The 57671-nt window shown below is 35.5% G+C and carries 55 protein-coding genes, 1 pseudogene and 1 other annotated feature (1 of these 57 running past the window's edge); of the genes and pseudogenes, 44 read left to right on the plus strand and 12 right to left on the minus strand.

The features are described from left to right. Positions 1–50: 50 nt before the first annotated feature. Positions 51–221 carry an IS110 family transposase gene (locus tag ACECE_RS30435; protein WP_235716005.1) on the minus strand — a complete coding sequence of 57 codons (171 nt, stop codon included), beginning with the start codon at positions 219–221 and terminating at the stop codon, positions 51–53. A gap of 685 nt (positions 222–906) precedes the next feature. Here ACECE_RS30435 and fabG point away from each other — a divergent pair. The 10 genes from fabG (at position 907) to ACECE_RS0225150 (ending at position 12321) form a co-directional block, all read left to right on the plus strand. Beyond that, positions 907–1650: a 3-oxoacyl-[acyl-carrier-protein] reductase gene (gene fabG / locus ACECE_RS0225105; protein ID WP_010252470.1), complete on the plus strand. Its 744-nt coding sequence runs from the start codon at positions 907–909 to the stop codon at positions 1648–1650. 94 nt (positions 1651–1744) lie between these two features. Next, positions 1745–1972, plus strand: coding sequence for an acyl carrier protein (acpP, locus tag ACECE_RS0225110; RefSeq protein WP_026074001.1), 228 nt, complete (start codon positions 1745–1747; stop codon positions 1970–1972). 202 nt (positions 1973–2174) lie between these two features. Beyond that, positions 2175–3413, plus strand: coding sequence for a beta-ketoacyl-ACP synthase II (gene fabF, locus ACECE_RS0225115; protein WP_010252475.1), 1239 nt, complete (start codon positions 2175–2177; stop codon positions 3411–3413). A 157-nt stretch (positions 3414–3570) separates the two neighbouring features. After that, entirely contained in the window at positions 3571–4278 is a 708-nt protein-coding gene (gene rnc / locus ACECE_RS0225120; RefSeq protein WP_026074002.1) for a ribonuclease III, read from the plus strand. 37 nt (positions 4279–4315) lie between these two features. After that, on the plus strand, positions 4316–5326 hold the full coding sequence (locus ACECE_RS0225125; protein ID WP_010252479.1) for an elongator complex protein 3: 1011 nt from the start codon (positions 4316–4318) through the stop codon (positions 5324–5326). A gap of 159 nt (positions 5327–5485) precedes the next feature. After that, complete coding sequence (locus tag ACECE_RS0225130) at positions 5486–5746, plus strand: stage V sporulation protein S (RefSeq protein ID WP_010252481.1); 261 nt, start codon at positions 5486–5488, stop codon at positions 5744–5746. 274 nt (positions 5747–6020) lie between these two features. Further along, positions 6021–7019 (plus strand): 4-hydroxythreonine-4-phosphate dehydrogenase PdxA, encoded by a 999-nt coding sequence (pdxA, locus tag ACECE_RS0225135; RefSeq protein WP_010252483.1) that lies wholly within the window; start codon positions 6021–6023, stop codon positions 7017–7019. A gap of 114 nt (positions 7020–7133) precedes the next feature. Further along, positions 7134–10706 carry a chromosome segregation protein SMC gene (gene smc, locus ACECE_RS0225140; RefSeq protein ID WP_010252485.1) on the plus strand — a complete coding sequence of 1191 codons (3573 nt, stop codon included), beginning with the start codon at positions 7134–7136 and terminating at the stop codon, positions 10704–10706. A gap of 34 nt (positions 10707–10740) precedes the next feature. Further along, on the plus strand, positions 10741–11649 hold the full coding sequence (gene ftsY, locus ACECE_RS0225145; protein WP_010252487.1) for a signal recognition particle-docking protein FtsY: 909 nt from the start codon (positions 10741–10743) through the stop codon (positions 11647–11649). Positions 11650–11664: 15 nt separating this feature from the next. After that, positions 11665–12321: a YdcF family protein gene (locus tag ACECE_RS0225150; RefSeq protein ID WP_010252489.1), complete on the plus strand. Its 657-nt coding sequence runs from the start codon at positions 11665–11667 to the stop codon at positions 12319–12321. 76 nt (positions 12322–12397) lie between these two features. Here the strand turns inward: ACECE_RS0225150 and ACECE_RS0225155 are convergent, their stop codons facing one another. After that, entirely contained in the window at positions 12398–12568 is a 171-nt protein-coding gene (locus ACECE_RS0225155; RefSeq protein WP_010252491.1) for a hypothetical protein, read from the minus strand. A gap of 146 nt (positions 12569–12714) precedes the next feature. Then, complete coding sequence (locus tag ACECE_RS0225160) at positions 12715–13161, minus strand: response regulator (protein WP_010252493.1); 447 nt, start codon at positions 13159–13161, stop codon at positions 12715–12717. Between the two features lie 371 nt (positions 13162–13532). Here ACECE_RS0225160 and ACECE_RS0225165 point away from each other — a divergent pair, with 371 nt between their 5' ends. The 10 genes from ACECE_RS0225165 to ACECE_RS0225210 all read left to right on the plus strand — a co-directional run bounded on the left by ACECE_RS0225165 (position 13533) and on the right by ACECE_RS0225210 (position 23412). After that, positions 13533–14129, plus strand: coding sequence for an RNA polymerase sigma factor (locus ACECE_RS0225165; protein WP_010252495.1), 597 nt, complete (start codon positions 13533–13535; stop codon positions 14127–14129). A gap of 21 nt (positions 14130–14150) precedes the next feature. Beyond that, on the plus strand, positions 14151–15389 hold the full coding sequence (locus tag ACECE_RS0225170) for an anti-sigma factor family protein (protein ID WP_010252497.1): 1239 nt from the start codon (positions 14151–14153) through the stop codon (positions 15387–15389). Positions 15390–15567: 178 nt separating this feature from the next. Next, entirely contained in the window at positions 15568–16269 is a 702-nt protein-coding gene (locus ACECE_RS0225175; RefSeq protein ID WP_010252500.1) for a PilZ domain-containing protein, read from the plus strand. Between the two features lie 166 nt (positions 16270–16435). Beyond that, positions 16436–16615 (plus strand): hypothetical protein, encoded by a 180-nt coding sequence (locus ACECE_RS31400; RefSeq protein ID WP_205410222.1) that lies wholly within the window; start codon positions 16436–16438, stop codon positions 16613–16615. Between the two features lie 52 nt (positions 16616–16667). Then, on the plus strand, positions 16668–19361 hold the full coding sequence (gene polA / locus ACECE_RS0225185; RefSeq protein ID WP_010252502.1) for a DNA polymerase I: 2694 nt from the start codon (positions 16668–16670) through the stop codon (positions 19359–19361). Positions 19362–19405: 44 nt separating this feature from the next. Beyond that, the gene (gene coaE / locus ACECE_RS0225190; protein ID WP_010252504.1) at positions 19406–19984 is read left to right on the plus strand and encodes a dephospho-CoA kinase; all 579 of its coding nucleotides are present in this window, start codon (positions 19406–19408) and stop codon (positions 19982–19984) included. Between the two features lie 22 nt (positions 19985–20006). Further along, a complete protein-coding gene (locus tag ACECE_RS0225195; RefSeq protein ID WP_010252506.1) occupies positions 20007–20588 on the plus strand; it encodes a lytic transglycosylase domain-containing protein in 582 nt (193 codons plus the stop codon). A gap of 47 nt (positions 20589–20635) precedes the next feature. Next, positions 20636–20983, plus strand: a complete 348-nt coding sequence (locus ACECE_RS0225200) for a hypothetical protein (protein WP_010252508.1) — start codon at positions 20636–20638, stop codon at positions 20981–20983. A gap of 192 nt (positions 20984–21175) precedes the next feature. Then, a complete protein-coding gene (locus tag ACECE_RS0225205) occupies positions 21176–22132 on the plus strand; it encodes an EamA family transporter (RefSeq protein ID WP_010252509.1) in 957 nt (318 codons plus the stop codon). A gap of 149 nt (positions 22133–22281) precedes the next feature. Further along, positions 22282–23412 (plus strand): GGDEF domain-containing protein, encoded by a 1131-nt coding sequence (locus ACECE_RS0225210; protein ID WP_010252510.1) that lies wholly within the window; start codon positions 22282–22284, stop codon positions 23410–23412. A 154-nt stretch (positions 23413–23566) separates the two neighbouring features. Here the strand turns inward: ACECE_RS0225210 and ACECE_RS0225215 are convergent, their stop codons facing one another. Continuing rightward, positions 23567–24391: a YesL family protein gene (locus ACECE_RS0225215; protein WP_010252511.1), complete on the minus strand. Its 825-nt coding sequence runs from the start codon at positions 24389–24391 to the stop codon at positions 23567–23569. A 212-nt stretch (positions 24392–24603) separates the two neighbouring features. Further along, positions 24604–25617, minus strand: a complete 1014-nt coding sequence (gene aroF, locus ACECE_RS0225220; RefSeq protein WP_010252512.1) for a 3-deoxy-7-phosphoheptulonate synthase — start codon at positions 25615–25617, stop codon at positions 24604–24606. A 51-nt stretch (positions 25618–25668) separates the two neighbouring features. Further along, positions 25669–25934, minus strand: a binding site (T-box leader). 232 nt (positions 25935–26166) lie between these two features. Here aroF and ACECE_RS0225225 point away from each other — a divergent pair. Then, positions 26167–26613 (plus strand): chemotaxis protein CheW, encoded by a 447-nt coding sequence (locus ACECE_RS0225225; protein WP_010252513.1) that lies wholly within the window; start codon positions 26167–26169, stop codon positions 26611–26613. A 164-nt stretch (positions 26614–26777) separates the two neighbouring features. Here ACECE_RS0225225 and ychF read toward each other — a convergent pair whose 3' ends face one another. Next, positions 26778–27872, minus strand: a complete 1095-nt coding sequence (ychF, locus tag ACECE_RS0225230; RefSeq protein WP_010252514.1) for a redox-regulated ATPase YchF — start codon at positions 27870–27872, stop codon at positions 26778–26780. 173 nt (positions 27873–28045) lie between these two features. Further along, entirely contained in the window at positions 28046–29329 is a 1284-nt protein-coding gene (locus ACECE_RS0225235) for an ArnT family glycosyltransferase (RefSeq protein ID WP_010252515.1), read from the minus strand. Positions 29330–29490: 161 nt separating this feature from the next. Between ACECE_RS0225235 and ACECE_RS32735 the strand changes: the two genes are divergently transcribed. Then, on the plus strand, positions 29491–29619 hold the full coding sequence (locus ACECE_RS32735) for a hypothetical protein (RefSeq protein ID WP_456049049.1): 129 nt from the start codon (positions 29491–29493) through the stop codon (positions 29617–29619). Positions 29620–29625: 6 nt separating this feature from the next. On the opposite strand, the gene ACECE_RS0225245 is transcribed toward ACECE_RS32735, so the two are convergent. Then, positions 29626–31125 carry a DEAD/DEAH box helicase gene (locus ACECE_RS0225245; protein WP_010252517.1) on the minus strand — a complete coding sequence of 500 codons (1500 nt, stop codon included), beginning with the start codon at positions 31123–31125 and terminating at the stop codon, positions 29626–29628. A 234-nt stretch (positions 31126–31359) separates the two neighbouring features. On the opposite strand from ACECE_RS0225245, the gene ACECE_RS32740 reads away from it, so the two are divergent. The 15 genes from ACECE_RS32740 (at position 31360) to ACECE_RS0225315 (ending at position 43893) form a co-directional block, all read left to right on the plus strand. Beyond that, a complete protein-coding gene (locus ACECE_RS32740) occupies positions 31360–31485 on the plus strand; it encodes a hypothetical protein (RefSeq protein ID WP_456049050.1) in 126 nt (41 codons plus the stop codon). Between the two features lie 19 nt (positions 31486–31504). After that, entirely contained in the window at positions 31505–32989 is a 1485-nt protein-coding gene (gene trpE / locus ACECE_RS0225250) for an anthranilate synthase component I (protein ID WP_010252519.1), read from the plus strand. After that, entirely contained in the window at positions 32986–33567 is a 582-nt protein-coding gene (locus ACECE_RS0225255) for an anthranilate synthase component II (RefSeq protein WP_010252521.1), read from the plus strand. Before trpE ends, ACECE_RS0225255 begins: the two co-directional genes overlap by 4 nt. A gap of 76 nt (positions 33568–33643) precedes the next feature. Continuing rightward, positions 33644–34672: an anthranilate phosphoribosyltransferase gene (gene trpD, locus ACECE_RS0225260; RefSeq protein WP_010252522.1), complete on the plus strand. Its 1029-nt coding sequence runs from the start codon at positions 33644–33646 to the stop codon at positions 34670–34672. A 33-nt stretch (positions 34673–34705) separates the two neighbouring features. Next, positions 34706–35497, plus strand: coding sequence for an indole-3-glycerol phosphate synthase TrpC (gene trpC / locus ACECE_RS0225265; RefSeq protein ID WP_010252524.1), 792 nt, complete (start codon positions 34706–34708; stop codon positions 35495–35497). A 70-nt stretch (positions 35498–35567) separates the two neighbouring features. Further along, a complete protein-coding gene (locus ACECE_RS0225270) occupies positions 35568–36224 on the plus strand; it encodes a phosphoribosylanthranilate isomerase (RefSeq protein WP_010252526.1) in 657 nt (218 codons plus the stop codon). A gap of 158 nt (positions 36225–36382) precedes the next feature. Then, the gene (locus ACECE_RS0225275; RefSeq protein WP_010252528.1) at positions 36383–37333 is read left to right on the plus strand and encodes an L-lactate dehydrogenase; all 951 of its coding nucleotides are present in this window, start codon (positions 36383–36385) and stop codon (positions 37331–37333) included. A 315-nt stretch (positions 37334–37648) separates the two neighbouring features. Further along, a complete protein-coding gene (locus tag ACECE_RS0225280) occupies positions 37649–38491 on the plus strand; it encodes a Cof-type HAD-IIB family hydrolase (protein ID WP_010252530.1) in 843 nt (280 codons plus the stop codon). A gap of 121 nt (positions 38492–38612) precedes the next feature. Beyond that, positions 38613–39209, plus strand: coding sequence for a flavodoxin family protein (locus ACECE_RS0225285; RefSeq protein ID WP_010252531.1), 597 nt, complete (start codon positions 38613–38615; stop codon positions 39207–39209). A 502-nt stretch (positions 39210–39711) separates the two neighbouring features. Next, positions 39712–40380 carry a hypothetical protein gene (locus ACECE_RS0225290; RefSeq protein ID WP_010252533.1) on the plus strand — a complete coding sequence of 223 codons (669 nt, stop codon included), beginning with the start codon at positions 39712–39714 and terminating at the stop codon, positions 40378–40380. 14 nt (positions 40381–40394) lie between these two features. Further along, positions 40395–41117: a PilZ domain-containing protein gene (locus ACECE_RS0225295; RefSeq protein WP_010252535.1), complete on the plus strand. Its 723-nt coding sequence runs from the start codon at positions 40395–40397 to the stop codon at positions 41115–41117. A 164-nt stretch (positions 41118–41281) separates the two neighbouring features. Beyond that, positions 41282–41488, plus strand: coding sequence for a 4Fe-4S binding protein (locus tag ACECE_RS0225300; protein WP_010252537.1), 207 nt, complete (start codon positions 41282–41284; stop codon positions 41486–41488). A 45-nt stretch (positions 41489–41533) separates the two neighbouring features. After that, positions 41534–42592, plus strand: coding sequence for a 3-methyl-2-oxobutanoate dehydrogenase subunit VorB (locus tag ACECE_RS0225305; RefSeq protein ID WP_010252539.1), 1059 nt, complete (start codon positions 41534–41536; stop codon positions 42590–42592). Between the two features lie 14 nt (positions 42593–42606). After that, entirely contained in the window at positions 42607–43353 is a 747-nt protein-coding gene (locus ACECE_RS0225310) for a thiamine pyrophosphate-dependent enzyme (RefSeq protein WP_010252542.1), read from the plus strand. Between the two features lie 6 nt (positions 43354–43359). Continuing rightward, positions 43360–43893: a 2-oxoacid:acceptor oxidoreductase family protein gene (locus tag ACECE_RS0225315; protein ID WP_010252544.1), complete on the plus strand. Its 534-nt coding sequence runs from the start codon at positions 43360–43362 to the stop codon at positions 43891–43893. A gap of 275 nt (positions 43894–44168) precedes the next feature. On the opposite strand, the gene ACECE_RS0225320 is transcribed toward ACECE_RS0225315, so the two are convergent. The 4 genes from ACECE_RS0225320 to ACECE_RS0225335 all read right to left on the minus strand — a co-directional run bounded on the left by ACECE_RS0225320 (position 44169) and on the right by ACECE_RS0225335 (position 49487). Then, complete coding sequence (locus ACECE_RS0225320; RefSeq protein WP_010252546.1) at positions 44169–46283, minus strand: glutamine synthetase III family protein; 2115 nt, start codon at positions 46281–46283, stop codon at positions 44169–44171. A 254-nt stretch (positions 46284–46537) separates the two neighbouring features. Beyond that, positions 46538–46858 (minus strand): YmaF family protein, encoded by a 321-nt coding sequence (locus tag ACECE_RS0225325; protein WP_010252548.1) that lies wholly within the window; start codon positions 46856–46858, stop codon positions 46538–46540. A gap of 86 nt (positions 46859–46944) precedes the next feature. Further along, positions 46945–48042: an LCP family protein gene (locus ACECE_RS0225330; RefSeq protein ID WP_010252550.1), complete on the minus strand. Its 1098-nt coding sequence runs from the start codon at positions 48040–48042 to the stop codon at positions 46945–46947. A gap of 377 nt (positions 48043–48419) precedes the next feature. After that, a complete protein-coding gene (locus tag ACECE_RS0225335; protein WP_010252552.1) occupies positions 48420–49487 on the minus strand; it encodes a branched-chain amino acid aminotransferase in 1068 nt (355 codons plus the stop codon). A gap of 424 nt (positions 49488–49911) precedes the next feature. On the opposite strand from ACECE_RS0225335, the gene ACECE_RS0225340 reads away from it, so the two are divergent. From ACECE_RS0225340 to ACECE_RS29860, 7 genes and pseudogenes are all read left to right on the plus strand, one after another. Continuing rightward, on the plus strand, positions 49912–50424 hold the full coding sequence (locus tag ACECE_RS0225340; protein ID WP_010252554.1) for a YqeG family HAD IIIA-type phosphatase: 513 nt from the start codon (positions 49912–49914) through the stop codon (positions 50422–50424). A gap of 11 nt (positions 50425–50435) precedes the next feature. Then, entirely contained in the window at positions 50436–51320 is an 885-nt protein-coding gene (aroE, locus tag ACECE_RS0225345) for a shikimate dehydrogenase (protein WP_010252556.1), read from the plus strand. Between the two features lie 267 nt (positions 51321–51587). After that, a complete protein-coding gene (locus tag ACECE_RS0225350) occupies positions 51588–53288 on the plus strand; it encodes a GspE/PulE family protein (protein WP_010252558.1) in 1701 nt (566 codons plus the stop codon). A gap of 65 nt (positions 53289–53353) precedes the next feature. After that, entirely contained in the window at positions 53354–54409 is a 1056-nt protein-coding gene (locus ACECE_RS0225355) for a type IV pilus twitching motility protein PilT (RefSeq protein WP_010252559.1), read from the plus strand. Positions 54410–54510: 101 nt separating this feature from the next. Next, positions 54511–55576 (plus strand): annotated as a pseudogene (locus ACECE_RS28820) (IS30 family transposase). A 535-nt stretch (positions 55577–56111) separates the two neighbouring features. Then, on the plus strand, positions 56112–57326 hold the full coding sequence (locus ACECE_RS0225365) for a type II secretion system F family protein (RefSeq protein ID WP_010252560.1): 1215 nt from the start codon (positions 56112–56114) through the stop codon (positions 57324–57326). 23 nt (positions 57327–57349) lie between these two features. Next, positions 57350–57671 carry the 5' portion of a type II secretion system protein gene (locus ACECE_RS29860; RefSeq protein ID WP_010252561.1) on the plus strand. It continues 65 nt past the right edge of the window, so only the first 322 of its 387 coding nucleotides appear in the window; the start codon lies at positions 57350–57352; its stop codon lies beyond the right edge, outside the window.

Raw genomic sequence — 57671 nt, forward strand, 5'->3', positions numbered from 1 at the left:
CAAGAGGATCACCATAGACAGAAGTAGATTCAAGACCAATAGTGATTGAGTCAAAGTTGTTTTTTTTCAGCGAGTTGTGTAACTTTTTTAGAGAGAGTATTTGCACCTGGAACTGAGTTTAAAACAACAAATTTAGCAAGACTGGTTCCATCAGGATGGAGGATACGGACTTTATTGTCTTTGAGACTAACATCAATACCCACCAACAATGAATTTGACAATGAAATCACCACCTTTCTGATTAAAAATTTTGAGCTATTGAACTTAACTAATGCCCGTGGTACCTGACGCATCAACATCCTCGCAATTAGAATACACCTCTTGAATCTCTATGCACGACTCCTTGAACTGCCATACAGGAGAGAGATAAAAAGAGAAAAACACCCAGCGGTTTAAAGCTAACATCAGGCCAGGGGAACTGACTTTAACAGAAGCGACATAAAAATGCCCTACAGGAGTTGAACAGAACCATCCTCAATAGCCACTATTATTGTTACACGAGCATTAGTTAAGTTCAATAGCTAACAAAAATCAAATTATCAAGGAGCATTAGCTTTGAGTCAGTGCTAGAGTACAAAAAACTTTTTCAAGAATCCAGTTGACAACGAGCCTCCCCCATATGATTAGGCAGCCGAAGAGGCAGCCACCCTATCCCCAAAGGAGGTCTTTGGAGAAGGAGTAAAGGGGATATGGCGGCTGCAGCCTTAGCAGGCTATCATATGGGCCCCACTCATTGTAAACCGCACTTAAAAAACTTTTTTGCACCCCAGCTACATTGCCTCAAAGAGTTTTCGTAAAGAAAACTCCCAGTTGATTTATGGTAAATGAACAAGGAAATGTAAGGGGTTCAACTGGAAAATCTAAGACTTAAACCTTACAAAATATATTATACGAGGAGTGAATAGTATGCAATTAAAGGGGAAAACTGCAATTATAACAGGTTCAAGCAGAGGGATTGGAAAAGCAATTGCCAGAAAGCTCGGACAAATGGGAGCCAACATAGTATTAAACGGTACTACAGCTTCGGATGCTCTTAATAAAACTTTTGAGGAATTTAGAGCTGCAGGGATAAATGTAGTTGTGTCAATTGGTGATGCAAGAGATATTGAGTATGTCCAGGCAATGGTTAACACTGCTGTAGATACTTTTGGAAGTGTGGATATACTTGTAAATAATGCTGGAATAACAAGAGATAAGCTAATAATAAAAATGTCAGAGAGTGATTGGGACGATGTTTTAGATATTAACCTAAAAGGTGCGTTCCTTTGTACAAAGGCTGTTTCAAAAATTATGATGAAACAGAGAAGTGGTAAGATTATAAATGTTACGTCTGTGATCGGTGAAATAGGAAATCCAAGCCAGACAAACTATGCAGCTTCAAAAGCTGGATTAATTGGCCTTACCAAAGCGACAGCCAAAGAGCTTGCTATAAGGGGAATTAATTGTAATGCGGTAGCTCCTGGACTTATTGCTACTGAAATGACAGAGGTATTGCCTGAAAATGTGAAGGAGAATTATTTAAATAGCATTCCGCAAAAAAGGTATGGGACGCCTGAAGATGTGGCTAATGTTGTTGGTTTTCTCGTTTCAGAAGAAGCAAATTATATAACTGGTCAAGTAATAAATATTGACGGCGGTTTAGTTATGTAATAATATCTTATTGTAACACTATGTGGTCTTACATTATAGTTTTACATTTGAAGTTTATATTTACCAAATAACCCCCTGTGGAAGGAGGTGAACAATAGTGTTCGAAAAAGTCAAAAAAATTATAGTAGAGCAGTTAGGTGTTGAAGAAGATGAAATCGCAATGGAATCTTCCTTCATAGATGATTTAGGCGCAGACTCACTTGATATTGTTGAGTTGATTATGGCACTGGAAGAGGAATTTGACCTCGAAATACCAGACAGTGAGGCTGAAAAAATTTCAACAGTTGGAGATATTGTTGATTACATTAAAAATAACTCATAAAAAAAGTCCCTTAAAAGGGACTTTTTTTATCCTTATTTTAGGATTTGAGGAGCAAATGGCCTAAAAACAATGGGAATCAAGCTTTGCGAGGTTTTTATTGTAATCTTTAAGATGAGCTTTTAGAATTATCTATTAAAAAAATAATGGCAGAAGCGTTTAAATACATAAATTTAAATTGTCAAATTAAATGGGAGGTTGGAATATGAAAAGACGTGTAGTTATTACTGGAATGGGAGTAGTTTCTGCATTGGGAATGGGTGCTGATAACTTCTGGAATTCAATAAAAGAAGGAAAAAACGGTATTAGTGCGGTTACAAGAATTGATGTGTCAAATATGAATTGTAAAGTTGCAGCAGAAATAAAAGATTTTGACCCTTCTCAGTTTATCGATAAAAAAGAAGCAAAGAGGATGGATAGATATTCACAATTTGCTCTTTCGGCTGCTAAAATGGCTGTTGATAACTCTGGAATTGATCTGGAGAAAGTTAATAAATACAGGTTTGGAGTTGTTGTTGGTTCAGGGATTGGCGGAATAGAGACCTTTGAAGATCAGCACAGTGTTTTTCTTCAAAAGGGTCCAGGAAGAGTAAGTCCGTTTTTTATACCTATGTTGATTTCAAACATGGGTGCAGGCCTTATTGCTATACAATTTGGTGCCAAGGGTTTCAATGAATGCGTAGTTACTGCTTGTGCAACATCAACAAATGCTGTCGGAGATGCTTTTAAAGTAATCCAGCGTGGGGATGCAGACATTATGATTACAGGTGGTGCTGAAGCAAGTATTACTTCAATGGCGTTTTCCGGATTTTGTTCAATGAAAGCTATGTCCACATCAGAAGATCCTTCTATGGCAAGCAGACCATTTGATGCTGAAAGAAATGGATTTGTTATGGGAGAAGGCGCAGGTATCCTCATTTTGGAGGAACTCGATCATGCACTGGCAAGGGGAGCGAATATAATAGCTGAAGTTGTTGGTTACGGCTGTACTAATGATGCCCATCATATAACAGCTCCTGCACCGGAAGGTGAAGGTGGAGCAAGATGTATGAAGATGGCTATTGACGATGCAGGAGTACGACCTGAAGAGGTAGGCTATATAAATGCTCATGGTACTTCAACTGAATACAATGATAAATTTGAAACTGCGGCAATAAAGACTGTATTTGGCGAACATGCAAAGAAACTTGCTGTAAGCTCAACTAAGTCTATGACAGGACACCTTCTTGGAGCTGCTGGAGCAGTTGAAGCAATTATAACAGCTCTCTCATTGAAAGAAGGATATTTGCCTGCTACAATCAATTATAAGACTCCTGACCCTGAATGTGATTTGGATTATGTTCCTAACCAAGGCAGGAAATCGGAAATTAAGTATGCCTTATCAAATTCATTGGGATTTGGTGGACACAATGCAACCATTGTTCTAAAAAAATATCAGGATTGATTTTCATAACTATCAGGTTTATAATTGCAGGGGGCGGATACTATCCGTTCCCTGTAAAATTTTTTTGATAAATTATTTAAGTTATGTCTGGATACCATAGTATATATTTTTATATTTCCTAAATGTATAGTATAGTGTCCGGAAGATTGGAGTTGCAATGGTGAATAGAGATTCCTTAATGCATAATATAGAGAGTTTTGAAAAGATAATAAAATATGAATTTAAAGATAAGGATAACTTGGTCTTAGCTTTGACACACAGTTCTTATGCAAATGAATATAAAAGCGAAAAGTTGATTAGCAATGAGCGTTTGGAGTTTTTGGGAGACTCTGTGCTAAGTGTAGTTATAAGTGAAAATATTTATAAGAATTACTCTCACCTCTCTGAAGGAGAAATGACTAAATTTAGGGCAAATGTTGTTTGTGAAGCTTCGTTGGAAAACTGTGCAAATAACTTAAGTATTGGTCAATATCTTCTACTTGGCAAGGGAGAGGAAATTACAGGAGGAAGAACAAGGACATCTATACTTTCAGATGCGATGGAAGCATTAATTGGGGCAATTTATCTTGACGGTGGTTTGGAAAGTGCGAAAAGCTTTGTTTTAAGCCAGATGGAAAAGTTTATAGATGATTCAATTAAAGGCGAAATATTTATGGATTATAAAACACAGCTTCAAGAGATTATTCAGAAAAATAACGATCAAAAAGTTACCTATGAGATTATTGATGAAAAAGGTCCGGATCACAGTAAAATATTTGTTTCCCAGGTTAAACTTGATGATAAAGTTATTGGTGTTGGAGAAGGTCGTACAAAGAAAGAAGCTGAGCAGATGGCAGCAAAGACTTCTCTGAAAAAAATAACATGATTATTGATGTGCTTTATAGTGTGGGAGGAATGATAATTTGAAGCATGTTGTTATACCAGTTTTCATACCACATAAAGGTTGTCCTTTCGATTGCATATTTTGTAATCAGAAGAATATCAGCGGTCAAAAGGAAGAGGTTACTGAAAGCTCAATGCGTTCTGTTATTGAGTCGCATTTGGATACGATTGGTAATGATGCTTTTGTAGAGATAGCTTTTTTTGGAGGAAGTTTTACCGGTATCGCCAGAGAAGAGCAGATTAAATTTCTGGAGATAGCCAACGAGTATATAGATAAAGGATATGTCAGGAGTATAAGGATATCAACAAGGCCCGATTATATTAATGAGGAGATATTAGATTATTTAAAGCTTTACAAAGTATCAACAATTGAGCTTGGAGTCCAAAGCCTTGATAGTGAAGTGCTTGAAAAAAGTACTAGAGGACATAGTGTTGATGATGTTATAAAGGCATCAAAGAGTATTAAAGAAAACGGTTTTGTACTTGGAATTCAGACAATGATAGGTCTGCCCGGTGATGATTTTGAAAAAGCGGTTAAAACGGCTAAAAAGGTAGTAGAGCTAGCACCGCAAATAGTAAGAATATATCCGACTCTGGTAATAAAAGAAACCTATTTAGAGAAAGCTTACAAAATTGGGCAATATGCACCGCTGAATCTTGAGGATGCTGTTGAGTTATGTGCAAGGCTGATGGACGTATATGAGCGTAATAAGATAAATGTTATAAGAGTTGGATTGCAGCCAACTGATAGTATTTGTGACGGAGGAGATGTAGTAGCTGGACCTTTTCATCCTGCATTCAGACAGCTTGTTGATTCTAGGCGTGCTCTAAACGGTATTGAAAGCATTATTGTTAGAAATAAGCTTGGTGACAAGAAAAGTCTGACAATATTAGCCGATAAGGTTGATATATCAAATATTATAGGTCAGAAGAAGTTTAATATCAAATATCTTAAAGAGAAGTATGGATATATGGAAATAAAGGTTTATCCACAGGGACATGTATGTGAACTTTATGATGTAAAATATTAATTTTGTGATATTGTGGGTTGTTTTGGAATGGTATAAAATAATAATAAGATTATATGTTAGAGATATAAATGACCATAGAATGGTTAACATAATTAGAGATAGAATTGTTATAATTTTAGAATTATATAATTTTCATAATTTATGGAGGAGGAAAAGTGTATGGAGGTATTAAAGGTATCAGCTCAATCGCAGCCAAAAATGGTAGCAGGGGCCTTAGCAGCAATCTTAAGGGGCAAATCAAATGCAGAAATTCAAGCAGTAGGAGCCGCAGCAGTGAATCAAGCAATTAAAGCAATTGCAATTACTAGAGGGTTTGTAGCACCAAATGGAATTGACATTATAACAGTTCCAGCTTTTTCATCTATTACTATTGACGGTGAAGAAAGGACGGCAATTAAGTTCCTTGTAGAGCCTAGATAGAATCAAAGTAAAGTGTAATTTGAAGCTGTTCTTAATTAAGAACAGCTTTTTTATGTTTAAGAAATTATGGTGGCTTTATATTTTTTTCATGTATGATATTCGCTTTTTGTGAAATATAAGGTATAGTATAGAGTTATTGATGACCAGACTCCACCTACTGTTTCGAGTCAGTTAAAGATATGAAAGAAAACGAAATGTCAGTAATTAGTATTGGCACTACCAGTTTTTTGTTTTGATGATAAGTATAGGATACAATATATGGGAGGAGTTATTGATGAACAAGCCAATTATTGGAGTACCAATTGGAGATCCGGCAGGAATTGGTCCTGAAATTACAGTTAAAGCACTTAAAGAAAAAAGTATATATGAGGAATGCTGCCCTGTTGTTATAGGAAGCAGGGATGCAATAACAAAAGCTTTGACGGTGTGTGGGTTGAAATCTGAATTAGATGTAGTGCAAAGTTTTGAGAGCATGAATCCGAGCCCCGATAAGATATACTTAATAAGTGAGGAGACCGTAGATACTTGTAAGATTGAATATGGAAAAGTTCAGGCTTTAGGTGGAGAAGCAGCATTCAATTATATAAAAAAGTCAATTGATTTGGCGCTAGATGGCAAAATTGATGCGGTTGTTACAACTCCAATAAATAAAGAGTCATTAAAAATGGCAGGTGTTGACTATATAGGACATACTGAGATTTTTGCAGGGCTCACCAATACTAATGATCCGTTAACTATGTTTGAGGTTGGGTCGTTAAGAGTTTTTTTCCTGAGCAGGCATGTATCACTGCGGAAAGCGTGTGACATGATTACAAAAGAACGGGTTTTAGACTATATTATCAGGTCATCTAAAGCGCTTAACATGTTGGGAATAAAGGATGGAACTATCGCGGTTGCAGGGCTTAATCCACACTGTGGGGAGCACGGCTTATTTGGAGATGAGGAAAGGCATATTGAAGCTGCGGTAGAAGCTGCTGTTCGAATGGGCTATAAGGTTGTAGGTCCTATTGGAGCAGATTCGGTTTTTTATCTTGCGTATAAAGGAAGGTATGATGCTGTATTGTCGCTCTATCATGATCAGGGACATATTGCGACAAAAACGCTTGATTTTGAGCGAACAATAGCCATAACTATAGGCCTTCCGTTTTTGAGGACATCTGTTGATCATGGTACAGCCTTTGATATTGCCGGGACTGGAAAAGCGAGTCATATAAGCATGACAGAGGCAATTTTGACGGCTTCGAAATATTCTCAAAGCTATAGACACAGGTAGCAATATCTATTGATAAAAAAAAAAATTATGTTAAAATTAATAGGTATATTTGTTTATAGCAAAATTGTACCTATCCCAAAAGAAGATTTTTAATAAAGATACCGGGGTGTTCTAATGCATTTAAAAAGGCTTGAGATACAGGGATTTAAATCGTTTGCAGATAAAATAAATCTTGAATTCAATTCAGGTATTACAGCCGTTGTCGGTCCTAATGGAAGTGGCAAGAGCAATATTTCCGATGCAATCAGATGGGTTCTGGGAGAGCAAAGTGCCAAAACATTAAGGGGAGGAAAGATGGAAGATGTCATCTTTGCCGGCACAGAACACAGAAAACAGTTGGGGTTCGCTGAAGTTTCTCTGACTATTGACAATGCAGATCATTCTCTGCCCCTTGATTATAGTGAAGTGACTATAACCAGACGTGTATACCGCTCAGGAGAAAGTGAGTATCTTATAAACAAAACTTCCTGCCGTCTTAAGGATGTCTATGAACTATTTTTAGATACTGGTATCGGTAAGGATGGTTACTCCATTATCGGACAAGGTAGAGTTGATGAAATATTAAGTACAAAATCGGAGGAAAGACGACACCTTTTTGAGGAAGCCTCCGGTATTATGAAGTATAAGGTAAGGAAGCTTGAAGCTGAGAAAAAACTTGAGCTTACAAGGCAGAATCTGGTTAGGATAAACGATATCATAACTGAACTTGAAACCCAGTTGGAACCTTTGAGGCAACAATCAGATGTAGCAAAGAGGTATCTGAATTTAAGAGATACCCTTAAGGAATTAGAAGTAAATGTGTATATTGAGAATATTTCTAAGTTTAAGGAAAAGATAAAGGAATTTGAAGAAAGCTATATTTCCATTAAGGATAATATCGATAGTGACAATAAGAAGCTTGAAGATATAACCTTGTTAAATCAAAAGAAGCTTGTGCTGTTGAAAGAGCTTGAGACAAAGCTGGATAATTCAAGGCAGGAGTTCTATAACCTTGAGAACGGCTTAGAGAAATGTAATTCTGAAATTAAGCTAAATGATGAGAAAAAGAGTAATCTTTCATCGAATATATCAAGGCTTGACGGAGAAATTGACGAGGTAAACGAAAAGCTTGAAAGTATAGCAAAAGAAGAAGTTACAAGAAATGAAAAAATCAAGTATTTGAATGAAAGGCTTGAGGACTACAATGGCAAACTGGAAGAAGCGGATAAAAAGCTTCAGGCCGTTCTTGCTACTTTAGGCGAACATGAAAGGTATATTGAAAATCTGAAGTCGAGCATTATGGACAAGTTAGATCTTCAGTCCGATAAAAAGACACAGATAAACAATGTTAAAAACCATATAGAGGTTATTAATAAGAGAAAGTCAAGTATAGCTGATGAAGTTGTACAGCTTACACTGGAAAAAGACCGGGAAGGTATGAGGAAAGAAGACCTTTCCGATAGCATTTCGAAGACGAATGAGCTGATAAAAGGCGCGAAAAACAGACTTGAGACCTTAAATACTAAGAAAGGCGAGTATGGGCAGACCCTCGAAAGTGAAAGGAAAAAACAGAATACCGTCAAATCGGATATTCAATTTAAAACTTCCAGGCAAAAGATGCTTAAGGATATGGAAAGAAACCTTGAAGGATACAATAGAAGTGTTAAAGTGGTATTGCAGGCGTGCCAGCAGTCGCCGCAATTCGGTAAAGGTATTCATGGTGCTTTAGCACAGCTTGTTAAGGTTGATGGTAAGTATGAAACTGCAATAGAGATGACTCTTGGCGGGGCGCTTCAAAACATTGTAACAACAAGCGAAGAAGATGCCAAGAGGGCAATTGAATATTTAAAAACAAACAAGCTTGGAAGGGCGACTTTCCTTCCTATTTCCTCAGTCAATGGAAAGAGCTTTGATAGTAATACATTGAATGATATAAAAAGGCAGGATGGTTTTATTGGTGTTGCATCCGACTTGATTTCCTATAGTCCTGAGTATAGAGGCATTATATTGAGTTTCTTAGGAAAGGTTGTTATTGTTGATACACTCGATTCTGGAATAAAAATGGCTAGAAGATTTGGTTACAATTTTAGAATAGTTACGCTTGAGGGCGATATTCTAAGTACTACGGGATCTATGTCCGGAGGAAGTAAGGAGCATAGGGAATCTGGAATATTGAGCAGAAACAGGGAAGTACAGGAGCTTGATGAGGCACTTGTAAGACTTAAGGCGGAAGACGAAGCTTTAGATAAAAATATTAATGAGATTTCCCAAAAGCTTGAGAGTGTTATAAATGATGTTTCAATTGAGGAAGGAAGCCTTAAGAATAATGAACTTGTAAAAATCAGAGATGAAAGTCATTTAGCTCAGATAGAGGATAACATAAGGAGAACAATTGCTAGGATAGAAATGCTAAAGCAAGAGAAGGAACAACTTGCCAGACAGGAACAGAATACAGAGACTGAGCTTTCAAAATATGTTGAAGAGTTAAATCAGATTGAAAATGATATTGCTGAGACGAAAAGGGTTGTCGCGGAGTATCAGGACAAGCATAAGGAAGGACAATCTACCCGTGATGCTTTGCATACAGATATTACTGATTATAAGATTTCTGTAAATTCAATTTTAGAGAGTATTGCAGGTGTAAAGGAAGCTCTCGATAGAATTCTAACTGAAAGGGATAGCTTGACTAAAAGCGTTGAAAGAAAGAAAGCTGAGAAGATAAAAAATGCAGAAGAGGTCAAATCGCTAGATGAGAAAAATGAGGGTTTGAAACTTTTGATTAAAGGGTATGAAGAAGAAAAATCAGGAAAGACTTTTGAGATAGACAGAACAGTTGAGGAAAGGAAAGTTCTTGAGGAAGAGTCTCAAGATATTATTAAGCAAATAACCGATATTAATAAAAACATTCTTCTCATGCAGGAAGAATACAACCGTATGGAGGTAAAAAAGGCGAAGATAGAGTCTGAAATGGAGTCAATCCAGAACAGAATGTGGGATGAGTACGAACTTACCTTTACAAATGCTTTAGAGTTCAAGAAGGATATTGGAAACCTTCCTCAGGCTCAAAGGCAGATTAACGAGATAAGAAGTGAGATAAAGGACTTAGGGCCTGTTAATGTTTCTGCTATTGAAGACTATATAAAGACTAAGGAACGTTTTGAGTTTATGTCGGTTCAGAGAAACGATATGGAAATGGCCGAGGAAAAACTCCATAAGGTTATCATGGAAATGGTTACAATTATGAAACGCCAGTTTATGGAGCAGTTTAAGCTTATTAATGATAATTTTAATATGGTATTTAAAGAACTCTTTGACGGAGGCCGTGCAGAACTTATCCTCTTGGATAAGGAAAATGTGCTGGAAAGCGGTATAGAAATTGAAGTTCAGCCGCCGGGGAAAAAGCTGCAGAATCTCATGTTGCTGTCAGGAGGAGAAAGGGCGTTTACTGCAATTGCACTTTTGTTTTCCATATTAAGGTTAAATCCTACACCTTTCTGCGTACTTGATGAGATCGAAGCAGCGCTGGATGATGCGAATGTTTACAAATTTGCTCAATACCTGAAAAAATACTCGCATCTGACACAGTTTGCAGTTATCACACACAGGAAAGGAACTATGGAGGCTTGCGATACTCTCTATGGTGTTACCATGCAGGAGCATGGGGTTTCAAAAATTGTGTCGTTAAAAATGGGCGAAAAGGTAAGCTAAGGAATAGCTGGAATATTGAATGGAGGACATAAATATGGGGTTTTTTGACAAACTAAAAGAGGGACTTAAGAAAACAAAGAATGTAATTACCGAGAGAATAGACCAGGTTTTGGTTTCGTTTGGGAAGATTGATGAAGAGTTGTTTGAAGAACTGGAAGAAGTTCTTATAACATCAGATGTTGGTGCGGAAACAAGTCTAAGGATTATCGAGGATATTAAGAAGAAGGTTAAGGATAACAAGGTTACTGATCCTCTTAAAGTTAAAGGGTTGTTAAAAGAGGAGTTATCAGAGATACTTTCAAAGGAAAGCACAGAATTAAATATAAAAACTACTCCTAGTGTTATTGTAGTAGTGGGAGTAAATGGGGTAGGCAAGACTACTTCTATAGGGAAAATTGCAAATCAACTCAAACAAAGCGGCAAGAAAGTTGTTATGGCGGCAGGCGATACCTTTAGGGCTGCTGCAATAGATCAACTTGAAATCTGGGCTGACAGAGTAGGCGTAGATTTAATAAAACACGCAGAAGGTGCAGATCCTGCTGCTGTCATATACGATGCTGTACAGTCAGTCAAGGCAAGAAAAGCAGATGTATTGATCTGTGATACTGCGGGAAGGCTTCATACCAAGAAGAATTTGATGGATGAATTAAAAAAAGTATTTCGTATTATAGAGAGGGAATTACCCAACGCTTCAATGGAAGTACTTCTTGTGCTTGATGCAACAACAGGTCAAAATGCCATTGTTCAGGCCAAGACTTTTGCAGAAGTATCCCCGGTGTCTGGTATTGTGCTGACAAAGCTTGATGGGACTGCTAAAGGCGGGATTGTTATTGCTGTTTCTTCAGAGCTTAAAATTCCAGTTAAGCTTATTGGTGTAGGTGAGCAGATGGATGACCTTCAGAGGTTTAATTCAGAAGAATTTGTTGAAGCCCTGTTTTCATAATTATAAGGAGCAAGCATGAATACAGAAATAGAAGTATTGGCAAAAGTTTTATGGGACTATCACCATATGAATCATGCATTAACTAGTGCTGATTTAATAATTGTACTTGGAAGTCATGATACTCGTGTGGCCCAAAGGGGAGCGGAGCTTTATCTTAAAGGCTTTGCTCCTTTTATTGTAATTTCGGGGGGCTTAGGGAAGATAACAAAACATTTATGGAATATGACGGAAGCTGAAAAATTTGCGGAAATTGCATGTAGTATGGGAGTGCCTGAAGAAAAAATAATCCTGGAAACAAGATCAACGAATACAGGAGAAAACATATTATTTACCAGGGAGTTAATTTTAGATAGGAATCTAAATATTAATTCAATTATTACTGTTAATAAGCCATATATGGAGAGAAGAACTTATGCGGCTTTCAAAAAATTTTGGAATGTTAATGATGTAATGGTAACTTCTCCTCAATTTGAGTTTAAGGAATATCTTGAGGCATATACCGATGGAAAGATTACAAAGGAAGAAATAATAAGTATTATGGTTGGAGATTTACAGCGTATTAAGGTCTATGCAGAAAAAGGGTTTCAGATACAGCAGGACATTCCTGAAAATGTATGGGAAGCATTTGATAAACTGGTTGAATTGGGTTTTAAAAAACATTTGATAAAATAGCGCGGAATGTTTCAGAAAATTATGTATAATACAAAGGAAGGACTGGAGAATAATAACTCCAGCCCTTGAAAATTCCTTAGTGATCATTGCGGTGTTCGACAAGGTCAATAGCTCCAAGAACTATATGTGCCAGACCAAAGCCGGCAACCCCCCACTTTATTTTAGCTGGTAAAGGTTTTATAGATAAGCCGGTTGCAGTTACAACAGTCCCAAGGACTGTGGGAATCATGCCTTCGCGGATTTTCATATATTTATCCTCCTAAAAAAATAGAATTCTATAGAGGATATTTTGCGTAATTTATCGTATATAATGTTTAGGAATTTATGGTCTATTAGAAAAAGATGTCCTTTTAAAACAGACTTTCTAAAAATTTATTTTCGAATTTTAAGGGTTTAAATGTTTTTAGTAGTTGATAGAGTATCTATAATCTTTGTGGCTTTATTAAGATCGCTTATGAGGTTTCTATGTTTTACTGCTGTCTTAATCTTATTTACCAGTATAAGCCTGTTTATATGGTCAAGTGGCTTGATAATATAGTCAAATACATCATATTCAAGAATTTTCTCGATGTTTTCAACGCCATCCAGGCTTGAAGTGACAATTATCGGAATTTCTTTGTAAAATGGAGTTTTTGAGAATACCTTCATAAACTCGTAACCATCCATAACAGGCATGACCATATCAAGGAGGATTAGATCGATATTGCGGCTTTCTAGAAGCTCTAAAGCTTCACGGCCATTAAGTGCTGAGACAATATTATACCTTTCTTTATAGAGGTAGTTTCTAATTATTGCATTATCAAGAACATTGTCATCTGTTACTAAAATTGTATTTATCATACTATTAGCTCCTTTTGATTTGAGAAATTTGCGAAGCAAATGTTCTAAAACCGGAAGGGACCAAACGTCCCTGAGATTATTGTAACTTGATTATATGCTATAATTTATTATTCTACGTTTTATAATAAAAATCCTTTGTAATAATATGTAAATTGAGTAATATTACGTTTATATGAATTATTTTTTGTACTAGTTCAAATAAGCATAAAAAGAATGTATAATATGTTTTGATGAGGCAAGAGATTTGGTCAGATAAGGCTGGAACGTGAAATTGTAGCCAAACATATATTTTCAGCATTCCTAAATTCGAGCAGGACTATATGTTTCGAGATTTTTTATTCTTTTAAAGCCTAGGGGGTGAGACTGCCAGCATGAGTGAGAAGGAAAGAAATTTAGTTGAAAAATCCAAATCAGGGGATGTTGAAGCTTTTGAACAGCTTATTGAAAGTTGTCAAAAAAAAGTGTTCAATATAGCTTATAGAATGATAGGAAACTATGATGATGCTAATGAATTGGCACAGGAAGTTTTCATAAAAGCTTTCAGATCTATAAAAAAATTTAAAGGTGATTCGTTGTTTTCAACATGGATTTATAAAGTTACAGCAAATGTATGTCTCGATGAGATACGCAGAAGAAAAAAGAAAATGGTAGTATCATTAGATGAAGAAATTGAATACAGCGATGGTGAAGTGAAGAGGCAGATAGCGGATAATGCTCCAACTCCGGATATAGCAGCAGAGACTAATGAGGTAAAAAACGCTGTGAACAAGTCAATACAAGAACTTCCTGAGGATTATAAGAGTATAATTATTCTAAGGGATATACAGGGATTTAGTTATGAGGAGATTTCGAAGATATTCAATTGTCCCGAAGGAACGGTAAAATCAAGGATTAACAGGGCAAGGCAGGCTCTTAAAAAAATTCTTCAGGGGAAAAAGGAACTTTTGAACGAAAAATTCGTCAAATAATATATGAAGGGAGGGATGGCTATGAAAAAATGTGATGAGATTTTAGAATTATTGTCATTATATATAGATGATGAACTTGACGAAGTTAGAGCACATATGGTGCAAGAGCATATTGAATCTTGCAGCCATTGCAAAAGTGAGTTTGAACAACTATATGAAGTTGTAAAAATGTGTAAAAATGTTGATGAAGTTGAGCTGCCGGAGAGTTTTAAAGATGCTTTACATAAAAAACTTACTGATGAGCAGCATGAAATTGGTAATAGAAAACAATTGATAATTTTGAGAAGTAGGATAATGAAGACAATGTCTTCTGTTGCTGCAGTACTGGTAATAGTATTTGTAGTAAGAGGATTTATGAATATAAGTAAAAATTCCACAGCTAATATGGAAAGTTCTGTAAGCCGGAATTCGTTAAGTACAATTATTAAAGAAAAAGATGCAAAAGCCTTAACGAATGAAGATGCGAAAGATGAAATTGTTGAGCATGGCGATAGTGATGTAACTATAAGTATGGATAAAAACACAAAAGCAGATGAAGTTGGAAGTGGCACAGTAATTGGTTCAAATGATAATAAAAATAGCACTTTTGGAGTAGCCTCTTCGGCAAAAGAACTACAACCAAGCGGTGAAATAAAAAGCTCGTCTGCTGAAAAGTCGCATACAGCTGATGGCGCTGTTCCTAAGGAGACGCCAAGTGATAATACAGTCTGTGTAGAGTTTTCGCAAGCTGTTGATCCTCAAAGTTCTAGTTACACCATATCAACTGCAGATTCCGATATAAACCATACAGAAAGTACTATCTGTTTGAAGCTGGAATCAGATAATATTGAATCTGATAAATTGAAGATGAATGAGATTGCAGGAAAGTTTGGTAATAAAATGGAAGATGATATTGTTTTTGATACTGAAAGTCAACCAGAATTAACAGCTTCAAAAGGATTTTCGAGTGCTGCTAATGACGCAAGTAATATAACAGACTATTCTGTAAGCTATTATATGGATAAATCAAACTATGAAAAGTTTGTAAAAGAAGTAGGTACAAGCTTCAATGGTAAATATAAAGTTACTAATGATGAGGAACAGCTTAATATTAGACTAAAGGCTTTAGATGATTATATTACGGCCATTGAAAGGGAGGACTCAGACAATTCAGAGAAACTTAAAAGCCTTAAGGAAGAGAAGGAAAATATACTCAAACAACTTGCAAGCATAAATTCCGGTGGGAAAATTAGAATTACAATAACAATAACCGGAAAGTAATGGTAGGACTTTTGTCTTATTTTTCATTAACTCTTTACAGATAAAAAGAGTTTTTTGAGAAATTCAGGAGGCGATATTTATAATTTCATAAGATCCTTGAAGGAAAAAACAAACAATTGTCGAATATATTCCATAGAACCCGAATAAGAACTTTTTCTATTTATAAGGAGGGGACAAAGTGGAAGACTTGAAAATTTCCGATTGGATTGCTACTGACAAGGATACATTTGATCTGACAAAAAAGGAACAGGATGAAATTTTTAAACGTGGATCCGTCATTAGTATAAAGCATAAGTCAATTTTTGAACCTGTCTTAAGTGTAATTCAAAAAGTGGAAGGGCAGAACCTTTATTTTAGAATTCCGGAGATATTTTTAAGGAATAATGTATTTAAAGGTGATCAGGTATTTTGCAACGTAATGCAGGGACAGTACGAGTATATAATAAACGGACATATATGTGAGATTGATATAAATTATCCATGGCTTGTAGAGGTTGCTTCCAGTCAGATACATAAGGTGAAAAACAGCAGAAAGTCAAAGAGGTATTTGGTTAACTTTCAATCCAAAGTATTTTCAAATATGCTTGGAAAAAGCGTATATGCAATTATAAAGAATATTAGTATGTTTGGAGTTAGTGCTGTATTTAAGGAGGATATAGATCCTGAATGCTTGGTGAATGTTTCTGTTTCAGCATCTGTTAACAAAGGTGAAAATCTTGAGTTTAGGGCTAAAGTTATAAGGGTTATTGAAAAAGCAGGCTATAATGAGTATGGTCTTCAAATTGTAGAGATAGATGAGCATAACAAGGATATACTAGATAAGCTTATATATAGACTTGAATGTGATGAGACAGAATATGTTTTGGACAGTTTGAAATAACAAAAATAAAACATGGATATAATATTAATAAAAAATAACAAAACAGCTGTTTACGGCTGTTTTGTTTTTGTGTAAAATGGTTTTATGCGATTCAATTTCCTTAATTTGATTTCAGGTGAAGATTGAGTTGGGATGTTCTTGGTTTATACAACACACATAAGAAAAGGTGATGATAGCGATGGAGATTAAAGCGGTTGTTGACAGAATAGAGAATGGGTACGCAATTTTAAAACCTGAAGGGTATGTAATGGAAATATGCATTCCTGCCAATACCACCGATAAGAAATACTCAAGAGGCGAGAATATAACTTTGTCTATAAATGGCGATGATGAAAATAATGGATAAAAACCAAAGTTTGTGAAATATTAGTAGTAAATTATAATTTGAGAGGTTACCGATGAAAAGACAGAAATTGATGGTTATTGATGGAAACAGCATATTGAATAGAGCATTTTACGGATTACAGGGAACCAACCTTTTAGCTACTTCAGACGGTCTATATACTAATGCTGTATTTGGGTTTATCAATATAATGAATAAGTATATTGAGGAGGAAAATCCTCAGTATATATGTGTTGCTTTTGACTTAAAGGCACCTACTTTCAGGCATAAACAATTTGACGGCTATAAGGCGAATAGAAAAGGAATGCCTGACGAATTAAGGGTTCAGGTCCCGGTTATCAAGGAAGTTCTTGATGCTATGTGTATAAAGCGGCTTGAGATGGAGGGGTTTGAAGCTGATGATATACTCGGTTCCATATCATTGTGTGCACAAGAGAAGGATATTGATGTAATAATTATTACTGGGGATAGAGATGCTCTGCAGCTTGCAGGTAAAGGTACAAGAATAAAAATACCCAAGACAAAGGGCGGTAAAACTGAGACAGAAGAATATGATTATAACACTATACGTGAAAAGTATAGCATAGATCCTGTTCAGTTTATTGATGTAAAGGCTCTAATGGGAGATACCTCGGATAATATACCGGGGGTTCCGGGAGTAGGTGAAAAAACCGCATTGGATCTTATAAAGACGTATAACAGTTTGGAAAACCTATATGATAACCTGGAGCAGATTACTAAAAAAGGACTTAAAGAAAAGCTTGAGACTTATAAGGAACAGGCATTTATGAGTAAAAATTTGGCTGCCATTGATAGAAATATGCCATTTTTGTGCCATTTTGATGAGCTTGTAAGGAATGAATTTGATAAACCTAAACTCTATGAACTTTTTAGACGCCTCGAATTCAAAAGCTTTATTGACAAGTTTGGTTTGAGAGACAGCCAACCATGCCACAATTGTATAGCTATAGAGACAGAGATTATAGACGATGGCCAGGGAGTTATGGATTTAAAGCAAAAGATACACGAAGCAAAAGAGGTAGCATTTTATTATTTGATAGACAGGATTGATAAATTTACAAACAAGCTTGCAGGACTTTGTGTATCAATAAAAGAGGGAAGCTCATACTTTTTAAATATTAATGAAAGACTTACTGAAAATGAGTTCTTAGAAGGGTTTAAAAGCATATTTGAAGATGGTGAAATCAAAAAATATGGTCATGACCTGAAAAATTTTATTGTCTATTTAAAGCAAAATGGTATAGAACTAAACGGGGTTGCTTTTGATACAATGATAGGCGCCTATATTATAAACCCATCCAGGGAGACTTATACCATTTCGGAATTAGCAGCTGATTTTTTGAATACGAATGTTAAGCCGATAGAAGAAATGGCAGGAAAAGGCAAGAGTTTTTTACCTTTTGGAAGTATGGATGTGGAAGAACTTAAAAATGTGGTAGGTTTGTACCCTGAAATTATATATAAGGCAATGAAGAAAATTGATGATAAACTAAATGAAAATGATCAATTAAATCTATATTATAAAATTGAGCTCCCATTGGTGAGAGTTCTCGCAGATATGGAGTTTTATGGGTTTAAGATCAATATTAACGAACTAACGGTTATATCAAGGCAGCTTGATGAAAAGATTAACCAGCTTACCTTAAAGATATATGAACTTGCAGGTGAAGAGTTTAATATCAATTCTCCAAAGCAATTAGGTGTAGTATTGTTTGAAAAGTTGGAACTCCCGATTATAAAGAAGACAAAGACCGGTTATTCGACGGATGCTGAAGTTTTAGAGGAGCTTGCAGAAAAGCATGAGATTGTATCTAACATCCTTGAATACCGTCAGCTGGTAAAATTGAAATCAACGTATATTGAAGGCTTGATGGCAGTTATAAATCCTCATACGGGTAAAATACACTCAAGCTTTAATCAGACGGTAACTGTTACCGGTAGAATAAGCAGTACCGAGCCAAACCTTCAAAATATTCCAATTAAGCTTGAGATGGGAAGAAATATTAGAAAAGCATTTGTACCGTGTGATGGTAATTATAAACTGGTTGATGCGGACTACTCCCAAATTGAACTTAGGGTTTTAGCCCACATAACCGATGATGAGAATATGATTGGCGCATTTAACAATAATGAGGATATTCATACTTCTACGGCTTCAAAGGTATTTGGTGTACCTAATGAGGAAGTTACCTCAGCTTTGAGATCAAAAGCAAAAGCTGTAAATTTTGGGATAGTTTACGGGATTGGGGATTTCAGCCTTTCAAAGGATCTTGGTATTACCAGAAAAGAGGCCAGAAATTATATTGATGGGTATCTGGATAAGTACGCAAATGTAAGAAAATACATGCATGACATTGTTGCTCAAGGAAAAGAGTTTGGATTTGTTACTACTATGTTTAACAGGAGAAGGTATTTACCTGAGTTAAAAGCAAGCAATTTCAATGTTAGATCTTTTGGCGAAAGAATAGCGATGAATACTCCTATTCAGGGAAGTGCTGCCGATATTATCAAAATAGCCATGGTTATGGTACATAGTGAACTAAACAGAAGACAACTCAAATCTAGGCTGATTTTGCAGGTTCATGACGAGCTTATTATTGAGGCTCACGAAAGTGAGTTGGAAGAGGTAACAATGATTCTCAAAGAAAGCATGGAAAATGCAACAGCTTTGAAAGTACCTTTGAGTGTCGATGTTAAATCCGGCAATAGCTGGTATGAGACAAAATAGATTAGGAATGCTGAAATATAACTTCGGATGAGGATGTATGCAAAGTGAGAATAATTGGAGTTACAGGAGGGATTGGAAGCGGTAAAAGTACTGTTTCTAAAATTCTGGCTTCCTTTGGAGCGCACATAATTGATGCCGACAGGCTTGCAAAAGAAATAGTGGAAAAGGGGCAGAATGCTTTAAATGAGATAGTGGATTATTTTGGTCCATCTGTTCTAAATGCAGAAGGCAATTTAGACAGAAAGAAGCTTTCTCATATAGTGTTTAAGGATAAGAATAAGTTGGAAATTTTAAACAATATAACACATAACAATGTTGCGCAAAAGATTATAGAAAGACTTGATAGCTTGGATGATAATGAAACCGCCGTAGTTGATGCGCCAATTCCGATTAAACACGGATTTTTAGATGTGGTACATGAAGTTTGGGTTGTTACTGCGGATAAAGAAGTTCGTATAAAAAGGGTTATGGAAAGAAGTGGACTTACATACAATGAAGTAGAGGATAGAATTAATTCACAGCTCAGTGATGACTTCTACAAAAGCATTTCTAATACTGTAATAATTAATAATGGTACTGTTGAAGAATTGCTGCTTCAGGTTAAAAATTACTATTACTTGTAATATTGATAGGTAGGTATTAGCGTTGAGAAAAATCAGAAGGTCTTTAAAGGTATTAATTGTACTCATAATTGCTTTAGTTGCAATTGTATATGTTTTAAATAGTGTGGGTAAAAAGATATTCCCATTAGAATATAAGGGGTATGTTATAAAATACTCCGAAGAGTATGAACTAGATCCACTTCTAGTATTTTCGGTAATAAAAGCTGAGAGTAATTTCAATCCACGGGCAACTTCACGAAAGAATGCAAGGGGATTAATGCAGATAATGGATAATACGGGCATTTGGGCAGCAGAACAAATTGGTATCGAAGAATTTCAAGTTGAGTCCTTATATGACCCCGAGGTTAATATAAGGATTGGGTGCTGGTATTTGAAAAAACTAAGAAATGAGCTTTACAAATATAATGGTGAAATAAATAACGATCTTATTTTAGCCGCTTATAACGGTGGAATAGGCAATGTGCAAAAGTGGTTAAAGGACAGCCAGTATAGTAGTTCGGGGAAAACTTTGGATAGAATACCTTACAAGGAAACTGAGCATTATGTCAAAAAAGTTAATAATTATCAGAGAATTTATAAAAAACTTTACGAAAAAGAGATTTAGTGGTATTTTATTATTCAAAGAACTCTAATTTGTTAGGAGGAATAGGTGTGACAAATAAAATAGTATATGAAAGAGATTTACTATATCCGATCGATAATGAAAATGAATTGGGTGCTATTCATTTGGAAGTGTATGGGGTAGGTAAAAATGGAAAAATTCAAGTTGTTATTGAAAATAAATCAAGATATTTACTGGTAAAATATATAGATTCAATCATCAATATAATGCAGAGTGATGTATTTAACAGACTGGATGTTAATGTTTTACATGGTGTTGATATAAATATTTTAGCTGATGAGGAAATGAAAAAGCTTTACGGAAATAGAAAATATATAAAGGTTGTAATAAATGACGGAAATAAGAGTTTTGAAGCAATCGATGAAATAAATATATAAGGAGCAATTATCATTTACACAAAAAAACTACCTTGAATTTGACATTTAACAAAATGATTACTATAATATTATTATATTAATTATTATATATTAAAGAGGGCATAAAGTTAATGAATATAGGGTCTTATATTTTATAGGTTTAAATTAATAGGACCTAACATAGGAAAATAGACCTATGTTAAAATCATTTCAATGGTATATAATGTTGTTGGCAGCAGAAATCAGGAAAGGGAATGCATTTTGAAATCTAACAGGTTCGGCTATTTATATCTTTTAACTACTATTATCTTATTCAGTACATATGAAGTTGTCAGTAAAACTTTAGTTAATAAGGTTGATCCATTTCAAGTCAATTTTTTAAGGTTTTTTATCGGTGGTGTTTTACTTTTTTTTGTTATATTGGCCAAAGGTGATATTGCAATAAAGCCTAAGGATCTTGGAAAGACAGCGGTAGTAGGAATTATTAATGTTTTTTTCAGCATGAATCTGCTGCAACTTAGCATAAATATTCCAAATTCCAAAGCTTCTATCGCAGCTGTGATATTTAGCAGTAATCCTATTTTTGTAACAATTTTTGCAGCCTTGATTGACAGAGAAAAAATCAAGTTATATAAAATTGTTGGTTTGATGTTTGGCGTCCTTGGTGTAATTATGATATCTTTAAATGGTATGAAACAGGGTTTTATGAATTTGAAAAGTCCATTGCTTGCTTTGTTGTCGGCTGTTTTATATGGTCTGTACACTGTTTTAGGAGGAAAAGTATCATCAAAAATCGGGAGCCTTAAAATGAATTCTTATTCATTTCTTCTTGGAAGCTTGGCATTATTACCGTTTTTGGTGCTTTATAAGGTTCCGGTTCTTAAGTTTGATTATTCTGCAACGTTTCAGATAATATATTTGTCCGTATTTGTAACTGGTATTGCTTATCTTACATATTTTAAGGGTTTGGCGCTAACCGGTGCAAGTAAAGGCTCACTTGTTTTTTTCCTTAAACCCGTTTTAGCGTCTGTATTTTCAGTAATTATTTTAGGTGAAAGAATTACAACAAATTTTGTTTTTGGAACTATACTTATCATTTTTGGAATAATGTTGGTACTTTATTGGAACAAACTTTCGGTTAAGATAGGATTAAAAAGGGGGGAGGTATAGAAAATGCCGATCAATTGACGGTTAAAGTAATTGCAACGCTATTATCGATAGCCCTATTGATAAATGTTTAAAAGAGATAAATTTGCATTGGGCTAAAAATGCGATTTTAAGTGAAATAAAAAATAATCCAAAAAGGAATAGAGGAAACTATGATCAATGATATCATAAGTGAGTCTATAAAGGAAAAGAAGCAAAAATTAGCTAAATTTAAGCGTAATATGCTGTATTTCAGATGGACCTTGTTGATATTTATTATTCCGGCTTTTCTATTTGGTTCAGAATATGTCATTTCTAAAAATTCTGTATACCAGATCATGGTGCTTACGGCTATATACAATACTTTAATAACTCTTTTGATTATCTTTAGCAGACCGGAAAGAGTTAAGAAAGAAGTTGCAATTGTTTTTTATGTAGATGTAGTACTGATTTGTTGTATCTCGTATATTCTAGGTGGTATTCAATCGGATATCTTTATCGTTTTGCTGTTTATAATTGCTTATTATGGTATTAGCAGAGACATTGCAAGTATCGTCAATATAACCATTTTTACAATTACTGTGTATTCTGTATTTACATTAGGTTTTGAAAGAAACAGGCTTAATGAGTTTAATTATTGGAGACTTATAACCAGAGATTTGTTTATGCTTATTACTGCCTATGCAGTGTCGATTGTCATAACAGAAGTTAAAAAGTATGATGAGATGCACAAAAGGGAATTTAAGCTGGCTAGAACAGATAAGCTGACAGGGCTTGCAAACAGGCATTATTTTGATCAGAAGCTTGAAGAGGAAGCACTTTATGCAGATTACGCAAGGCAACCACTAAATGTTTTAATGTTTGATATTGATAATTTTAAGAAGTTTAACGATACATATGGTCATATATGGGGAGATAAGCTTCTATCCATGTTTGGCGATATTGTTATGCAAAATATCAGAAAGACAGACATACCTGTTCGATATGGTGGAGAAGAGTTTATTGTCCTTATTGGGGATTTGGATCTTGAAATGGTGAAGAGTATTGGAGATAGAATCAGAGGACAGCTTGAAAAGCAAAACTTGAATATGGGCAGTGAACACACAAAGTGCAAGGTAACGGTGAGCTGTGGTATAGCTCAGTATCCTACACATTCTAAAGATATAAAAGAGGTTATAGATTTTGCAGACAAAGCATTATATTACGCAAAGGAAATAGGGAAGAATATCGTAGTTAGTTATGATGAAATAGGAAAACTGAGAGAAACAGTTCAGATAGATATAGAAACCTATTTAAATAATTAAGATCTATTAGGAATGATTCTGGAAGAAGTTTATGATGAACCATCACAACCGTTTGAAGTAAATTGCTATTAGGTAAAGTATACAAAAGAGCTACTTTTCTTCGATGAAAAGTGGCTCTTTATAAGTTTAATGAAAATTATAATTATATTAGCAGCTATTCCTTATCCAGATTTTCTTCTTTGTTTTCTTTAGCTTGTACAGGGTCAATTAAATACTTTTTAATTGAAGCGTGGGCATGATAATTTATTATAAATCCTATTGTACTTGTGGAAATAAATATAAAACCCAATATTCCTATAGGCATAAAAATTGATAATATAATTATTACAGCTAAACACAATAAATAGACTAAAGTATTTTTTAAAAAATTTATTAAAGTAAGTAAAAATGCGTTTTTATAAATTTGGAAAACGGTCAATTCAATTGTAACCATCATTTGGTAAATATACATATGCATCATTGAAAAAACAAAAAACGAAATTATTATTAACCAAAAAGTTATGTTCCCAAGCAAACTTGTCTGATTATAAAAATAATTTATTTCCATTATTAAAACAGCTGTAACTGCCATATCAATTAATGATACTGCCAAACCCTGTTTCCAGTTTCTCTTCGAATGTTCTTTAAAGTCATCGAATATAAAAGTGTTTTCTTCTCTGGCAAAGTTTCTTAAAACATAAGTAAATCCAGCCTGAAATGGGCCGACTGTTATCAATGGAATACATACTAGAAGGCTCGTAACAGTATATGCAATAAAAAGGTTTAAGCCTCCTGACATTTTATCACTGCTTAAGAAATAATTGATCAAAAGAAATGCTATAAAAATAGCAGGTAGATTAAAAATAATATTCATTAAATTTAACAAGACAAGTTTGGTAAACTTTGTTGTATAAATATCAAAAAATGCTTTTAATCTTGATCTATTATCCTCTTTCGCGGCTTCAGGACCTGACTTTGAGTAATTTGGTAAAATCGGCATTTGAAATTTGCACATCCTTCAATTTATTTATTAACTATTCTACCAATTGTGTTTAATATATTCAATATAAAAATATCGGGAATTGATTTACGTAAAAATATTAACAAAATGGGTGAGGTATTGTCTGTATAAAACGGACAGATAATACCTCACCATTTCCTTTAATAGTTATTAGATTGTTTACAGACCTTAAATACTTTCCTCAAATGAAGTTAAAGCTTTTTTCCAACAGCTTGCGCTACTGGTTTTAATTCGCTCATGAGTTGGGCGAATTTAGAAGGTTTTAGTGACTGGCTTCCATCACAAAGTGCAGTATTGGGGTCTAAGTGGACCTCAATGATTAGTCCGTCAGCTCCTGTAGCAATTGCGCCTTTTGAAAGTGCACTAACATATTTCCAGGTACCTGTGGCATGGCTTGGGTCAACTACTATAGGAAGGTGGGAGAGTTCTTTAACTACAGGTATGGCACTCATGTCTATAGTGTTACGTGTTGCAGTTTCATATGTGCGTATTCCTCTTTCACAAAGTATAATGTTAAGATTCCCGCTAGCCATGATATATTCCGCAGCCATCAGCCATTCTTCAATTGTTGCAGAAAGCCCTCTTTTTAGAAGTATAGGCTTATTTGACATACCAACTTCTTTTAAGAGTCTGAAGTTTTGCATATTTCTTGCTCCAATTTGGAGGATATCTGTATAAGATGAAACAAGTTCAACGTCTCTTGTATCAATTACTTCAGTGACAAGTTTCAAACCAGTTGCTTCTCGGCCTGAGGCCATAATTTTCAGGCCATCTTCCTCGAGACCCTGAAAAGCGTATGGTGATGTACGCGGTTTAAATGCTCCGCCTCTTAAGATTTTGGCACCAGCCTCTTTGACTTTTATTGCTGTTTCGACATAGTTTTCTTCACTCTCTATAGCGCAGGGACCAGCCATAACAACAATTTCATCGCCTCCTATTTTTACATCTCCTACCTCAACTATTGTAGGAGCTTGTTTTAACTCGCGGCCTGCCAGTTTGTAAGGTTTCATTATTGGAACAAGGTTTTCAACACCCGGCATAGCAGATATAGTGTGAGTATTTAGCAGTCTTTTGTCACCTATTGCTCCGATTACGGTTTTTATTTCTCCAGATATCGGATGTGTCTTAAATCCCAATTCAAATAATTTTTTTTCTACATTGTTAATTTGTTCTTTTGTAGCATTTGCATTCATAATAATAATCATATTTCATACCTCCTAAAATATTATTGGTAAAATAAAAAAACTCCTCATCCCTTAAGGGACGAGGAGTGTATTATCCACGCGGTACCACCCAAATTGGCAATAAAGCCCACTTGTAAAACATACAGGAACTGATTAAATTCCGATATATTCTTTCTTTTAACGGTGAAAGCTCCGGTTTAGCCTACTTTAGTAAATTATACTTTTCAGCTTACAGCTCTAAGGGGAACTTCGACTATACTACTTTTACCAGGCTTTCACCATCCCTGATTCGCTTAAAAAGACTAGTATAATTTACTTTTCCTTATCATTGCTTTTAAGAAATATTAAGTATTAAAATATATAATAACACCAACACTATACATAGGTCAAGATAAAAATAATTACTTTTTTATAAACTAGGAAAACAAAGTTTGCATTTTAGTATCATTATATGATATCATTTATATATGTGTATCATTTCTTAAAGTTTTTCCTAGATTTACTGACATTCATAATAAGTATTCTTTAGCTAGCTGCATTACATTTATTAAATTAAGGAGGGTAATGCTAATGGAAGGAATGCAAAAAATAGTAGTATTTACTCTTAATAATGAAGTATGTGGAGTGGACACTATACAGGTTAGGGAAATCGTCAAGTATGAAGAAATCACCAAATTGCCTAAAATGCCTCAATTTATTGCTGGAGTAATCAGCCTGAGAGGTACGGTAGTTCCGGTCGTAAATCTTAACCAAAGGTTTGAGCTGGGGGATTCTGAGATTACGAAAAAGACAAAGATAATTATAACCGATTTGGAAGGTAAGCTAATTGGATTTATTGTTAATGACGTTTTGGAAATAATTAAGCTTTCGGCTGAGAATATTGAAAGCACACCTGAAATAATAAGAAAAATAGATAATTCTTATTTGAAGAACGTTGGAAAAAACGGTGACAATTTAATTTCAATATTGGATTTAAGTACAATCCTGACAGATACTGAAATAAGGAATCTTAATTAATAAGGAATAGCTGAAGTTATATTTTCAGCGTTCTAAATATTTTAATAGAATTTCGTGGGCATTGATCTTCTGAGGTTTGAGGACGTTTGTTACTCAAATTCCTTAAACAAAAAAGAGCATCATGCTCTTTTTTGTTGTTTTATGTGCTATAAAGTTAAAACGCCTTATACATTAAACCTGAACAGGGTAACATCACCATCATTCATTACATATTCCTTACCTTCGGATCGTACTAGACCTTTTTCCTTTGCCGCAGTGTATGATCCACATTCCATGAGATCTTTGAAAGCTACTATTTCAGCCCTGATAAAGCCTCTTTCAAAATCAGTGTGTATTTTTCCTGCAGCTTGAGGAGCCTTTGTTCCTTTTACTATTGTCCAGGCTCTAACTTCCTGTGGGCCGGCTGTAAGGAAGCTGATAAGACCCAATAATTTATAGCTCGCTTTTACAAGCCTGTCCAATCCGGATTCAGATAGCCCGAGCTCTTTCAAAAACTCTGCCTTTTCTTCATCTTCAAGCTGTGCTATTTCTTCTTCAATTTTAGCACAAATAACCATAACTTCGGAGCCTTCCTTTTTAGCATGATCTACAAGCTCCTGCAAAAGCGGATTTTTTGAAGTGTCATGTAAACCATCTTCAGCTACATTAGCGGCATATAATACAGGCTTTGAAGTAAGTAAAAACAATTGATCAACCATCTTTTCCTGTTCAGCATCAAATTTCATTGATCTCGCAGGCTTACCTTCGGACAGGGTTTTTAGTATTTCTTCATAGAGATCCAACTCAGTCTGGAATTTTTTATCGCCTGATTTCAGCATTTTGCGAGTCCTGTCAATTCTTTTTTCCATAACTTCCAGGTCTGCTAAAACAAGCTCCATTTCAATGGTTTCCACGTCACGTACAGGGCCGACGGAACCATCAACATGAACTATGTTGCTATCCTCAAAGCATCTGACAACATGGACAATTGAATCAACTTCACGTATATGGGATAAAAATTTGTTACCAAGACCTTCACCCTTGCTTGCACCTTTTACAAGGCCTGCAATGTCAACAAATTCTATTGCAGTTGGAGTTAGTTTTTCAGGATTGTACATCTTTGCCAGTTTATCAAGTCTTTCATCAGGAACGGCTACTATTCCTACATTTGGTTCTATAGTGCAAAATGGATAATTGGCAGATTCGGCGCCTGCCTTTGTGATAGCATTAAACAAAGTACTTTTACCTACATTAGGTAGACCAACTATTCCTAATTTCATTAATAACATCTATCCTTTCTGATTTTCAACGCAACTATTCCGGTTGATATCATTTAAACTAATTTTATAAACCAAACTAAATTATATATTATATAAACTTTCAATGCAATAAGTATAAAAGTTTGTGGGCAGCTTTTAGTTGGAATTTTTAAGGATTTCAAATGTTATAAATCTCAGGTTGCAAACTTTTTTGGGAATACTTTTTTTAATACTTCCCAAATAATATATGCAACACCTATTGTGTAAATCGGGTGAAGCGGAAATACATATCTTGAGTTACCTTCAAGCACAAACATCATTGCATTGAAATAGGCAAATATCAAAAGTATGAAAGTTGTGAAGTCTATTTTCCTATAACGTATAAATCTGTACAAAGCGTAAATTATAAAGGCAAAAAGTACGATGTAAAAAGGCGGATACAATAACATTTCCAGTTTAACCGCTTTAGAAGTTATAGGATGCCAGGTGTCTATATAAGTAGTCAATGCCCACCTGATATCATCGGTTTTTAAGACATATGAGTTGGCAATTCGTTTAAATGCAAGTTTTATAAACTTATCGGGATGTTCTTTTATCCATTTATAAGCAAGCTCTTTTCCAACCTTGTGTGTTGCCATTTCATCGAACCCGGTTTCAGTTCTATATTTAAGAAATGGACTATCTTTGTATTTGTAAGGGTCAGTCCATGAACCGTTGGCATTGTCATTGTTGTTAACATATATAACGTAGCCTCCATTGGTCGAAAATACAGGTTCACCAAAGACAATATAGTTTCTGATAACCCATGGAGCCACAACTAAAGCAACAGCAACTGCAAATGAAGCTATATAAATTATTTTCTTTTTTAAATTCAGATCCTTCTTTATAAAGATAAAAAGTGCAAAAATAAGAGGTATAAACATTCCAATCGGTCTTACAAGAGTGAGGTATCCAATTAATAATCCAATAAGAAGCGGATTGTTTTTATTAAAAAACAAATATATTGAAAGCATTAGAAGTGCTGAGAATAATATCTCTGAGCAATGTATGCTGTTGTATGCAATGGCAAGGGGTGAAAATGCAAATAACACCAATGTAATTAATGCAATTTTCTCATTGAAGAACTGCTTTGCAAGTTTGTAGGTTAAAAACATTATTAAAGTAGATAATACTACATTAAACAGCTTTCCTACAATAAGTTTTGTGCCGAAAACAAGATATAAAAGTGCAAGTGTTCCGGGATATCCAATAGGTCGGAATGCTGTTGGCTTGCCAGGAGTCCCTGTATAATATGGATAAATACCGTTAAGAAATCCTTTACCCTGTGAAAGTTCTATACCCTTGATACGATACCACATAAAATCTGTCTCAGGGTACGTTGGCATGACTATTATCCAAACAAGCCTTAAAATTACTCCAGCAAGTATTATTAACAGGTAAGGGTATTTTTTTATGAAATCTACAGTCTTCTTTAACATAGTGTCTCCTTATAAGGTTTTATATAGAACATTTTACTTTCCTTCTTTGGAGTATGTCAAGGTTAATATTATTGTGTAGGTAGGCGAATTGGAAAGCAGCTTAAAAGAATTTATAATATGGCATACAGCTGTCAATTTATAAATGATACACTTATTTTATAGTGGATAAAAAGGGGATAAGGGCTATTGATATGAAGTTTGTTCCGGCAAAAACAATTGTATCCGGCTCAATTGTTTTTTGCAAACAAGCTAACAAATTGACTATAGCATTGGCCCAAAAAGGGGCGTAGATACCCCTATTTGCCCAATATTTTATGTAGAATACGATGAATAAATGATTTTTTTTCTTTAACGTTTTCGCTCTTTACAACTTCTGTGCTTCGTTTGATAGAATTTACAGGAGTGTCCTTTGAAGGCCTTGGTGCAGGTTTGGCGATTGAGTGGGGTGGTTTGTTTTGTTGGGTAGGATAGCCTGTACCGGTCCTTTTGACTGCTTTATTCGTATTAATCTCGGTTGCTTTACCATTAGGTTTATTATGGTGTTGAGGAGGTTTGTTATAAGATTGTTTTGTTGGTGTTGCTTTTGAGTTTGATCCTGAATCTGTGCGTGTTGGTCTGTGTTGCAGTGAGTTTGCCCTTGCCCATTTATCTGCCGCAGCCTTTTGAGCGTTGTACATTTCTTGGGTAGGCAATTCTCCTTCAGTAATCATAGCTCCGATATGTTCTTCTATGGCATAGAGGCTCATAATGTCCTCACTTGTAACTAAAGTAAGGGCGCGACCTCCGTTTCCTGCTCTGCCTGTACGACCAATTCTATGCACATAATTGTCCTTCTCAAGGGGAACATCATAGTTGATAACAAGGGACAAATTATCTATATGGATACCTCTTGCGGCAACATCAGTGGCTACCAGTAAATGAAAATCTCCCTGCTTAAACTGCTGAATGGTCTTCATCCTCCTGGCCTGAGGGATATCCCCATGTAGTGACTGACAAGCATATCCCTTGCGGGATAAAAAGCTTTGAACCTTATCAACTGCAATTTTAGTGTTACAAAAAATCATACAGCTTTCAGGCCGTTCAATTAGAAGCAGGTGGTTCAACTCCGTGTTCTTTTGCTGGTTATCAATACGGTAGTATATTTGTTCAATTGTATCAACTGTTTTTGTTTGCGATTTAATTTCTATAGTTAAAGGTTGTTTCATGTATTCCTTGCATATCCTACGGATTTCAGGCGGGATGGTAGCTGAAAAAAGCAGAGTCACCCTATCTTTTGGCAAGGTTCTTATAATTTTTACTACTTGATCTAGAAAGCCCATGTCAAGCATTCTGTCTGCTTCATCAAGTATTAGAAAACGTATGTTTTTGGTTATCAAATTTCCGGTATGAATGTGGTCATAAGCGCGGCCAGGTGTTCCTGTGACAATGGAGATACCACGTCTTAGAGCCTGAATTTCTACATTCATACTGTGCTGACCATATACTGCAGTTGTATGGTGATCAAGATGTTTGGCCATTTTTTTTAGCTCATTGTCTACTTGGACTGCAAGTTCGCGTGTTGGTGTGAGAATCAGACCCTGTGGTCCATCTGCTTTAGGATCAATCATTTGCAGCATGGAAACGCCAAAAACTGCAGTTTTGCCACTGCCAGTTTTAGACATTACAATCAGATCTTCATGATTCAAAATGTGGGGAATTGCTTTGCTCTGTACTTCTGTAGGTGCCTCAAAACCCATTTCTTCTAAGGCCTTTAAAATTGGCGGCGAAATGCCCAGATCATTAAAACTGTTTTTCATTATTATCCTCTTTCGTAATTTGTGAGATGTTTAGATTATAACATTTATTTTGAGTTTATTCTAATTTATTTTGCGGTTGATCAAATTCTATCATACGCACAAGAATTTGTGAAGCATCATTAAGCTCATTTTCTACCGATTTAATTAAGGTTGTGCTTAAGCTAAAGTAAACGCTGAGAAAAGGATTGCATTTAGACAGCTTGCTGTGCTATAATGCTATTAAGAATAGTTGAGATGAGTTTATATTGTGAAGAGATGAGAAGAGACGAGGCTAGATGCGATAATTTAATTGCGTTCTATATGCCAGGATTCTTTGTTCTGGCTTTTTTAGTTGGTTCAACTCTCATGTCTTCCTTGTGAAAACAAAGGAGGCATCAAAATGTTTTATCCATGCATTGATGAAGTCAAGGATTTAGCCAAAGACTTTACTATTATTCCTGTTTCAATGGAAGTTTATGCCGACATGGAGACACCTATAAGCCTTTTTAAAAGATTTGAGCAAAGTAAATATTGTTTTCTTTTAGAGAGTGTTGAAGGCGGTGAAAAGTGGGGACGGTATTCTATTATTGGTAGAAATCCTTTTATTGTAGCCAAGAGCTATAAAAACAAAACTATAATTGAAGAAAAAGATGGAAAGGTATCTGAAGTTGAAGGTAACCCGGTTGAGGTAATCAGATCACTTATGGAGAAATTCAAAGGAGCCAGTTTGCAAAAGATGCCGAGGTTTAGTGGCGGTGCTGTTGGTTTCTTTGGATATGACATGATAAGGTATTACGAAAATCTTCCTAATGTACCGGAAGACGACTTGAACCTGCCTGAAAGTCATTTCCTGTTTACTGATGAGGTGCTGGTTTTTGATCACTTAAAGCAAAAGATTCATATAATAGTAAATCTTCACGTCGATGGAAACTTGGAAAGAGGCTATAACAGTGTTATAGATAGAATTAAGTCAATTTATAATGAGATTTTGGATACAAGATGGAAGACCACTGATAATTTCAAACCTGACTTTGATAAAAAGAACCCGGAGTTTAAATATACAAGCAATGTTACCAGAGAAGAGTATTGTGAAAATGTTTTAAAAGCAAAACAATATATAAAAGATGGAGATATATTTCAGGTGGTTTTGTCTCAACGTCTATGCGTTGAAACCAACCAGAATCCGTTCAACGTATACAGAGTGTTGCGTTTAATAAATCCATCCCCATATATGTACTATTTAAAGTTCAATGACTACAATATAGTCGGTTCATCGCCTGAAATGCTGGCAAGGGTTGAGGAGGGTACAGTTGAAACGTGTCCGATAGCTGGTACCAGGAAAAGAGGTCAGACAAAAGAAGAGGATGAAGCTCTTGAAAAAGAACTTTTGGCTGATGGAAAAGAACTGGCCGAGCATACAATGCTTGTTGACCTTGGAAGAAATGATATTGGAAGAGTATCACGTTATGGGACGGTTAAGGTGAAGGATTTAATGCATATAGAAAGGTACTCACATGTAATGCACATTGTTACTAATGTACAAGGTGCTATAAGGGAAGATAAGACAGCATTCGATGCAATGATGTCAATTATGCCTGCAGGAACTTTGTCGGGAGCACCAAAGGTGAGGGCAATGGAGATTATTGATGAGCTTGAGAATGTAAAAAGAGGCCCATATGGCGGTGCTATCGGATATCTTAGCTTCAATGGAAATCTGGACAGCTGTATCACTATAAGAACAATGATCTTTAAAGATAACAAGGCATATGTTCAATCTGGCGCCGGAATAGTAGCCGATTCAGTTCCGGAAAATGAATATGAGGAGTGCTTAAATAAGGCAAAGGCACAGCTAAAAGCATTAGAGGAAGTTGGTGAAATAAGATGAGTGGGAAAATATTGATAGTAGACAATTATGATTCTTTTACTTATAACCTTTATCAGTATATTGGTGAGATAAATCCAAACATAGAGGTATACAGGAACGACAGAATAACTATTGAAGAAATCAGGGAGAAAGCTCCTTCGCACATTATAATTTCACCAGGTCCGGGATTTCCTAAAGATGCAGGGATAAGTATTGAACTTATCAAAACGTTGGGCAAATATATACCTATAATGGGAGTATGCTTAGGACATCAGGCAATAGGTGAGGCATTTGGAGGAAAGGTTATACATGCAAAACAACTTATGCATGGAAAAGCTTCAGAGATTTTTGTAAATAGGGAATGTGCTTTGTTTAAAACGCTAAATGAAAAAATAACGGCCGGAAGATACCATTCACTTATAGTAGAGAATGAAACGCTTCCTTTGTGCCTGCAAGTTACTGCCAGGGCTGAAGATGGCGAAATAATGGGTATAATGCACGAAACTTATCCGGTTTATGGAATTCAGTTTCATCCGGAATCAATTCTTACACCGAATGGAAAATGCATATTAAGAAATTTCCTTGAAATTAAAATATAAAAGCTTCTAAGAGGTAAAGAGGAGATTAGGTAAGATAATCAGACAATATTAAGAAGAGAAGAGAGGAGAATTTAGAATGGTAAAAGGGGCAATTCAAAAATTAGTTGAGGGCAAAAATTTAAGCGAGAAGGAAATAATAGATGCATTAAACTGCATTATGGAAGGTGAAGCAACTCAGGCACAAATAGGAAGCTTTATTACGGCTCTCAGGATTAAGGGAGAGACTATTGAAGAAATAACCGGATGTGCTAAGGTAATGAGAGAAAAGGCAGATAGGATAATGCTGAATAAGGAATACTTCATAGACATTGTGGGAACAGGCGGAGATTGTTCATATACGTTTAATATTTCAACAGCAGCAGCTTTTGTAGCTGCAGCAGGAGGAGTAACTGTTGCAAAACACGGAAATAGGTCTGTATCAAGTAAAAGCGGAAGTGCCGATGTTTTGGAAAGTCTGGGTATTAATATTTCATTAGAACCTGAAAAGGTAAAGAGATGTATTGAAGGGCTTGATATAGGCTTTATGTTTGCTCCGACCTTTCACAAATCAATGAAACATGCAGCAGGCCCTAGAAAAGAGTTGGGGATCAGGACAATATTCAATATTCTTGGACCTCTTACAAATCCAGCTGGCGCAAAAGGTCAGGTTCTTGGGGTGTTTAGTGAAAAATTAACCGAACCATTGGCTTATGTTCTTTCAAATCTAAATGTTGAAAATGCCATGGTTGTATACGGAATGGACGGAATGGATGAAATATCCCTATCTAGCCTAACAAGGGTTTCTGAATTAAAAGACGGTAAAGTCACTACTTACGATTTGAATCCTGAGAACTATGGGTTGAAAATGGTGAATAAGGCGGATATTATAGGGGGAGACTCAAAGGAAAATTCGAAGATAATTTTAGATATATTTAGTGGAGAAAAGGGACCTAAAAGAGATATTGTAGTATTAAATGCTGCAGCGGCTTTATATGTAGGAAAAGCAGCAGAAGATATTAAATCAGGCATAAAAATGGCAGAAGAAATAATAGATAGTGGAAAAGCATTGGATAAGTTGAATGAGTTAAAAGCGCTTTCAAATTCGTTTATTCCTGTTTTGTATTAATGCTTTTTTGATATGACAAACTTGGAGGTATTTATGATTTTAGATAAAATTGTAGAACAAAAAAAGATACAGCTTAAAGATGAAATGAGCAGGATATCAATTGAAGGTTGGAAACAACGGATTAAAAGGCCTGGTATGCACAGCCCGCAGAACTTTTTTAAAGCACTTAAAGATAATAGTGATATATCAATAATTGCTGAGGTAAAGAAAGCTTCTCCTTCGAAAGGAATAATTAAAGAAGAGTTTGATCCGTTGATGATTGCCAGGGAGTACAGCGAATCTAATGTGCAGGCAATGTCTGTTTTGACAGAAAAAAACTTCTTTTTGGGTGATGACGATTATCTCGTAAGGATACGACAGGCATATCCTATTCCACTCTTAAGAAAGGACTTTATTATAGATATGTGGCAGGTATACCAATCAAGGTGCCTTGGAGCAGATGCAATACTCCTGATTACATCCCTGCTTTCTGACGAAGACTTGAAGAAGTTTCAGGTTGTTGCTGGTATACTTGGTATGCAGTGTCTTGTTGAGGTTCATAACAAGGAAGAACTTGATAGGGCATTGGAATCGGGTGCTCAAATAATAGGAATAAACAATAGAGATCTCAATACTTTTAATGTAGATATTAAAACAACTGAGAAGCTTATGAATTATATTCCAAATGACAGAGTTGTTGTCAGCGAAAGCGGAATAAAGGATTACAGCGACATTAAATATTTAAAAGAACTTGGCGTTGATGCAGTATTGATTGGTGAAACATTTATGCGCGCTCCGTCTATTAAGGAAAAAATAAAAGAGCTTAAGGGGACAATGAGAGTATAACTTTTACTTTTTGTGTGACAGTTAGGCTTAAGCAAAATCAGAGGAAGTTATATTTAGGAATGGTGTAGACATGACTAAAATAAAAATTTGCGGCATAAAAAGGATCGAAGACATTCAATTTGTAAATAAGTATAAGCCTCAGTACATAGGTTTTGTATTTGCTGAGAGCAAGCGCAGGGTATCTGTGGATCAGGTCAGGTATTTAAAGCAGGGGCTTGATCCGCAGATAAAGACTGTTGGGGTATTTGTGAATGAAAGCATTGATAAAATTGTTGAGGTTCTCGCTGAGTGCAAACTGAACTGCATTCAGGTTCATGGAGATGAGACTCCACAGTATATTGATACGCTAAAGGGAGTACTGGGCTCACAGCCTGCAGGTAAGGGTGTTGAAATTTGGAAAGCTGTAAGGGTAAAGGATGAAAAATCTATAGCCATGCTGAAGTCGTATGTGGTTGATGCATTTTTATTGGATGCCTTTGTAGAAGGTTCGTATGGAGGTGCAGGAAAGGTTTTTGACTGGAAATTGGCAAACCTTGCAAAGTCATGTGGAAGGATTTTTGTGGCGGGAGGATTAAATGCTGACAATGTCTCAAATGCGGTTGAAGCTTCAAGACCATATGGTGTAGATGTGAGCAGTGGTGTTGAGACAGAAGGCTGTAAGGACGAATCCAAAATCAGATGCTTTATGGATAAAGTAAAGGGTGTTGATAATTGTGAAGTGTTGTAAGTCTTCGTTCATATATACAATAGACAAATGGCCAAGCAACAATCTTGTTGTAGACAGTTATTCCTTTAAAGCCTTTTGATAGCGCGTCCCTGGGTATGTGAAAGCTTATTTCTGAATATATATGAAATAGGTCATATTTTAGGGAGGCGGATTTTTTTATGAAATCTACAAAATCAAAAGGCAAAGCATCAATTATAGGAACGGGGTTAGTTGGTTCATCTGCTGCATTTGCTCTTGCAATGAGCGGTTTGGTTTCAGAACTTGTGCTAATAGATGCTAATAAGGATAAGGCGAAAGGGGAGGCGCTTGATTTAAACCATGGGCTTTCTTTTTTTATTAATATGTCAATAACCTCTGGAGATTTTGAGGATGTAAAAGATTCAGATATAATAATTATCACTGCAGGAATTGCGGGTAAGCCAGGACAGGTAGAAGCTGACTTTACCGAGATGAACGTAAATATAATCAAAGATGTAGTTCCTAAGATAATGAAGAATTACAATGGAGGGGTATTACTTGTTGTTTCCAAACCTGTTGATATACTTACCTATGTTGTACAAAAATTATCAGGATTACCTGAAAATAAGGTGATTGGGACCGGTACAGTTTTAGAAAGCTCGAGATTGCGCTATCTATTAAGTGAACACTGTAATATGGACGTAAAGAACATTCATGCATATATAATTGGTGAACATGGGGAAAGTCAGTTCCCGTTATGGAGTGCAACAAATATAGCAGGCCAGAAATATGATGATTTCTGCGCTCTATGTACAAAAAAGTGTGGGAACGCTGAAAGAGTCAGAATTTTTAATGAAGTGAAAAATGCAGGAGCAAAAATAATTGAATTAAAAGATGCAACACATTATGCTATAGCAATGGGGATTGTCAGAATAGTTGAGGCTGTCTTGAAAAACCAGAATTCAATATTGACCGTGAGCAGTGTCATAAAGGATAGTTATGGGATAAATGATGTGGCTTTGAGCTTACCTTCCGTTGTTAATTTTAATGGAATTGAAAGGATGTTCAATATTTCATTGACACATGAGGAGCAAGATAAATTAAATGTATCTGCCATAAAGCTTAAAGAAATTCTTAGGAAAGTTATGTAGGCTTTAAAGAAAGAAAAGCTCAAAATCTGCTGAATATATACCGGCAGCAGATTTTGGGCTTTTGTTTTAAGTAGAAAATGTCCTGAAATTAATTAACTTTAGTGTTCGGTATAAATAAATATTTTATAGAGTAATTGTACATTTTAGTGTAAAATCTATTTAGTCCCTATATGTTTTTTGCATGAGGGCTTAAAATAGAAAAGGCGAATTTTGAAAGACAGGAAATAAGGAATAGCCAAAGTTATATTTTCAGCATTTCTGAGTAATGTTAAAATGTACATGGTGTAATTCTGTTAATATAGGAGGCACTAAAACGTGACAAGTAAAGCTTTATATATATCGGACCTTGATGGAACACTGCTAAGGAGTGATAAGGAATTAAGCGATTATACAAAAAAATCTCTAAATACTCTAATATCTAATGGTGTACACTTCTCAGTTGCGACTGCAAGGTCTTCGGCTACAGCTTTGAAAATTTTGGAGGGACTTAATATTGATGTTCCTGTAGTTTTGATGAATGGAGTTGTTATATATGATATTGCTCAAAAGAAATATGTAAAATTGGAGGTGATTCCAACTGAGACTGTCAGGGATATTATTGATATATTTAAAAAGCATGATATTACTGGGTTTATGTATGCAATTTCCAATAATGAACAGATAACATACTATGAAAATCTATGCACAAAGCCATTGAAGGATTTTTATGATGAACGTGTAACAAAATACGATAAGGCCTTTGAAAAGGTTGAAAGCTTTATAGACAAGACAACGGATAATATCATCTACTTTTCCTTTATGGATCTATTCGATAGGTTATATCCAATTCAAAATGAATTAAAGAACCATCCGGAAATAGAAGCCGTGCTATATAGAGATGTTTATAATGAAAACATATGGTTTTTGGAAATACACAGTAAAAACGCGTCAAAGTATAACGCTGTAAAATACCTGCGTGAATATTTCGGGTATGATAGGATAATAGGTTTTGGCGATAATCTAAACGATATACCACTGCTGAAGGCCTGTGATGAGGGTTATGCAGTTTCAAATGCGGTTGATGAACTTAAGGAAAAGGCAAATGGGGTTATTGATGACAATAATTCAGACGGTGTTGCGAAGTACATTTTCGAAAGGGAAGCGGGCAGAGGCTTTTAGAATTTAAAAAGCTGTTAACTGCCATATTCCTTCGATTTTAAGTCAAAGCGTCAAAAATACACTTGCAGGTAATTGTGCACTTTTGGTAGGTATGTTAATATTATATCCTGAGGTGATTAAATTGTTAATTATAGGTTTGAATGGTAGTCCAAATAAGAATGGAAACACCAAATTTTTATTGAACGCAGTTCTTGATAAGGTTAAAGATATGGGGGCTGAAACTGTTATACTTGAGGTCCCTGAACTTTTGAAATCTGCAAAAAACAGTTTTTGCGTTTCATGTAGTACACCATGTTCCGGTGCATGTTATAAGGATACAAAGCTGGAAGAAGCGTATGAGTTGATGAGGAAAGCGGATGGATTACTGCTTGGAAGTCCTTCTTATTTTGGAACTGTGACTGGACAAATGAAGGCCTTCTTTGATAAGACAAGAAAGCTAAGAGGGGAAAAGGCTTTTTATAATAAGATTGCAGCTGGTGTTACTGTTGGTGCATCGAAATATGGAGGTCAGGAGACAACTATGAAAGCGCTTTATGACATTATGATGGTTCAAGGTATGATGATCGTAGGCGATGGCTATTTTGAAGATGATTGCGGTCACCATGGTGTTTGTGCACATAAACCGGCAGAAGAGGACGATTTCGCTCAGAAACGTGCTTCTATTCTGGCTAAGAGACTTTTTGAAGTTTGCAATGCAACTGAATCATTAAGAAAATAGAACCTAATAAACTCACTAGATTGGAGCTTACGTGGGACTTGGGTTCTGAAAGTGCAGGTAAACATGAAGCTAAGGAACATTGTTTCCTTTGTATCGTGTTTAGTTGGACTGATAATGGCTGTGAGAAGTTATAAAAGATTTGATTGGAGTTATAAAAGAAAAGAGAAACGGCTAATTTGCTGTTTCTTTTGTTTTAAAGATAACCCAATGTATAAATATCCAATTATAAATTAAAAAAATTATCATGTCTTATTTTTTTTGTTATTAAGTGTTATAATAAATTAGATATATTTTTTATTAATAAGAGGTTTAATTAGGCCAAATAAGGCTAGACCTTGAAATTATGCAAGAGTTATACTTTCAGCATTCTCAAATGCTTTCTTATTATAGATTAATGAAGTTGGTTTATTGATATTTATTTAAATCAGGAATTAACGCATTACAGTAAAATTATCCATATAGGCAGTTGGTATTGTGATTTTATGGTTAGAAGGAGATATATATGTCAAAAGAACGGTTTAATATATTTACAGGGCACTTTGGAAGCGGAAAGACCGAAGTAGCTGTAAACTTTGCTTTAAATGCTACAATCAGCCTTAAGAATGTTGCTATAGTTGATTTGGATATAGTTAACCCGTATTTTCGTACAGCTGATGTGAAAAATGAGCTTGAAAATAGTGGAATTTGGGTGGTTACACCTATGTATGCAAATACAAATGTTGATGTTCCGGCATTACCACCAGAGATGAATACTTTATTTGAAAAAAAAGAGTACAATGTTATTTTGGATGTAGGTGGTGATGACCTTGGTGCCAGAGTTCTGGCAAGATACAGGGATGATATTAAAAGTCAGGGATATTGCATGTATTTTGTAGTTAATACCAGAAGGCCAATGACAGATACTGATATAAAGCTAGAGCAGATGATTTATGAAATTGAAAGCTCATCGGGGCTAAAGGTCACAAAGCTTGTCAATAATACAAATCTTTTAGAATATACCAGTGTAAACGATGTTGTTGAAGGTCACAAAATGATTAAAAGAATATCTGACAAATTGAATATTCCAATTGGATTTGTCAGTGGTTTTAGTGATTTGATAGGTGAAGTGGAAAAGGAAGTTGATTGTGAAGTTTTTCCGTTAAAAAAGCTAATAAAATTGCCTTGGAATTAATGGGGGGAATACTTGTGGGAAATGTCAGGTTAAGAGAGTTTCTTGGAGAAGGATTTGTAATCAGGACAAAACACTGTAGTAGCTCTATCTGGGTAACAAATGTAGTGTATGCAATCAACGAGGATTTTATAGAAGTTGATATTGGCCTTGAGAAGGATTATATTGATAACATAATTATGATTGGGGACACGATGAAATGCAAGTATACTTCGGATGATTATGAATTTAATCTTATTGGTTGGGTAACGAGGATTAAGGCTGATTTTCCACAGAGTATCACTATTAAAGTACATGACATAGAGAAGTTTGCCAATAAACGTGATAGTTATAGATTTGACGTTTACCTTTGTTCTGTTATAAAAGTAAAGCGTTTTGAAGAAAAAGGTATTTTTGCGATACTGACCAACATTAGCCGAACAGGGGCAGCATTTGTTTTAAAAGAAGAACTGGAGAAGCAACTAGGCATAACGGATTTAGCAAAGATAGAAACTACTTGCATTTTTGAGGTTTATGTATCACCTGAGAACCAGATAACCTTTGAAGGAGTTATAAGAAGAAAAGGTGATAATGAAAGAGGTATAGAATACGGTGTTAAAATCACTGATATTGATATAAAAAGCGAAAAAGTATTATTAGAGCTTCTAGAAGAACTTGAAAAAAAAGATAAAGAGTTCTATAATAAACGAAGCAGCTTTTGGTCGAAACATAGCAAGTATAATAAGGGTGGAGATGAATAATTGGCATTTCTCTATCTCATAGATTAGATAAATTTGCCTGATGGTTATTCTTAAAAATCTATTAGTGCTAAGTGAATCTGAGATTTTGCTTATTTTGAAAAATACGGTTCTGTGGGTTATAGAAATCGTTATTGTTTAAACCACTAAGTAATGGGGGATTAAAGATGGCAAAAGTTACATTTTTTGAAGACCGTTGTAAGGGATGCAAGTTATGTACTACGGTATGTCCAAAAAATATCGTAGTTATTTTGGAAGATAAGATAAACCAGAAAGGATTTCATCCTGCTGGTGTATCTGAGATGGATAAATGTATTGGCTGCGCTTTTTGTGCTACCATTTGTCCGGATTGTGTTATTGAGGTTGAAAAATAGAATTCATTTTTAGTGTAATGAATTAAGGTAGGGGGACTTAGGTAAATGGGTGAAAAATTATTGATGAAAGGTAATGAGGCAATTGCCGAAGCTGCACTTAGAGCAGGTTGCAGGCATTATTTCGGATATCCGATTACACCTCAGACTGAAGTTGCACATTATATGGCAAAGAAAATGCCTGCACTTGGTGGTACGTTTGTACAGGCAGAAAGTGAAATTGCTGCCATAAATATGGTTTACGGAGCAGCAAGCGCCGGAGTAAGAGTTATGACATCTTCTTCAAGCCCAGGAATAAGCTTGAAACAGGAAGGTATTTCATACGCGGCTGGAGCAGAACTTCCGGCTGTTATAGTTAATATTGTAAGATGTGGTCCGGGGCTTGGTGGGATTTTACCTGCGCAATGTGACTATTTTCAAGCTGTTAAGGGCGGAGGTCATGGAGACTACAAATTAGTTGTTTTAGCGCCGTCTAGTGTTCAGGAATTATATGAGCTTACAGTTGAGTCTTTCAATATAGCAGACAAATACAGACAGCTTGTAATGATTATGGGTGACGGTGTTTTGGGTCAAATGATGGAGGCTGTTGAATTTAAAGATCAGGAAAATGTTGAAAAGATCGATAAACCATGGGCAACTGTAGGAACAGGACTTAAGAGAGAACATAATACTGTCACTTCAATCTATATTCAGCCTGAAGTACTTGAAGATCACAATAAGAAACTTCAAGCTAAGTACAAGGTTATTGAAGAAAACGAAGTAAGAGTTGAAAGTTATAACTGTGAAAATGCAGATATTATTGTTACCGCTTTTGGTACAACTGCAAGAATAGTTAAAAATGTTATTAAAATGGCTAAGAATGAAGGTATAAATGTTGGATTAATCAGACCTATTTCGCTTTGGCCATTCCCGGTAAAGGAATTTGAAAAGTATGCAGAAGTGCCGAAGGCTTTCCTGTCTGTTGAACTTAATGCCGGTCAAATGGTTGAAGATGTAAGACTCGCAGTAAATGGCAAAAGGCCGGTTTATTTCTATGGAAGAATGGGTGGAATGATTCCTACTCAGCAGGAAATTTTAGATCAGATAAAGCAAATATTAAATAAGTAAGAAGGGGAAGAAAAATGGCTACTGTTTTTAAGAAACCACACGCTTTGATAGATAAATCAATGCACTATTGCCCTGGTTGTACTCATGGTATTGTACACAGGATTATAGCAGAAGTGTTGGATGAGTTGGAGATAGAGGGTAAGACTGTAGGTATTTCTCCTGTTGGATGTACCTATAACAATTACGAATACTTCAATTGCGATATGGTACAGGCAGCACACGGAAGAGCTCCGGCTGTTGGTACTGGCGTCAAGAGGGCGAACCCTGATAATGTTGTATTTACTTATCAAGGTGATGGTGATTTGGCGGCAATTGGTACTGCTGAAATTGTGCATGCTGCTACAAGAGGCGAAAAAATAACTACAATATTTGTAAATAATGCTATTTATGGGATGACATCGGGTCAGATGGCTCCTACAACACTTATAGATCAGGTTACAACAACTTCACCATTCGGAAGAAAACCTGAAATTCACGGTTTTCCGATAAAGGTTTGCGAGCTTTTATCTACTTTAGAAGGTGCAGTGTTTGTTGAAAGAGTATCATTACATGATGTTAAAAATATTATGAATGCCAAAAAAGCTATCAAAAAAGCATTTCAAGTACAGATGGCTAACCTGGGTTTTGGAATAGTTGAAGTATTGTCCTCCTGTCCTACAAACTGGGGAATGCACCCAGTAGATGCTTTAGGATGGATTAAGGATAAAATGGTTCCTTTTTATCCATTGGGTAATTTTAAAGGCAAGGACTTGGAGGTGTAATTTGATATGAATCATCAAGACGTTATAATAGCAGGATTTGGTGGTCAGGGTATTTTATCTGCCGGAAGGATTCTAGCATACGCAGGAATGCTTGAAAATAAAAATGTATCATGGCTCCCTTCCTATGGACCTGAAATGAGAGGTGGTACTGCAAATTGCAGTGTAATTTTATCAGATGAAGCAGTGGGATCACCAATAATAAATTATGCTACATCACTTATTGTTATGAACGGTCCTTCTCTTGAAAAATTTGAAAGCATGGTAACCAGTGGAGGCGTTATTATTACAGACAGCTCACTTATAGAAAAAGTTCCTACTAGAAAAGATGTTAGTGTTCACTGTGTACCAGCTACAAAGACTGCTTTGGATATGGGGAATGGTACATTTGCTACTATAATCCTATTAGGTAAACTTATTGCAGCAACTAATATTATTTCAAAGGAATCGTTTGCTGAAGCTTTGAAAAAGACACTTCCAGCGAAAAAGCATTATTTGATACCTGAAGAAATAAAAGCATTGGAATATGGAATGGAGTTCTAGTTCCACGAACGTAAATTAATATAAAGTATATTGTCTTTGGACAGATAAAGTGCATTTTAGCATTACGAATGAGTTAAGATTTGTAATGTAGAATGCACTTATTATTTTATGAATTCCTCAAATTGACCACGTCAAAAATCGAAATTAATATGTTTTAGGCATCCTTTTTTTGGGAATAAAATGATTCAAGCATATGGAAAAGGGCTACAACGATTAGTTGTAACCCTTTTCAGTGTATAGGGGTTTATAAACATCTGTACATAAAGTGCAGACTATTATACATTAAATAATAACTGCCCGTAAGTTGGGAATGGCCACATTTCTTCATCAACAATCATTTCAAGCTTGTCAGCCACTGCCCTCAACTCACTCATTTTTACAAATACAACATCCCTGTACATAGCAGCGTGATCGAATGTATCACCTGAGAAGTTTGCAGCATCTGAAGTAGCTTTTTCAAGGGAAGTTATATTCTTTTTAAATTGTGCCAAAAGTGTTGAGACTTCAGAGAGAAGTTCCGTTTGGGCGCTTATATCTACACTCAAACCTGTTGCCTGTATGGAAGCAATTGTACTTGCAATGTTTCCTGTGAAGTCAATAACAGCAGGTAATATCTGACGTTTTGCCATGTCAAGCATTGTAAGGGCTTCAATGTTAATTGATTTGATATATGTTTCAAGTATTATTTCATAACGTGAGTGAAGCTCAGTTCTATTTAATACGCCATGTTTTTCAAATACATTTAAGTTCTTTTCTTTAACCATTGCTTTTGTAGCTTCAACAGTTGAACTTATATTTGGAAGACCTCTTTTTTCAGCTTCTTTTACCCAGTCTTCTGAGTAGTTATTGCCATTGAAGATAATTCTCTTGTGATTTGATACTATTTCTTTCAACAAAAGCTGTACTTCAGCATTAAAGTCTTTAGCTTTTTCGAGGCGGTCTGCTATATCGCTTAGTACTTCAGCAACTATTGTATTTAATACAAAGTTAGGTCCTGAAATGGAACCTGAAGATGGAACCATTCTAAACTCAAACTTGTTGCCAGTAAATGCAAACGGAGAAGTTCTGTTTCTATCAGTTGCATCTTTTGGAAGTGTAGGAAGTGTATTAACTCCTATTTTAAGATCTCCATTTTGAATGGAAGATTTTGCTCCGCCATTTTCTATCTGTTCAAGTATGTCTGTAAGTTGATCACCAAGGAAGATTGAAATGATAGCCGGTGGGGCTTCATTTGCTCCAAGACGGTGGTCGTTACCAGTATTTGCAGCAGAAACTCTAAGCATATCAGCATATTCATCTACTGCTTTTATAACAGCACACAAGAATACTAAGAACTGTGCATTTTCATGTGGTGTTTTTCCTGGATCAAGAAGGTTCTGACCGTCGTTTGTACTCATTGACCAGTTATTGTGTTTTCCTGAGCCGTTAACTCCTGCAAATGGTTTTTCGTGCAACAGGCATACAAGTCCATGTCTTAACGCAACTTTCTTTAATGTATCCATGATTATGTGGTTATGGTCAGTTGCAACGTTTGTTGTACCGAATATTGGCGCTAATTCATGCTGCGCAGGTGCAACCTCATTGTGTTTTGTCTTTGCAGATACCCCTAATTTCCAGAGTTCCTGATCTAACTCTTTCATGAAATTAGAAATTCTTTCTTTAAGCGTTCCAAAATAGTGGTCTTCCATTTCCTGACCTTTTGGAGGTTTTGCACCAAATAAAGTTCTTCCTGTATAAATTAAATCTTTACGCTGATCAAAAAGCTCCTTGTCTACAAGGAAGTATTCCTGTTCCGGTCCAACTGTTGTTATAACTCTTGTTGCAGTAGTATTTCCAAATACTCTCAACACACGAAGTGCCTGTGTTGATATTACTTCCATTGACCTTAACAGAGGTGTCTTTTTGTCCAATACTTCGCCTGTGTATGAACAGAATGCTGTAGGAATATACAAAGTATTGTCTTTAATAAATGCAGGTGATGTGCAGTCCCAAGCGGTATAACCTCTTGCTTCGAATGTTGCTCTAAGGCCTCCTGATGGGAATGATGAAGCGTCAGGTTCACCCTTAATAAGTTCTTTTTCTGAAAACTCCATAATTACTTTTCCATCGTCTGTTGGAGAAATGAATGAATCATGTTTTTCAGCAGTGATCCCTGTCATTGGCTGAAACCAGTGAGTATAATGTGTTGCACCCTTTTCTATAGCCCAGTCCTTCATAGCGTTGGCAACAACCTCTGCTACTTGTGGAAGAAGTGGAGTACCTTCATCTATTGTTTTCTTTAAAGCCTTATAAGTTGGTTTAGGGAGACGTTCCCTCATGGTTGCATCATTAAAAACGCTTGAACCAAATACTTCTGTCAAAGAATGTGTTTGTGACTCGAAGTTAGACATTTTAAAATCCCCTTTCAATATTATTAATATAAATTTTCAACTATGTTTTCGTGAAGTAAGTCATAATAAAAGAGCGTATCAAAAAAAATCTGAAACGCCCTTGTTTATCATATAATACTTATAGACTTTATAAAACACCACTGTTTGAACCTATAAAGTTTAATGTATATCTTATATAATAATGTGTTTCTAAGAAAAATGCAAGATACAATTTATACAATTTCAAAAAAAATTTTTACATGATTTTGTTAATATTAAACATGTGCATTATAGAGCTTTCTACTGGAGAGGTACTCAATTTCTTCTTCGGTGTAATTTTTAAACACGTGATCATGCATCGAATTTAGATCAAGCTCCCCTTCAATTTTATGAATATGGCCGTTCTCCGTTTTAATTGGCAGGCCTGTAAAGCCTGTATAGTAGTGCGAATGTCCATTGTAGGATGAAATACCAAAGAAGGTATGAATATGGAATACTTCAATTCCTATCATGCTATCGGTAATTCCGGTTATTTTATGTTTATGTCCACTAAAAGCTCTTGATTCAAATTTGTACTTATGCAAATGAGAGTTCATAAAAACCTCCTTTTAAAACGGCAAAGTAATATAAGGTATTTATTATTTTGCACAAAAAGGTTTTTTTTATAAACCCAATTATTGTATTAATTAATGTATATAAAATAAGATCCGTCAACCATTTTTGCTTTACCTGATAAGGTAGTGCTTTCAATTTCATATTTTTTTGTTATGGCATCTTTAGCATATCCTATGTAAGAGGTTAAAAGATCGCCTACACCTATGCTATGCTTTAAGTTTTTATTAAGCGTATTTATTAGACCTGGAAGTTTATCAATATTGGATATTGTTCCATGCTGTTTTATAAAGGCATTAATGAATTTTAACTGGTTATTCTTTCTTTCAACATCACCTATTTGAATGTGTTCGTTTTTAGTATTATAGCCCTGTCTAAACCGTACAAAACCTTCAGCTTCTTTACCGTTCAACTGCTGCATGCCTTTTTTCAGATGGATCGAAAGGTCCTGGTATGGGTCATCATAGTTCATGTCATAGGGTACTTCCAGATCAACTCCACCAAACAGGTCAACCATCTCAACGAAGCCTTCCGGATTTATTTTAACATAATCGTCTACTTCTATACCGAATTTCTCTTTTATTACACCAGCAAGAAAATTCATTGAATATGGTTCAAATTTGCCTTTATATTTTAAGTATGGGCCTATGTTATGTGCACAATTTATTTTGTAAAAGCCCGGATTATCTGCTTTGCCATGAATTTCAAGGTAATGTCTTACTTTCTCGTTGTAGTCAATATGCAGGTCCCTGGGTATCATAATTAGCTTGAGTTTTTCGTTTTCCTTATCAATGCTTAAAATACCAATAGTATCATAAAGCCCGCTTAATTTATCAGAACCTACAAATAAGATATTTTTACTTCCTTTTGTTACAAGCTGCTCTGAATATAAATTTTCGTTTGTAAGCCCAGCAATGGAGTCATAATCAATTTTACCCGGAGTTGAAATATTGGAAGGCTTCGGTATGTACTGGTCGTTTTTATCTGTGATATCAATGGGGTCAATAGTGGGCTGACTTTCAAATGTACTAAGTGCCTCCGTATTATCCTTGCCCAATAGGCCTAATTTACCGAGAGTGAATACTGAAACTGTTATCACAACAAAAACACTCAGCCATATAAAAACATTCTTTTTAAATCCGTTTTTAGAGCTTTTTTTCTTTCCCATGTTTTTCTCCTCTTAAATCCATCTTGAACTCAGTATTTTCTGAAAATTTTTATACATTGATATTTTAACATAAGAACACAGGGGTTCGGGCAAAAAAAGACAAAATTTAAGAAAAACTTAATCTATTCTATCTATTATTATATCGGAGTAATAAGATATTGGTTTTATGAGTATATATTTAAAAAACTGGAATGATATACCTGTATTTTGCTTGTTGAGATGTTTATGATTTAGGCCAGATGAAAAAGGTGATTGCTAAGTGTTATGTTCATAGTTTATTACATACAAGCTATGTTGACATATAGATATTACAAAAGGCAGATGAAAAGTTCATCCGCCCTTTGAATATTGCAAAATGTTAAGAGAAAGCGATTGAGTTATATTTTAACAGTCCAACCAAATTTGTCTTCAAGCTTACCACTCTGAATTCCTGTTATTGCATCATAGATTTTAGATGAAAGCTCACCGATTTTACCGTTATTTATTTCTACTACATTTCCGTTCCAGTTGAGTTCTCCAATTGGGGAGATAACAGCAGCTGTACCGGTTCCAAATGCTTCTTCAAGGGTACCGTTTGCATGAGCATCGTAGATTTCCTGAATAGCTATCTTTCGTTCTGTAACTTTTACACCCATGGAATTGAGAAGTTCAATGGTGGATGATCTTGTAATACCAGACAGAATACTACCTTCCAAAGAAGGTGTTATAACCTCTCCATTTATCTTGAAGAATACATTCATAGTACCAACTTCTTCAACATATTTTTTCTCAACGCCATCCAACCATAAAACCTGAGTATAGCCTTTTTCCTTGGCTTCCATCTGAGCTTTCAAACTGGAAGCATAGTTGCCGGGAGTTTTTGCAAAACCAATTCCGCCTTTTACTGCACGGACATAATTGCTCTCTACATAGATTTTTACAGGATTCAAGCCTTCTTTATAATAAGCACCAACAGGTGATAGAATAATCATAAACTTATAGGTATGAGAAGGTCTAACCCCAAGATTTGGATCGGTTGCTATAATAAATGGACGTATATAAAGTGATGTTCCTTCTGCTTCAGGTATCCAGTCTTTATCAACGTTTACCAGTGCTTTAACTGCCTCAACAGCAAAATCAACATCAATTGAAGGTATACATAATCTGTCGTTTGAAATGTTTACTCTTTCCATGTTCTTTTTAGGCCTGAAAAGAAGTATTTCCCCATTAGAACCTTTGTATGCTTTTAAGCCTTCAAAAATGGCTTGACCATAGTGAAATACCATACATGAAGGATCAAGACTAAGGGGAGCATAAGGAACGATCTTTGGATCGTGCCATCCCTTACCCTCAGTGTATTCCATTATAAACATGTGATCTGTAAAATATAATCCGAACCCTAAGTTGTTTTGATCAGGCTTTTGTTTAGGACTTTTCGTTTTTTCAATTACAATTTGGTTGGACATAGTGTATAAACCCCTTTCAAAATATATCTAAAAATTAAATTGGTAATAATTAGGTATTTAAAACACACCCCATAGCATGGGGCAAAAATCTTATATCTATTATGCAACTTTTTAGTTCAAAAATCCAGCTTTTTATTAAATTAGTTATAGAAAGTTTAACATAAAATATAAAATGTGTAATAAAGGATAAAATATTAGGAGTGAATTATATAATAGAAAGATATGTTTTTTAACTATATGTGCTATTTGTATTGCTATGTTGTTACATTATTTGCTATTATTAATATGGTTGAGACTGTTTTTTCGCGGAAAGCATTTGGGCTTATCAATTCCTATTTTCGTGAGATAATATAACTAAAGCTATTGAACGCATTGCTTAATATAATTATCAATTATATGTTAAATATAAATTTGGGAGGAAAATATGATAGAGAAGTTTTATCCAAGGCTCAAAATAGATAAAGTTCAGGATATAGAACTTAATATGCTTACAAAAAATAAAATAAAAGGACTTATCCTTGATATTGATAATACTCTTGTACCGGAACATGTGGCCGAGGCAGACAAGAATGCGGTGGAATGGATTGCAAAAGTAAAAAACGCCGGCTTTAAAGTTTGTATTGTTTCTAACGCTTCTGAAAAAAGAGTGGTTAAATTTAATGAAAAGCTGCAGGTAAATGCAATTCATAAAGCCTCAAAGCCTGGAAGCAGGGCATTTATGAAAGCTGCAAGGCTTATGGATATAAAAGCTGAAGAAACTGCTGTAATAGGTGATCAGATTTTTACCGATATATTTGGTGGAAACAGAGTAAATATGTTTACAATACTTGTTAAACCTATTGACAAGAGGGAAGTCATTTATGTCAGGGCCAAAAGGATCGCAGAAAAGTATGTACTTGCAAAGCATGAAAAATTATTATCAAAATCAAAAAGATAAAAGGAGGTATTATGAATATTGATTCCAGCGTTACAGGTAAGACGAGACTTCTGGGCTTAATCGGAAATCCTGTTGAACATTCTGTTTCACCTCAACTTCATAATTCACTGAGTTTGTTGTTAGGTTTAGATCTTTTGTATGTACCGTTAAAAGTGGATAAAGAGAATCTTGAGGTTGTAGTAAAAGCTCTAAAGGCTGTAGATTTTGTTGGTTTTAATGTAACCATACCGTATAAGCGGGACATTATGAAGTTTATTGATGATAATACCAAAGAAGCTATATTAATGGGATCGGTAAATACGGTAAAAAAAATAGAAGGCAGACTTTATGGGTATAATACCGATGGGGAAGGCTTCCTTAGAGCTTTTAAAGAGGCTGCAGGAACGGGATTTAAAGGTAAAAAGGTAGTCATGATAGGAGCAGGAGGAGCGGCAAGGCCAATTGCTGTGAAGATTGCGATGGATGGAGCTGAGAAAATCAGCATTGTAAACCGAACAACTCAAAAATCCGTTGAACTGGCTGAGGTTGTGAATGAGAATGTAGCTGAAATTGTTCAGGTATACAATTTTGAAGACAAGACTTTAAAGATGGCGTTTGAAGAAAGTGATATAATTATAAATACTACATCAGTTGGAATGAGTCCGGATATTGATAAGTCGCCGATTGAAAATATTGATTATTTCAGAAGTGGGCAGATAGTTTATGATATTGTATATAATCCCTCCAAAACAAAATTTCTTGCAGATGCGGAAAGCAGAGGATGTAAGGCAATTGGTGGTTTGGGAATGCTTTTTTATCAGGGCATAAATTCATATGAAATTTGGACAGGGGTAAAATTCTCTGAAAAAGACCTAAAAGATATTTACAAGTCTTTTATTACAATCCTTAATAAATAAATTATATAGTAATTAGATTTAAGAACCCCTTTTGGATTCAAAAAAAATTCAAAGGGGGTTTTTATTACGCCTCTTTCGAACTAAGTGAAAGCGGCAAAAGCAAAGTTGCTCGATGCTTGGAGCTTTTATTTAGGAGAATTTACAAAGCAAGCCTCCTAATTGTAAAAAATGTAGTATAAAGTAATAATGAACTATTACCGATATAACTATAGTTATAAGATAGTAGAAATAGGCTTTACTATGAATTCATCGCTAAAGGTGGATACTATGAAGAAACAAGTGCGAAAAAGGCTGGGGGATCTTCTGCTGGAAGTTGGTCTTATTACACCTGAACAACTTGAAAATGCACTGAAGATCCAGAAGACTACAGGAAAAAAACTGGGTGAAGTTCTGATTGCAGAAGGGGTTGTAACTCACGAAAATATTATTGAAGTTCTGGAGTTTCAGCTGGGTATTCCTCATGTCGATTTGGAGAAATACAATATAAATCAGGCTGCAACCATGCTGGTTCCTGAAGGTCTTGCAAGAAGATATGAACTTATTCCCATTTCCCAGCAAAATGGCATGCTTACAGTTGCGATGAGTGATCCTTTAAATGTTTTTGCAATTGATGATGTTACTATATATTCAGGTATGGAAGTTCAGCCTGTTATTGCTTCTTCTTCGGAAATAATTAAAGCAATCGGCAAGTATTACGGTAAACAACATGCATTAAGAGCTGTAGAGGAATTTAAAAAGGAAAATGAATCATCATTAAGGATAAACTCCGAAAACTCTGAAGATCGGCTAAGTGATGAAGTCAGCAATGCTCCTGCGGTTAAGCTGGTTAATTCAATTATTGAGCAGGCTGTGAGAAATAAGGCAAGTGATATCCATATAGAGCCTTTTGCTCAATTTATTAAAATCAGATTTCGTACAGACGGAGAAATGCACGAAGTAATGAAGACAGAAATCGGCATTATGAATGCTCTTGCAACGCGTATAAAAATAATTTCCGGTATGAATATTACGGAAAAAAGGTCTCCACAGGATGGTAGGTTTACTGTCAAAGTTGACGACAGGGATTTTGACCTTAGAGTATCAATCTTGCCTACTGTGTTTGGAGAGAAGATAGTTATAAGAATAGCTGACAAGAAAGCTTTCGTTGTTTCTAAAGATCAACTTGGCTTTAGTGATGAAGATAAGAGTAAGTTTGAGAAAATGCTCAAAAATCCACATGGTATAGTGCTTGTAACGGGCCCGACAGGAAGCGGTAAATCGACAACCTTGTATACTGCACTGAGTGAAATAAACAAACCGAATATAAATATAATTACCATTGAAGATCCTGTTGAATGTTTGATTGAGGGTGTAAACCATGTTCAAGTAAATAATAAATCGGGATTGACCTTTGCGTCGGGACTTCGTTCAATACTGAGGCAGGACCCGAACGTAATAATGTTAGGTGAGATAAGGGATGGCGAGACAGCTGAAATAGCTGTTAGAGCTGCAATTACAGGGCACTTGGTGCTTAGTACTCTTCACACTAATGATGCCCCGGGATCAGTTATAAGATTGATTGACATGGGAATTGAACCGTTTCTGGTAGCTTCTTCTCTTGTGGGAGTAATAGCGCAAAGGCTTGTCAGAAAAATATGTTACAACTGCAAACAGGAGCATATTGCAACTGACGAAGAACTCTCTGTGTTGGAGATAGATATACCTGTTCAGTTATACTCGGGAAAAGGTTGTGTTGTTTGTAACGGTACAGGTTACAAGGGAAGAATAGGCATTTATGAGATTATGGTACTTACAAGAAAGCATAAGGAACTTATTAATAAAGGCTGTACAGAGGAAGAATTAAGAAAATTGTCCATTGAAAACGGAATGAAATCGTTAAAAGATAATGCTCGGCTATTAGTGCTGGAGGGGAAAATTAGCATTGAGGAAATGATAAAGATTACATTTTCCAATGAAGAAAAATCATAAATTTGTGAATTACTTGTGGTATAATTAAGGCTATTTTTAACGAAAGCAAGCAAGGAGGATTATGAATGAATCTTGAAGCGCTTTTTAGAGCAACGGTTGAACAGGGAGGATCAGACCTGCACCTTACAGTAGGGGTACCACCTACCATAAGAAAGAATGGAAGACTGATAAGGTTGGAAGATAAGGCACTTGATGCAAAAGAAACTGAAGCATTTGTAAGACAGTTGGTTTCCGAAAAACAGATGGAAGAACTCGAGAAAAGAGGGCAGGTTGACTTATCTTTTTCATGGGATGGCATTGGACGTTTCAGGATTAATGCTTTTAAGCAAAGAGGTTCCTTTGGAGCCGCTATAAGGCTCGTAAATTCAGTGGTAAAGACTGTAGCGGAGTTAGGACTGCCGGGTATAGTTACTGAACTTGCAAGAAAAACCAAGGGCTTGATTCTTGTAACTGGTCCTACCGGGAGCGGAAAATCAACAACACTTGCTTCGATAATAAACCAGATAAATGAAGAGAGAGATTGTCATATTTTGACACTCGAAGATCCTATTGAATACCTCCACAGACACAAAAAATCCATTGTTAATCAGAGGGAGATAGGAAACGATTCTACTTCCTATGCAGCTGCGCTAAAAGCTGCACTAAGAGAAGACCCGGATGTAATATTGGTTGGTGAGATGCGTGATATAGATACCATTTCCATAGCAATAACAGCTGCCGAGACAGGACATCTTGTCCTTTCAACACTTCATACAACAGGAGCTGCAAGTACAATAGACAGAATCATAGATGTGTTTACGCCACATCAGCAACAGCAGATAAGGATACAGTTGTCGGTTATTCTTCAAGGAGTAATATCGCAACAGCTCCTACCGAGAATTGATAAACCAGGTAGGGCTGCTGTTATAGAAATTATGGTGGCAACACCTGCCATTAAGAACCTTATCAGAGAGGGAAAAACACATCAAATTGATTCTTTGATCCAGACGGGTGCAAAGTTTGGTATGCAGTCGATGGATAGCAGTTTGGTGAGCTTGTACAAAAAGGGAATTATAAGTCAGGAGGATGTAATGGCATATGGCTCATCTCAGGAAAACATAATAAGGTTTATGGGAAGGTAAGTTGTAAAATAAAGTGACGGAAGAAGCAAAAAATTGAGACTCATGGTAAAATCCATTGTATAATGTTTAGCAACCACGAAAAACAAACAAAGGAGAAAACCATGAGCCAGATTAATAATACCGCAAAAACAAAAAAATATAAACACCTAAAAGCAAGAGAAAGATATAGTATTGAAATATTGTTAAAAGAGGGATTAAAACCTTATGAAATAGCACAGCGCATGCAAAGAGGTATCAGAACAATAGAAAGAGAAATATCGAGGGGAAAGATAAAGCTTGTGAACTCTGATTTGACTTACAGAGAAGAATATTGTGCAGATGTAGGGCAACGAATATATTATGAGAATGCAAGGAACAAAGGACCTGGATTAAAGATAGGTAAAGACCACAAATTAGTCAAACACATAGAAAAAAAGATTGTAAAAGAAAAGTATTCCCCAGATGCAGTGATAGGAGAGATAGAAGCGAAAGGCTTAGAGTTTGAGACCCAAATATGTACAAAGACAGTATATAACTATATAGATTCGAGAGATGTGTTCTTAAACCTTACAAATATAGATCTTCCAGTGGAAAAAAGCTGGGCAAAAGGAAAAACTTATAAGAAAAATAAAAAATCCCGCATAAAAAATTTAAAAGGAACAAGCAATTGAAGAAAAGGCCTACAAAAATTGATAAGCGCGAGGGAATATGGACATTGGGAAAATGAATTGTGTTGTTGGAAACGTGAAGGGGAAAGGTGCAGTATTACTGGTTTTAAGTGAGAGAAGTATACGCGAGGAAATAATAATCAAAATGCCATCAAAGACACAAGAATCAGTAGTAGCAGCACTAGATTGTTTGGAGAAGAAATATGGTAAATCATTTAAGGATAAATTCAAAACAATAACAGTGGATAATGGTAGTGAATTTCTTGATTATGAAGGCATAGAACGGTCTGTGAGGGCTGGAAAAGATAAAAGGGTGAAACTATATTATGCACATCCATATAGCTCCTGGGAAAGAGGCACAAACGAAAATACAAACAAGCTAATACGCCGATTTATACCAAAAGGAACAGATATAGGGAGAATAAGTAAAAAGACGATAAAATGGATAGAAACATGGATAAATAACTATCCAAGACGAATATTAGCATATAAGTCTGCAATTGATATGGCTGCAAGTTAAAACCTTGGGACTCTGTCCCAAGCCCTGTCCTCGCCAGAAGGCAGCCGGTCTGTCATAACAGACCGGGAACAAAAGGATGATAGTGCAATGGATGTAAAGGGTCTCCGGCTTTGCCTACGATGAACGAGCTATGCTCGCCCTTGACATCCCGAACAATAGTGCCAATAGTTTGCATTATACAAGTTTACCAAAATTTTACCGTCACTTTAACTTGCAATTTATATAAGGTTTATGGGAATGTAAAATGATTATTGTAAATATGGATAATTTGTGATATAATTTAAATATGTAAAAAAAGGATTCATTTGTCTATTCATGTTTTATTTCATATATATAATTCAAAAAAGGATTTTGTATTCATAGTTGTGTAATTCTTTAAGACTCTAGAGTTGTGTTCTGTAGTGTTTCTAAATATAAAGGAAATTCTCTGTATATAATTGTAACAAATATCAAATTTCTCTAATAATTGCATGATGAAGGTTGCGTTGGATTGTTTTGGTTTTGCCTAAAACCGGAGTTTTAGGAGGAGGACAATGTGGCTACTTATAATTACAGAGCAAAAACAGTTACTGGAAACATTTCTGCAGGTAAAATTGATGCAACAGATAAAAATATGGTTGTATCACTTCTTAAGAATAGAGGTCTTTACCCGCTTGAGATTAGCGAGCTGAATTTACTTGATAAAGATTTAAAAATGGGTTCGGGTAAGAAAATACCCTTAAAGGATTTGTCTGTATTCTGTAAGCAGTTTTATACCATGGCTGATGCCGGCGTAACGATAATCGGTTCGTTGGATTTGCTTAGAAGGCAGACAGAAAACCGTAAATTGGCCAATATACTCAGCAAGGTTTATGAAGATGTACAGAAAGGTATGTCACTTTCAGAAGCAATGAAAGTACATAAAAGTGAGTTCCCTACTATTGTTATTAGTATGATTGAAATAGGGGAAATCAGCGGTAATCTTGATACTGTGCTGGATAGATTGGCAACTTACCTGGAAAAGGACAATAAAGTTAAACAAAAGATTAAGACGTCTATGGTATATCCAAAAGCTATTGGTGGTATAGCTATTGTTGCTGTAATATTCATGATGATTTTTGTTGTCCCCAATTTTATAACCATGTTTAAAGGTATGGGAAGTGAGCTCCCTTTACCGACAAGAATACTTCTAGCTATAAGCGACACATTTAAAAACATTTGGTTTCTGCTTGGTGCATCTATTGTTATTCCCAGCCTGGTTATTGCATATAAAAAATTTATAAAGACAGAGAGAGGAAAGTACATATATGACAAGATTGTACTTGGCCTTCCAATTGTAGGCAAGAATATGAGGAAAATAATCGCATCACGTTTTAGTAGATCTTTAAGTTTGATGTTAAAGACTGGTGTGCCCCTTATCCAGGCGCTGGAGGTGGTAGGAAACTTACTTGATAATGAAGTGGTTAACAAAGGTATGATAAAAGTTAAAGAAGACATCAAAAGAGGCTCAGGTTTAGCTGAACCTTTGGAGGCAGTAGGTATATTTCCCGTAATGGTAACTCATATGATCAGTATTGGAGAAGAAGCAGGATCTCTCGACTCTATTGTAGAAAAGGTGGCGGATTTCTACGATGATGAGTTAGACGCATCTATTGGAAAAATACTTGCAATGCTAGAACCTCTCATGATTGTAGCAATGGCTGTGGTTATTGGAGGGATAGTTATTGCAATGATTCTTCCCATCTTCTCAATGTACCAAAATGTAACGTAATCAAAAACATAGGAGGTATTTGTATGTTCAAAGGAATGAATAAGAAAAGAAAAAACAGTAAAGGGTTTACACTCGTAGAATTAATCGTTGTTGTTGCTATTTTAGGTATATTGGCGGCTGTTGCAGTTCCTTCAGTTCTTGGTTACCTCGATAGTGCAAAAGTTAATACCGATAATTCTAATGCAAAAGAAATAGAAGCCGCTATTTTAAGACTCGCTGCAAATAACAAGATTACATTAGGCGATACACCGACATCAGCTGCTTCAATAACAGAAGCAGTTAAGTTGGAAATTGATATGCCTGCTGTTCAACAAACTGGATATGGATTCTATTATGATCCTAAAA

The organism is Acetivibrio cellulolyticus CD2, assembly GCF_000179595.2.
GTDB classification, from domain to species: domain Bacteria; phylum Bacillota; class Clostridia; order Acetivibrionales; family Acetivibrionaceae; genus Acetivibrio; species Acetivibrio cellulolyticus.

Excerpts from the sequence above, each read along its gene's own strand:
- ACECE_RS0225205 (WP_010252509.1), top strand. The coding sequence starts at position 21,176 with ATGGTATATAATGTTGTTGGCAGCAGAAATCAGGAAAGGGAATGCATT.
- ACECE_RS0225335 (WP_010252552.1), bottom strand. The coding sequence starts at position 49,487 with ATGTCCAACCAAATTGTAATTGAAAAAACGAAAAGTCCTAAACAAAAG.
- ACECE_RS0225160 (WP_010252493.1), bottom strand. The coding sequence starts at position 13,161 with ATGATAAATACAATTTTAGTAACAGATGACAATGTTCTTGATAATGCA.
- ACECE_RS0225350 (WP_010252558.1), top strand. The coding sequence starts at position 51,588 with ATGAAGAAACAAGTGCGAAAAAGGCTGGGGGATCTTCTGCTGGAAGTT.
- ACECE_RS0225310 (WP_010252542.1), top strand. The coding sequence starts at position 42,607 with ATGGCTACTGTTTTTAAGAAACCACACGCTTTGATAGATAAATCAATG.
- ACECE_RS0225290 (WP_010252533.1), top strand. The coding sequence starts at position 39,712 with ATGTCAAAAGAACGGTTTAATATATTTACAGGGCACTTTGGAAGCGGA.
- pdxA (WP_010252483.1), top strand. The coding sequence starts at position 6,021 with ATGAACAAGCCAATTATTGGAGTACCAATTGGAGATCCGGCAGGAATT.
- trpC (WP_010252524.1), top strand. The coding sequence starts at position 34,706 with ATGATTTTAGATAAAATTGTAGAACAAAAAAAGATACAGCTTAAAGAT.
- ACECE_RS0225130 (WP_010252481.1), top strand. The coding sequence starts at position 5,486 with ATGGAGGTATTAAAGGTATCAGCTCAATCGCAGCCAAAAATGGTAGCA.
- ACECE_RS0225300 (WP_010252537.1), top strand. The coding sequence starts at position 41,282 with ATGGCAAAAGTTACATTTTTTGAAGACCGTTGTAAGGGATGCAAGTTA.
- ACECE_RS0225355 (WP_010252559.1), top strand. The coding sequence starts at position 53,354 with ATGAATCTTGAAGCGCTTTTTAGAGCAACGGTTGAACAGGGAGGATCA.
- ACECE_RS0225340 (WP_010252554.1), top strand. The coding sequence starts at position 49,912 with ATGATAGAGAAGTTTTATCCAAGGCTCAAAATAGATAAAGTTCAGGAT.
- trpE (WP_010252519.1), top strand. The coding sequence starts at position 31,505 with ATGTTTTATCCATGCATTGATGAAGTCAAGGATTTAGCCAAAGACTTT.
- ACECE_RS0225235 (WP_010252515.1), bottom strand. The coding sequence starts at position 29,329 with ATGTTAAAGAAGACTGTAGATTTCATAAAAAAATACCCTTACCTGTTA.
- ACECE_RS0225325 (WP_010252548.1), bottom strand. The coding sequence starts at position 46,858 with ATGAACTCTCATTTGCATAAGTACAAATTTGAATCAAGAGCTTTTAGT.
- aroE (WP_010252556.1), top strand. The coding sequence starts at position 50,436 with ATGAATATTGATTCCAGCGTTACAGGTAAGACGAGACTTCTGGGCTTA.
- ACECE_RS0225165 (WP_010252495.1), top strand. The coding sequence starts at position 13,533 with ATGAGTGAGAAGGAAAGAAATTTAGTTGAAAAATCCAAATCAGGGGAT.
- ftsY (WP_010252487.1), top strand. The coding sequence starts at position 10,741 with ATGGGGTTTTTTGACAAACTAAAAGAGGGACTTAAGAAAACAAAGAAT.
- ACECE_RS32740 (WP_456049050.1), top strand. The coding sequence starts at position 31,360 with ATGAGTTTATATTGTGAAGAGATGAGAAGAGACGAGGCTAGATGCGAT.
- ACECE_RS0225305 (WP_010252539.1), top strand. The coding sequence starts at position 41,534 with ATGGGTGAAAAATTATTGATGAAAGGTAATGAGGCAATTGCCGAAGCT.
- ACECE_RS0225315 (WP_010252544.1), top strand. The coding sequence starts at position 43,360 with ATGAATCATCAAGACGTTATAATAGCAGGATTTGGTGGTCAGGGTATT.
- ACECE_RS0225320 (WP_010252546.1), bottom strand. The coding sequence starts at position 46,283 with ATGTCTAACTTCGAGTCACAAACACATTCTTTGACAGAAGTATTTGGT.
- polA (WP_010252502.1), top strand. The coding sequence starts at position 16,668 with ATGAAAAGACAGAAATTGATGGTTATTGATGGAAACAGCATATTGAAT.
- fabG (WP_010252470.1), top strand. The coding sequence starts at position 907 with ATGCAATTAAAGGGGAAAACTGCAATTATAACAGGTTCAAGCAGAGGG.
- ACECE_RS0225275 (WP_010252528.1), top strand. The coding sequence starts at position 36,383 with ATGAAATCTACAAAATCAAAAGGCAAAGCATCAATTATAGGAACGGGG.
- ACECE_RS0225215 (WP_010252511.1), bottom strand. The coding sequence starts at position 24,391 with ATGCCGATTTTACCAAATTACTCAAAGTCAGGTCCTGAAGCCGCGAAA.
- ACECE_RS0225330 (WP_010252550.1), bottom strand. The coding sequence starts at position 48,042 with ATGGGAAAGAAAAAAAGCTCTAAAAACGGATTTAAAAAGAATGTTTTT.
- aroF (WP_010252512.1), bottom strand. The coding sequence starts at position 25,617 with ATGATTATTATTATGAATGCAAATGCTACAAAAGAACAAATTAACAAT.
- fabF (WP_010252475.1), top strand. The coding sequence starts at position 2,175 with ATGAAAAGACGTGTAGTTATTACTGGAATGGGAGTAGTTTCTGCATTG.
- ACECE_RS0225255 (WP_010252521.1), top strand. The coding sequence starts at position 32,986 with ATGAGTGGGAAAATATTGATAGTAGACAATTATGATTCTTTTACTTAT.
- ychF (WP_010252514.1), bottom strand. The coding sequence starts at position 27,872 with ATGAAATTAGGAATAGTTGGTCTACCTAATGTAGGTAAAAGTACTTTG.
- rnc (WP_026074002.1), top strand. The coding sequence starts at position 3,571 with ATGGTGAATAGAGATTCCTTAATGCATAATATAGAGAGTTTTGAAAAG.
- ACECE_RS0225150 (WP_010252489.1), top strand. The coding sequence starts at position 11,665 with ATGAATACAGAAATAGAAGTATTGGCAAAAGTTTTATGGGACTATCAC.
- ACECE_RS0225225 (WP_010252513.1), top strand. The coding sequence starts at position 26,167 with ATGGAAGGAATGCAAAAAATAGTAGTATTTACTCTTAATAATGAAGTA.
- ACECE_RS0225170 (WP_010252497.1), top strand. The coding sequence starts at position 14,151 with ATGAAAAAATGTGATGAGATTTTAGAATTATTGTCATTATATATAGAT.
- smc (WP_010252485.1), top strand. The coding sequence starts at position 7,134 with ATGCATTTAAAAAGGCTTGAGATACAGGGATTTAAATCGTTTGCAGAT.
- ACECE_RS0225210 (WP_010252510.1), top strand. The coding sequence starts at position 22,282 with ATGATCAATGATATCATAAGTGAGTCTATAAAGGAAAAGAAGCAAAAA.
- ACECE_RS0225270 (WP_010252526.1), top strand. The coding sequence starts at position 35,568 with ATGACTAAAATAAAAATTTGCGGCATAAAAAGGATCGAAGACATTCAA.
- trpD (WP_010252522.1), top strand. The coding sequence starts at position 33,644 with ATGGTAAAAGGGGCAATTCAAAAATTAGTTGAGGGCAAAAATTTAAGC.
- ACECE_RS0225245 (WP_010252517.1), bottom strand. The coding sequence starts at position 31,125 with ATGAAAAACAGTTTTAATGATCTGGGCATTTCGCCGCCAATTTTAAAG.
- ACECE_RS0225155 (WP_010252491.1), bottom strand. The coding sequence starts at position 12,568 with ATGAAAATCCGCGAAGGCATGATTCCCACAGTCCTTGGGACTGTTGTA.